The following is a 57671-nucleotide window of genomic DNA, read 5'->3' as shown; positions in this document are numbered from 1 at the left end:
CATGACCGACCTCGTCGCCAGGGAACGGCTGAACCCCGGCGAGGGCCTGCTCGGCCAGCTGCTGCGCGAGCACGGCGACGAGCTCGACGACCGCACGCTCGCCAGCATGGCCGACGGCCTGCTGACCGGCGGGCACGACACCAGCACCAGCATGCTCGCCCTCGGCACCCTGTGGCTGCTGCGCAACCCCGAGCAGGCCGCGAAGGTGCGCGAGGTGGACGGCTACGTCAACGACGTGGTCGAGGAGCTGCTGCGCTACATGACCGTCGTGCAGGTGGCCTTCCCGCGCTTCGCCCGCGACGACCTGGAGCTGCACGGGCACCAGATCAAGAAGGGCGAGATGGTGCTCTGCTCGCTGACCGCCGCCAACCGCGACCCGTCCTTGGGCGAGGACATGGACGAGATCCGGCCGGGCAGGCAGTCGGCGGGCTCGCACATGGCCTTCGGCCACGGCATCCACCGCTGCATCGGCGCGCCGCTGGCGCAGATGGAGATGCGCATCGCCTTCCCGGCCCTGCTGCGCCGTTTCCCGGGGCTGCACGTCGCCGGTGAGGTGCCGTTCAGGGAGCTCGCTATTGTCTACGGCGTCAAAGAGCTACCCGTCGCCTGGTAGAGCGGTTACGTTCGCAGTGTGAGCCGTGTGAGCGAGCCTGTCATCGATCTGACCGCGATCAGCGCCGTCGTGTTCGACACCGACGGCGTGGTCACCGACACCGCTCGGGGGCATGCGGCCGCCTGGAAGCACGTCTTCGACGCCTTCCTGCGTGGCCGCTCTTCGCCGTTCGACATCCGCGACGACTACCTGCGCCATGTAGACGGTCGGCCGCGGCTCGACGGCATCCGCACGTTCCTGGCGGCGCGCGGCATCAGCGCGCCCGAGGGCTCGGCCGACGACGAGCCGGGCGCGCCGACCGTCCACGGGCTGGGCCTGGCCAAGGACCAGATCTTCATGGCCCAGGTCGACAAGTACGGCGTGGCCGCCTTCCCCTCCACCGTGGCGCTGCTGCACGAGCTGCGCCGCAGGGGCGCCCGTACGGCGGCCGTCTCCGCCAGCCTGCACGGCCGCAAGCTGGTGAATTCGGCCGGCGTCATGCACCTGTTCGACCTGCTGGTGGACGGCAACGACGCGGCCCTGATGAACCTGCCGGGCAAGCCCGACCCCGCCCTGTTCCTGGAGGCGACCAGGCGGCTGGCACTGCCGGCGGCCAGGACCGCGGTGGTGGAGGCGGCGCTGCCGGGGATCGAGGCGGCGGGGAAGGGCGGCTTCGGGCTGGTGATCGCGGCCACCAGGGAGGGCGACGCGGCCGAGCTGCACGCGCACGGCGCCCACATCGTGGTGGCCGACGTGGGCGAGCTGGAGGTGCGCGGAAAGGTCCTACCCTGGACGTCGTGACCGTTCTCATCGACCCGCCCGACTGGCCGGGGCCGCGCGGCCTGATGTGGTCGCATCTCGTCAGCGACAGCTCGCTGGAGGAGCTGCATGATTTCGCGGCGCGGCTGGGGGTGCCCGGGCGGGCGTTCGACCGGGATCACTACGACGTGCCGGAGACCGTGCACGCGCGGGCGGTGGCGCTGGGGGCACACGCGGTCAGCTCGCGCGAGCTGCTGCGGCGGCTGATCGCCGCCGGGCTCCGCCGGCGCAAGCGCCACAGGCTGAGCCCCGACGCCTCACGCCTGACGCCTGAGCGCCCTGACACCCTGACACCCTGACACCCTGAGGCTCACGCCCCGGTGCCGCGAGTGAGGGCGGCCAGCTCGGCGGTCATGTTGGCGCGGGCCCGCTCCTCCCACAGCTCATGTCCGCGCCGGGTCCGGTAGAGAGCCGGTACGGCGAGCAGCCGGCGCAGCACCTCGGCCCGCCCCTTCCTGAACAGGTCGTCCGGCACGTGGGCGTACTCCTCGCGGATCCGGGCCGCGTAGTCCGCGTAGTCGTCGTGGTCGTCGTGGTGGTCCTCGGGGTCCGAGTGGCCGGGGCGGCCGAGCACGGCCAGGTCGGCGTCGCAGAGCACCGCGCCGTTCCGGTCTCCCCCGGCCAGCGTGTCGTGCGCGGCGGTGAGGCGTACCAGCCGGGCGACCTCGGCGATCCGCGCGGCGGGCACCCCGCACCGCGGCAGCCGGGCCTGGGCCAGCTCGGCGCTGCGTTCCTCGTCCCAGCCCGGCCGGCCGTCGTAGACCGCGTCGTGGAACCAGACGGCCAGGCGGACCGCCACGACGTCGTCGGCGTCGCCGTCCGGTCCCGCGGTCAGGTCGTCGACGGCGGCGAGGACGGCGGCCAGGTGGGCGCGGGTGTGATAGCGGCGGTGCGGCTCGGACCAGCGGGCGATCAGCTCCGCGCCGGTGGCGCGGGCGGCCGGGGAGTCCCCCGCGAGCGCGACCCAGTCGTCGATCATCATCCCACCGTACGCCGCGTCCGGTTTGGTAGCGTCCTGGCATCGACACCACACCACAGGATCCCCGGCGGCTGCCCCGATGGCAGGAGCTGCGGGCCCTCCTGCCCAGGCGTCCCCGGCCGTTCCCGTCCAGGTCGCGGCGGGTGGCGGACGCGGCCGACGTCGCCGATCTCCGGCGGCTCGCCCGGCGGCGGGCCCCGCGGATGGTGTTCGACTACGTGGACGGCGCGGCCGAGGACGAGCGGTCGATGGCCAGGGCCGTGGCGGCTTTCGAGCGGGTCGAGTTCCGCCCCCGCGTCCTGCGCGACGTCGCCGAGGCCCCTACCTCCGTCGAGGTGCTGGGGCGGCGGATCGCGATGCCGGTGATCCTGGGCCCGACGGGGTTCACCAGGATGATGCACCGCGCGGGCGAGCGGGCCGTGGCGCGGGCGGCGGAGCAGGCGGCCGTCCCCTACGTGCTGTCCACGATGGGCACCACGACCGCGGCGGACGTCGCCGCCGCGGCCCCCGGCGGCTGGAACTGGTTCCAGCTCTACGTGGTCCGCGACCGCGCCCGCAGCCTGGAGATGCTCGCCCGGGCCACGGACGCGGGCATGGACGTGCTGGTCGTGACCGTGGACGTGCCCACAGCCGGGGCCCGGCTGCGGGACGTGCGGCATGGGCTGACGGTCCCGCCCGCGCTGCGCTGGCGCAGCGTGCTGCAGGCGGCCCGGTATCCCGCGTGGTGGTTCGACTTCCTCACCAGCGAGCCGCTCAGGTTCGCCACGGTGGACGGCGCGCCCGGCGACCTCGCGGGGATCACGAACATGATGTTCGACCCGTGCGTGACCATCGCCGACCTGGAGTGGATCAGGTCGGCGTGGCAGGGACGGCTGCTGGTCAAGGGCGTGCAGCGGGTGGACGACGCCGAAGACCTGGCCTCCGTCGGCGTGGACGGGCTGGTCGTCTCCAACCACGGCGGGCGGCAGCTCGACCGCTCCCCCACGCCGCTGGAGCTGCTGCCCCGCGTGGTGGACGCCGTGGGCGACCGCACGGAGGTGTTCCTGGACGGCGGCGTGCGCAGCGGGGCCGACGTGGCCGCCGCCGTCGCGTTCGGCGCCCGTGCCTGCTTCGTCGGCCGGGCCTACCTGTACGGGCTGATGGCGGGCGGCGAGCCCGGCGTGCGGCGGGTCCTCGACCTGCTGCACGCCGAGCTCGTCCGCACGCTGCGGCTGCTGGGGGTGGCCGGCGTCGGGGGCCTCGGTCCCGACGCCGTCCGCCTGCGATGACGATCAGCCGAGCGTCACGGGGCAGATGAACGTCAGGGGAAGGTGAGCGTCAGGGGAAGGTGACGACCTTCACCGGGATCGTGTCCGTGCCCTGCGCCGGCCCTCCTGTGTTGTTGACGACGTGCGCGATCGTCCCGTTGCCTCCGAGCGACACCGTGAGCAGGTCGTGGAAGCGCACGCCCGCCGCGACGGGCGTCTCGAAGCCGCGTTCGGCCACGATGGAGGGATCGACGTTGAAGTAGCAGTACGCCCCCAAACCCCACGCCTCGTGCGAGGTCACGGAGTCGGCGACCTTGTAGGAGGCGTAGCCGCGGGTGGAGCCGTTCATCCAGGCGGCCTGGTTCGGCGGGTCGTACGGCATCTCGTTCTGGAAGAAGATCGTCTTGCCGCGCTGGCCGTTCCAGACGACCTGGTACTTCTGGTAGTGCTCGACGAACAGTCCGTACGCGGTGACGTCGTCGCCGTTGACGATCAGGCCGGTGTCGGCGGTGTTGACGGTCCAGCCGATCCCGGTGCCGTGGTCGCCGCGCCAGGCCCAGATGTGGTCGATGATCGCGTTGTCACTGTTCACGACCAGGCTGGTGGTGGCCTTGCCCGCGTGGGCGCCGCCGATGCGGAAGAACACGTCCTGGATCGAGGTGGGGTTGGCGGCGTGCGTGGCGGCCGAGCCGGTCGGGCCGACCTCCATCAGAATGGGCGAGTTGACGCTGCCCGCGTCGAACAGCAGCCCGGCCACCTTGACCCCGTCCACGTCGGCGACCCGCATCGGGACGACGCCGTTGTCCGGGATGATCGTGGCGTAGCCGAGCCCGAGCACGACCGTGTTCGCCCTGGTGACGTTGATGGTCTGGCCGACGTGGTAGATGCCGGGGGTGAACAGCAGGTGCAGCCCTGAGGCGAGCGCGGCGTTGATGGTAGCCGCGGTGTCGGACGGCTTGGCGACGTAGAACTGGCTGAGCGGGATGGAGGTGCCGGCGCCGGCCCAGCTCACGCCGCGCGAGTTCTGCCGCAGGGCGGGGACGAAGACCTGGTAGTTCCCGGACGCGTCCACGTACAGGTAGGGCTTCTCCCTGGTCACGGGGCTGGTGTCGAGCGTCGTGTACGGCGGCTCGGGGAACGACTGGGCGGGCGCGCCCACCACGCCGGAGAAGACCATGTTCCACACGCCGTTGAGCCAGCCGCCGATGTTGCTGTCACGGGTGAACCACTGCTGCTGCGAGTACGGCTGCACGGTCCCGTCGATCCTGCTGTCGGCGATGTAACCGCCGCTGGCCCACCCGTACCCGCTGGGCGCCAGGTTGAGGTTGCCCCTGACGTGGACCCGGCGGAAGGGGGCCGCCTGGGAGACCGCCCACTGGTTGGTGCCGCCGCTCGGCGTGATCGACAGGTTCTCCGCCGAGCGCCAGAAGTTCTGGGTGGCGTTGCCGCCGAACCAGCCCGCGTCCACCCTGACCTGGCCGTTGATGGTGACGTCGTCGGGGTTGCGGCCGAGGCCGGCGATGGAGGTGTAGAAGCCGATGTTGGCGTTGACGTTGTAGGAGCCGGGCTTGAACAGCAGGGCGTGGCGCTGGAGGCCGAACTGGTTCGACTCCATCTGGGTGAAGACCGAGTCCAGGGTGGACTGGATGGTGGCCGCCGGCGTGGACGGGTCGAAGACGTGCACGTTGGGGCCGAGGTCGCCGCCGCCCGGCGGGGTGGTGGTGCCGGTGGTGCGCACGGTGAGCTCCCACAGCGAGTAGCCGTAGGCGGTGGCTCTGGCGGTGCCGTACACGCGGACGTAGCGGCCGCTGCCGGACACGTTCAGGGTCTGCGTGCCACCGGTGCCGGTGGTCGTGGAGTAGACGTCCGTCCAGGTCGAGGCGTCACCGGAGACCTGGACGCGGAACGCCGTGGCGTAGGCGGCCTCCCACTGGAGCACCACCTGGCAGACCTGCTGGGCCGAGCCGAGGTCGACCTGGATCCACTGGGGGTCGCTGAAGGCGCTGGCCCAGCGGGTGCCGGTGGCGCCGTCCACGGCGGCCGAGGCGGGGGTGCCCGCGCCTTCGGCGGAGGAGGCGGTGGCCGGGCGGTTGAGCGCGGCGTTGGCGCTGCCGCAGGCCGTGCCGCCGCCGGTGGTGCCGTAGACCTGGAACTCCCACAGCGAGTAGCCGTAGGCGGTGGCTCTGGCGGTGCCGTACACGCGGACGTAGCGGCCGCTGCCGGACACGGTCAGGGTCTGCGTGCCACCGGTGCCGGTGGTCGTGGAGTAGACGTCTGTCCAGGCGGAGGCGTCACCGGAGACCTGGATCCGGAACGCGGTGGCGTGGGCGGCCTCCCATTGCAGGACCACGCTGGTGACGGTGGCGGTGGCGCCCAGGTCCACCTGGATCCACTGCGGGTCGCTGAACGTGCTGGACCAGCGCGTCCCGGGGGCGCCGTCCACCGCCGCGGAGGCCGGCGTGCCGGCGCCCTCGGATGACGACGCGGTCGCGGGCTTGCCCTGCGAGAGGAGCGGGTCGGCTGCCTGGGCAGGGCCCGCGACCAGGCACTGCAGGATCAGGGCGGCGATGAAGGCGCAGACGAGGGCGGGACTTCGGGGCGGGTGCACGGCTTCTCCTCACGAACTGGGGGTGTGTGAGAGAGCGCTCTATCGAGCAGAGCGTGCCTGCGGTCGCCACTTGTGTCAATGCTTTATTTAACGCTTAGGCAATAGTCGTGACAGATCCATGAAACGCGGCGTTGCCGAAGAACGGCTCCAGCACCAGCGTGGCCGCGCCCAGCGCCACGGCGTCGGGCCCGAGGCGGCCGAGCACGACGGTCCCGGGCCGGAACGGCTGGGCCTGCGTGTTCGCGGCGGTGGCCGCCCGGATCCGCTCCAGCAGGCGCCCGCCGAGCATGAGGCCGGCCCAGCCGCCGATGACGATGCGCTCGGGGTTGAACAGGTGCACCAGGCTGGACAGGCCCACCCCGAGCAGCTCCACGCTCTCGTCGATGACCGGCGAGCCCTCTTCGAGCAGCCGCGCCAGCGCGGCCTCCTCCTCCGCCGAGTCGGCGACGACGCCCGCGCGGTCGAGTATCGCCTCGGCCCCCAGGTACGCCTCCAGGCATCCCCTGGCCCCGCACCGGCAGGCCCGGCCACCGGCGACGATCTTCAGGTGGCCGACCTCGCCCGCCGCCTTGCCCGCCCCCCGGTAGATCTCGCCGCCGGTCACGATGGCGCCGCCGACGCCGGAGCCCATGAGCACGATGATCGCCTCGCGGGTCCCCTTGCCCGAGCCGAACCACAGCTCGGCCTGGCCCATGGTCTTGGCGCCGTTGTCCACGTACAGCGGCAGCGCGGGCAGCGCGGTGCCGGCCCGCAGCAGCGCGCCGAGCGGGACCGCCTCCCAGCCGAACGTCTTGGCCCGCACGAGCGCGTCGGGGCCCGGCTCGACGATGCCGGGGACGCCGACGCCCACGCCGAGCACCTGCTCGGGGGCCACCTCGCCCTCGGCGATGACCGCGTCGACGCCGGTCAGGATGTGGCGGGCGACCAGCTCGGGGTCGTGCTTGGCCGAGCGGACCGCGTAGTGCGCCCTGGCCCGCTCCTTCATCTCCAGGTCGAACAGCTCGACCTTGACCTGCGTCTCGCCCACGTCCACGCCGACCGCGTAGCCGTAGTCCGGATTGACCCTGAGCAGCACGCGGGGCCGGCCGCCGTCGGAGTCGACCTGGCCGGCCTCGACGATGACGTTGTCGGCGAGCAGGTCGCCGGTCATGGTGCTGACGGTCGCCGCGCTGAGGCCGGTCGCGGCGGACAACTCGTTACGGCTGGCCGGGCCGCCGAAGTAGAGCGAGCGCAGCAGCATCGCCCGGTTCCCCCTGCGAAGATCCCGCACGGTCCTGCGCTCTGACGTGCCCATTCTCGTCCCCGTCCTCTCCAAATCGCTCCGCCATGTTAGTTCAAGGCGTGAAAAGCGCTGTAGCCCGGGGCCGTGAACGCGCCGTTACCGAAGCGTTTCCCAGGCGGGTCCTGACTTTTTTCAAGGCTTAGATTATGGTCTGCCCATCCCCCCGATGAGGAGACGACAATGAGCCGAGGACTTGTTCGGAGCACCGTCACGGCAGTGCTGGCGACTGGGCTGGCGACCGGGCTGGCGGCCGGGCTGACCGCGTGCGGTGGCGGCGGCCAGGGATCGGGCGACTCCAAGGAGCTGACTTTCTGGATGTACCAGGACCGCACACCGCAGGCGGGACAGGTCATGGAGAAGGTCCGCAAGGATTTCGAGAAGGCCAACCCCGGCGTGACGGTCAAGCTCGTCAAGATCCCGAAGGATGACTACAACACCAAGCTGGGCAGCGCGGTCGCCAGCAAGAGCGCGCCCGACGCCGGCATCCTCGACCAGCCCCTGGTCTCCAAGTATGCCCTGGACGGCACGATCAAGGAGGTGCCCGCCGGCCTGATCACCGAGGCCGACTTCTACAAGGGCGCGCTCGACACCAACCGCGCGAACGGCAAGCTCTACGGCCTGCCCCAGGACCAGACCTGCGTGGCCCTGTTCTACAACAAGAAGCTGGTGCCGACCCCGCCGAAGACCTGGGACGAGCTCAAGCAGACGGCCGCCCAGGTGCACGCCGCCGACGCGGGCGTGGCCGGCATGAACGTCCCCAAGGGCGACGGGTACGGCGCCTGGATGTTCCCCGGCATCGTGCACGGCGCCGGCGGCCAGATGGTGGACGACGCGGGCAAGAAGGTGCTGTTCGACCAGCCGCCCGCGGTCGAGGCACTCCAGCTCTGGGTGGACCTGCTGAAGTCCTCCCCGCGCAAGATCACCGACTCGGACAAGCCGTTCGAGAACGGCCTGGCGGCCATGACGATCTCCGGGCCCTGGGACGTGCCGACGATCCGCGCCGACTTCCCCGACCTCGACTTCGGCGTGGCGCCGCTGCCGTACAAGACCGAGGCGGCCGGCAACATCGGCGGCGAGGACTCGGTGGTCTTCTCCACCAGCAAGAACGCCGACCTGGCCTGGAAGTGGCTGGCGTTCATGAACAACGCCCAGAACAACGGGCCCGTCGCCGACGCGCTCGGCGGCTTCCCCGTTCATCTCAAGGCGCAGGCGGTCGCGGGCGGTCCCGAGCAGGCGGCGTTCCTGGAGCAGCTCAAGGTGGCGCACGCCCGGCCGGCCGTGCCGCAGTGGATCCAGGTCAACGACGAGATCATCGCGCCCGCGATCGAGTCCGCGCTGACCGGCAAGGTCTCCGCCCAGCAGGCGCTGACGGACGCGGCGGCCAAGACCCGGTCCCTGCTCGGCTGGAACAGCTGACGTGACCGCACCCGTGCTGGCGGACAAGCCGGGACTGGCGCCGGGCCCAGGGAGGCGGGCCCGGCGCCGCCCGGCCGCCCGCCGCCGCGACCGGCTCACCGCCTGGCTGCTCATCACCCCGGCGCTCGCCTATTTCGTGATCTTCCTGCTGTATCCGGCTCTTTCGGCTCTCTACTACAGCTTCACGGACTGGAACCTGCGCACCGACGCCAACTGGGTGGGCCTGTCCAACTACGCCGACCTGATGTTCGATGACGTGAAATATCCGCACTTCTGGAAGTCGGTACGGGTCACGCTGCAGTACACGCTGATCGCCGTGCCGATGACCATGGTGGCCGCGATGGTGCAGGCGCTGCTGCTCAACGCGATTAGGCGTGGCGCGAACCTGTTCAGGCTGCTGCTGTTCCTGCCGGTCGTCACGGCGGAGGCGGCGGTCGGCGCCATCTGGCGCTGGCTCTACGACCCGCAGTACGGCCTGATCAACTCGGTGCTCGGCCTGGTCGGCATCCCGGGGCAGAACTGGCTCAACACCCCCGAGCTGGTCATCCCCGCGCTGGCGTTCATCGCGACCTGGCAGTGCGGCATCTCGATGATCATCTATCTGGCCGGGTTGAAGGGCATCCCCGGGGCCATCCAGGAGGCAGCGATCATCGACGGGGCGAATCCCTGGCAGCGGTTCTGGCGGGTGACCTTCCCCATGCTCCGGCCCACCACGTTCTACCTGCTGGTGACGGGCGTGATCGCGGCCCTGCAGGTGTTCGGCCTGGTGTACGTGATCTTCTCCGGCAACGGGCGCAGCGTCACCGGCGGCCCCGAGCAGTCGGGGCTGACCTACGTGCTGCACCTCTACCTGTTCGCCTTCCGCTACGACGCCATGGGAGCGGCCTGTGCGATGTCGTTCATCCTGCTGGTCTTCATCATGATCGTCACGGCGCTGCAGTTCAGGTTCGTCAAGCAGGAGGCGTCATGACGACAAGCCGCAAGGTCTCCGTCTACGTGGCCCTCGTGCTGCTGGCGGCCGTGTCGGTGGTGCCGTTCCTGTGGATGCTGGCGACCTCGGTCAAGCACGGGCAGGACATCTACACCAAGGTGCCCAGCCTGCTGCCGCTGGACAAGAAGACCGGCGAGTGGGCCGCGACGCTGGACAACTACGACTACGTGCTCGGTTACGGCGGGCTCGGCAGCGCGTTCGTCAACAGCCTCTGGGTGTGCGCGGTCCTGGTGCCGGCCAAGCTGCTGATCGACGCGCTGGCCGCGTACGCGTTCGCGCGGATCCCGTTCCCCGGGCGCGACAAGCTGTTCGTGATCATGCTCGCCGGGATGATGGTGCCCACGATCACCCTGCTGGTGCCGCGCATCCACGTGACGCAGGCGCTCGGCATGTTCGACACCGGGTGGGGGCTCATCATCCCGAACGTGGCCTCGGTGCTCGACATCTTCCTGCTGCGGCAGTTCTTCCTGTCGATCCCGGCCGAGCTGGAGGAGGCCGCGCTGATCGACGGCGCGGGCCGGATGCAGATCTTCTGGCGGATCGTGCTGCCGCTGTCGAAACCGGTGCTGGCGGTCGTGACGATCACCAGCTTCCTCTTCCACTGGAACGACCTCGTGTGGCCGCTGGTCGTGACCAACGACCCCGAGCTGTACACGCTGCCGCTGGCGTTGCAGCAGCTCGTGGCCAGCCCCGACGGCGGGCGCGCGTACTACATCATGGCGGGCGCCACGCTCGCCGTCCTGCCGGTGATCGTCGTGCTGCTGATCTTCCAGCGCCGCATCCTGCAGGGCATCGCATTCACCGGGCTCAAGGCTTGAGGAGGAAAAGCGTGATCATCGAGGTCCGCGACGGGGTCGCCGTCGTCGACGGCGTGCCGCGGGTGCTCGTCACCGCCGACTATCCCTACTACCGCGACGATCCGGCCGTGTGGGCCGACCGCCTGCGCGGCGTGCGGGACGAGCTCGGGATCGAGGTGGTCACCTGCTACCTGCCCTGGCGGCACCACCAGCCCGACCCGGGCGCGGCGCCCGACTTCACCGGCGCCACCCGGCCGTCCACGAATGTGGTCGGCTTCCTGGAGCTGTGCGAGGAGCTGGGACTGCGCGTGATCGCCAAGCCCGGCCCGTTCATCCACGCCGAGGTGACCTACGGCGGGCTGCCCGACTGGGTCTGCCCGGACGCCGACCCCTCGATCGAGCCGCTGCTCGACGCCGCCGGCGCCCCTTCGCGGTGGGCGGACGGGTCCGCCGCCGCCGGACGGCCGCTGCCCGCGCCGCTCGGCCCCGCGTTCCTGGCCAAGGCGGCCCAGTGGCTGTCGGCGGTGGGCAAGGAGGTGCTGGCGGGGGCCGGTCCCGTGATCGCGTTGCAGATCGCGAACGAGGGCCTCTACACCAGCGGCGCCCTGCCGCTGACCGCCTACGACTACAGCCCGTCCGGGGTGGCGTTCTTCCGTGACCTGCTGCGCTCCTGGTACGCGACGCCGGAGGCGTACAACGAGGCGCACGGGACGGCCGTCCGCGACTGGGCGGAGATCCACCCGCCCACGGCGGCCTCGGGCCTGCTCGCGCAGGCGGACTGGGGCCGCTTCCACGCCGAGTACCTGGCCGAGGTGTACCGCGTGTGGACCCAGGCCGTCGGCTCGGACCTGCCGGTCGTCGTCAACCTCAACCCGCCGACCGTGCCCGAGCTGGACGACTGGCTGGCCAGGGTCAGGCCGGAGCTGTGGGGCGGCATCTCGTACGGGTTCACCAACTGGATGGGCGTCGTGTCGGCCGAGCGGGACGCGCAGGCCCGCTACGTGATCGCGGCCAAGCGCGCCCCCGGGCCGAACCTGGAGGAGAACTGGGGCTTCTCCCAGCTCTACAACCCGGCCTACATCGACGGGGCCACCAGCTTCCACCAGTCGCTGCTGGCGCTGGCGGCGGGGGCGACCGGGTTCAACGTCTACACCGGGGTCGCGACCTCGGGCTGGGCGCCGGAGCTCGACGCGGCGCACGCGGGCCCGTACCCGGACTGCGCCCCGATCGACGCGGACGGGACGGCCACCGTCAAGGCCCCCGTGGTACGGGCGCTGGCGGACTTCTTCGCGCTGCACGGCACGGAGTTCCTGGAGTGCGTGCCCGCCGCCAGGGACGCGTTCGGGCTATATCTCCCCTATGCCGGGATCGCCGCGCTGTCCGGCCCAGACGGCCCGCAGTGCGGCCGGGCGCTGCTGGCCTTCCACGAGCGGATGCGCGCGAAGGGCCTGGACTACGCCGTCGTCGACCTGGAGAGCGCGACGCCGGAGGAGCTGGCCGCCTACCGGACGGTCACCGTGCCGGGCGGGCCCTTCATGCACGCGAGCGTGCAGCGGCTGCTCGCCGCCTGCACCGCCGCCGGCGGCCAGGTGCTGGTGGACGGCCCCGTCCCCGAGCTGGACGAGCGCCTGGCCCCCTGCGCCCTGCTCACCCCGTCCGCCGAAGAGCCGGACGGCGAGCACCCGATCCTGTACGGCGCCGCCGACGCGTTCCTGCGCAGCCACCCGGACCGGGACGTCCACTACGTGACGGTGCTCGTCCAGACCGGGAACCGGGGCCCGATCGGCGTGCGGACCCCGTACGGGAACGCCGAGGTCATCGCCGCGGACGGCGGCGCGGCGGTGCTGCGGCTGGCCGGCGGCCGGCTCGACGACCTCGTGGTGAAGGGACTCAACGGATTCCTGTCCTCGGCGGTCGCCGCCCGCGTGACGCTGAACGGCGATTCCGTCGTGACGGCCGGCCCCGCCGACCTGGTGATGCTCGCGGGAGAGCGGGCCTGACGAAAGTCGGGTATTCATCGGCCGGAGCACGCGTATTTACCCGGTGCTGTCACCACTCTGCTCCTTCACACGGGGACCTGTTCCCACGGGAAGGAGATCGAAATGGCGACCGGAGAATTTCAAGTGATGAAAGTACCGGCGGAGCAGCTGGCCGGTATTCTGCACGGCCAGGTTGTCGATCCGGGCGCTGCACCCACGAACGTCGTACGGCGGAGCGAGGGTTGGACCATAGACGTGAGCTGGGAGGTAACGGGCGAGCTGGTCGACTGGCTGGCGGGACGCTGGCAATTGGAGATCATCGCCGACCTGCTCGGAGGTGGTGAGACGAGACATCCCTCCCCACCCGTGGAGTTGACCTTCACACCTGGCTCCGGCAGATATACCGCCTCCATTCCGATGCGGGGCCAGCTCACTCCCGGAACTTATGACCTGGTCGTCAATCTCACCACCACGACGGCCGCGGGCACCGCGGGGGCGCTCGGCGGATTCGTGGTGATCAGCAAGATTATGGTGAAGGAATGACAGGCGCCGCCCCGGGCGGCCGCCCGGGGCGGCCGCCCGGGGCGGCGGCGGATGGAGCCCTCACGGCCCGCCGGACCCGCCGGACCCGCCGCTCGGCGTCCTGCAAGCCCGCCGCAAGTCGCGCAACCTACGCTCCTGGCTGGCGGCCACGGGGAACGGCCGGCCGCCGGACCGTATCCGACGCGACCATCCGAAGTCACCACAGCTCCACCACAGACTCCACGACCGGCGCCGTCATCCGGCGCCCGCTATCTGACGCCGCCTGTATCTGAAGCCGCCGGGATCGCTCTGTCTCCCGTGAGGGCGCAGGAACAGCGAACGGGAGACCTCATGTCCGACACGCCGATCACCGCGGGGATGACCGCGGACGACGTGCTGCGCATCGCGGCCTACAAGGACCGGAGCCCGGCACTCGAAGCCATGGTCATCGCCTACAGCTACCACCGCGTCGCCGGGGACCTCGCCCAGCACCTGGGCAGGGACGCGAACAACTGGTACTGCTACGCCACCTGGACCTCCAAGGCGGTCGGAGAGAGCCTCGACCTCGGGCCGGACTCGCCGTTCATCACCGACTTCGGCCGCAAGCTGCGGGTGCCGGCCCGCTTCACCCGGCTGTTCAGGGCGACGCTGCTCACCCTGCTCGGGCCCAGCTACGAGCTGGGGCTGGCGCTGGCCAACCGGGCCATCTTCCTGGAGACCGCCAGCCTGGCCGTCAACCTGTGGAACGACACGCCCGACCGCTTTCTCCGGGTGAGCCCGGAGTCCGAGCTGACGCCGACGCCGCCCGAGTTCCTGACCGACCTGCTGTCGCCGGCCGACGCGCGCTATCTGAAGTCCGCCGCCGAGTTGCTGATCGAGGCCGCGCAGGCCACCGATCCGGCGGTCCGGGCCGAGCTGATGTTCGGGGCCAACGTCGCGCTGTCGGCCTACGAGCAGGCGCGCGCGCAGAAGGCGCTGGAGCTGGTGCTCTACCGGCCGGTCAGGTGGCTGACCCGGGTGTCGTGGCGCTCGCTGCGCTCCGTCGTGACCCGGCGGCGCTTCCCCCGCTTCCGCCTGTTCAGCGCGCCGCACGAGCAGCAGCCGTGGCTGACGCGCACGCTGGAGGAGAAGTGGGCCGCACTCTACACGCGCCGCATGTTCGCCGTGCGCACGCCGCTCAGCGACATCAAGGTCGGGCAGCCGCTGACCGCGCCGGCGGGTGTGGACATGGCCACGGTGTGGGCGCCGATCCAGAACGAGAAGGTGCGCAAGCTGGCCGAGGAGTTCATCACCGAGGACCAGGAGGCGTCCACGGCCGGGGTGACCAACTGGGTGTCCTATCCCGACCGCATGCGCTTCATCGTCAGCTACTTCCGCGTCTACCAGCACGTGGGCGCGCTCTATGACGTGCCGTTCGACCAGGACGTCGCCGACGGCCTGGCCAGGGAAATGGCGCGGGGGCTGGTCCCCGAGGCCGTCAGCGAGATGTTCGCCGGCAACCCCGGGCTGCGCCAGCCCCACCGCAGGCTCTACCGATACCCGGCCGAGAGCGACCCTGACGCCAACGAGATGGCGCACTTCGACTTCGAGCCGTTCCTGGAGGCGATCCCGCTTGACCAGTCCGCCAAATAGCCGATCAGTCCAGGAAGTCCCTGGTGATCTCGCGGGCCTGGAGAAGCCCGCGTAGCTTCGCGAAACAACGGGCTCGGGTGGGCCCGATGCTTCCTACCGGCCTGCCCAGCCTGCGTGCCACATCGACGTAGTGGGGCTCGGAGGTCTCCGTGAGCGCTCTGAACAGGACTCGCTGCGCTGCCGGCAGCTCTTCGACGAGCTCCTCCAGCGTGCCGGCCAGCCAGATCCTGGCCAGCTCCCTGTCCACGTCATCCGTGCTGCCCAGCGAATCGAGGTCAGGCGTGCAGATCTCTCTGGTCCGCCTGGTCAGCTTCAGGCACTCGCGGAAGGCGATGGTGGCCAGCCAGCCGGCCATGCGCTGGCCGTCCTCGACGCTCTTGAGGTTCTGCCAGGCCAGCAGCCAGGTGGTCTGCAGCACGTCCTGGGCGTCCTCGTGGCTGAGCCTGAAGCGGCGGATGCGGGCCTTCAGCATCGGGCTGAACTCCTCGATCAGCCGCTCCCACGCCTCGGAATCGCCGTCCTGCGCGGCGGACACCAGAGCGGCCGTGTCGAGGCGTTCGATGGTCTCCAACGTCATGTCGTTCTCCCTGCCGGTCCGGTGTCTCGGGGGGCCATTACCGGCCGGCACACCAACGGTGCGCCGAGTGATCCTCCGGGACTGTTTCGGACGTGACAGTGCGGATGTGTTCCTCGTCACATTCCGCAGATCGGTTACCACTTACTGCCCTGGCGCGGAATGCGGCCTAAAGTTCTTGCATGAGCGGGCGCAGCGGGATTCCGCAGGACATCCAGCCGGTCGCGACGGTGCTGGCGGAGATCCCGTTGTTCCGCGTGCTGGGGGAGAGCGGCATCGCGAGCACGGCCCGCGCCGGGCTTGCGAGGAGATACCGGTCAGGGCAGATCATCTTCCATCAGGGGGATCCGGGAGAGTCCCTCTACGTGCTGCTGGACGGCCTGGTGAAGGTGGTGTTCACCACCGAGCACGGCGACGAGATCGTGCTCAACATGCTGGGCCGAGGGGACACCTTCGGCGAGATGGCGCTGCTGGACGGCTCGCCGCGCTCGGCCTCGATCGTCACCGTGCGGCCCGCCTGGGTGTTCGCCCTGCCCAGGGCGCGGCTGCTGGAGCTGATGCGCGAGCATCCCGGGCTGGCCGACGAGTTCCTGCGCATGCTCGGCCACATGGTGCGCAGGCTCACCGACCAGGCGGCGGACCTGGCCTTTCTCGATCTGGGCGGGCGGCTGGCCAAGCTGCTGCTGCAGCTGGCCGACAAGCACGGCCAGGCCGACGGCGTCGTGGACCTGCCCGGTCTGACACAGTCGGACCTCGCCGCGCTGATCGGCGCGTCGCGACCGGCGGTGAACCGGGCCCTGCAGTCGCTGGTGTCGAGGCACCTCATCGCCATCGAAGGCCGGACCATCACGCTGCTGGATGTCGCCGCCCTGCGAAAGCGGGGCGGGCTCTGACCGAATCTGGAGTACGGGGCAAATGAACGATCACGACAGCGCCGAGCGCTGGCCGGAGGAGAGGTTCCGGCGGCTCAGGCAGCAGGCGGATCCCGAGATCGACGCGGTGGTCACCGAATACCTGCAGACGCGGCCCGAGGAGGGCGGGCCGCTCGACCTGCTGAAGGCGGTGGTCGCGGAGCTGGCGACGGCCAAGCGGGAGGCCAGGGCGCCGGCCGGCGAGCCGCCCGCGGCCGGCATCTTCAAGGCCATCGACTTCGCCAGGGAGCTGCCCGACTGGGGCGACGACCGCGCGCTGCTGGCCAAGGGGCAGGCCATCTTCGCCGACTACGGGCTCTACCAGTCGGCCGCGCTGTTCTTCGCGTGCCTGCCGATGGCGTACGTGGAGGTCTCCAGCGCCAAGGTGCTGGCCGGCGTGTCCAACCTGGCCACGCACAGCCTCACCCGCCGGGTCGCGGAGACCGGGCAGATGCTGGTGGACGTGATGGGGCTCAAGGCCGTCAACAGCCTGCAGCCGGGCGGACCGGGGCACACCACGGCGATCGGGCTGCGGATCCTGCACTCGTTCGTGCGGGCCCTGGTCGAGGAGCGCTACTCCGACCGCTGGGACACCGCGAAACTCGGTCCGCCGGTCAACCAGGAGCTGCTGCTCGCCACCCTGTTCGACTTCTCCGTGGTGACGTGGGAGGCCATGGAGACCATGGGCGTGACGCTGACCGACGAGGAGCGCGCGGCCCACCTCTACACCTGGAGCGTGTTCGGCCACCTGATGGGCGTGGAGGCGTGCCGCGACAGGCCGCTCACGCTCGCCGACGTGGAGCCGGTCAGCGCTCGCCTGGGCCGCCTGTGCGAGCCCAGCGAGGAGGGCCGCCGGCTGATGGCCATGCTCCTGTCGGAGATGGAGGAGTTCATGCACCTGGGGTGGCGCAAGCTGCCCCGCAGCCTGGTGCACTGGATCTTCCGCGACGCCGCCTACGGAGCCGACCGGGTGCCGGAGCTGCTCGGCGTGCCGAAGCCGGCCTGGTGGTGCACCGCCCTGTTCGCGGCCGGCCGCGCGGCGCACGAGCGCGCATGGCTGGCAGGACCCGTACGCGGTGTGGTTCGCTGGCTGGTACGCAGGGCCGGCCGGCACATCGTGGTCGCCATGATCGACCGCTTCTCCGACGGAGAGGCGGCGTTCAGGATCCCCGACGACCTGGCCCGCGCGTGGCGGATCAGGCAGTCGAAGCCGGCGGTGAAGACGCGTCAGATCCGCCAGACCGTACGCCAGACGCTACGAGCACCCGCGCAGGGTCGGGGCTGAAAGGGCTGCGCACGTGACTGTCCCGCATGAGCCAGGCACGCTCACCACGGCGACCATCCTGTTCACCGACGTGGTGAGCTCCACAGCCATGCGGATCAGGCTCGGCGAGGAGCGGGCCAACGTGGTCTTCCGCCGCCTCTACCAGCTCCTCCACTCCGTGGTGACCGCGAGCGGATCGACGTTCACCAAGAGCCTGGGCGACGGGCTGATGGCGGTGTTCGACTCGGCCACGGCCGGGCTGGACGCCATCATCGCGGTGGAGCAGGCGGTCGCCGACGAGAACGAGCGTGCCCTGGAGAAGATCTCGATCAGGGCCGCGCTCGCGGCCGGCGACGTGTGCTGGGGTCACGACGACGTCAGCGGGCTGCCCACCGTGGAGGCGGCCCGGCTGGTCGCCGTGGCGGACGGCGGCCAGGTGATGTGCACCGATCTGGTGCGGCGCCTGGCGCAGGGGCGCAGCAGGCACGAGTTCAAGGACCTGGGGCGGCTGCCGGGCAAGGGGCTGCGCGAGCCGCTGCACGCGTACGAGCTGCACTGGCAGAGCGCCGACCACCACCACAGCGGCGAGCTGGCGTCCTGGCTGGACAACGGTCACGTGCTGCCCTTCGTCGGCAGGGACGAGGAGCTGCGGGCGCTGGACGGCGAGCTGGCGGCGGCCGAGTTCGGCAGCGGGCTGGTGATCCTCCAGGGCGAGCCGGGGGTCGGCAAGACGCGGCTGGCGTCCGTGGTGGCCAGGCGGGCGCTCAAGCGGCAGTTCACGGTGCTGGCGGGGCGGTGCACCGATCCGGCGCGGCAGGCGTACGAGCCGATCGCGGGGGCCGTGGAGCGGCTGGCCCGCACCTCGCCCGCGCTGCTCCTGCGGGCCGGGGTCGACCAGCAGTGCGGCCAGCTCGTCCGGCTCGCGCCCTCTCTGGCCGCGCCGCCGCTGTCGCTGGAGGTGCCGCCGGCCACCGAGCCCGTGTCGGAGCGCTACCACCTGATGGCGGCGGCCCGCACGCTGATCGAGCGCCTGGCGACCGTACGCCCGGTGCTCCTGGTGATCGACGACCTGCAGTGGGCGACGCTGGAGTCGCTGCAGATGCTGCACGCCCTCATGTGGGACGCCGACGCGCTGCCGCTGCTCATCCTGGCCACGTCGCGGCCGGTGCCGGTCGACGCCGCCATGCCCGAGCTGTACAAACTGACCGCCGACAGCCGGGTCGTCCAGGTCTCCTCCTTCGGGCTCGACGAGGTCACCGACGCGCTGCGCGAGGTGCGCGGCGGGGGCGACGCGGGGCTCCTGCACCGGATCACGGGCGGCAACGCGTTCCTGATCAGCGAGGTGGCCAGGGAGCTGAGCGCGGGCAAGGAGCTGGACGCGCTGACCGTGCCCGACTCGGTCACCCGGATGGTCATGGCCCGGCTGTCGCAGCTTCACCCGGACGCCAGAGACCTGGTCAGCCTGCTGGCCGTCGGCGAGCGGATGGAGGCCGCGGAGCTGCGCCACGGTCTCGGCCTGGACGAGGCCAGGTTCGTGGCCGCGGTGGAGGAGGCCATGGGCGCGGGCCTGGCGACCTCGACGGGCAACGGGCCGTACCACTTCTCCCACGAGCTCACCAGGAACGCCCTGTACGCCACGCTGTCGGCGCCGCGCGCCGGGCTGCTGCACGGCCGGGTCGCGGACGCGCTCTGCCAGACCGACCCGAAGGCCATGGAGGCCCGGCCCTACGTCGTGGCCACGCACCTGCTGGCCGCCGCCGAGCACGGCCGCGACCCCGGCAGGGTGAGCGCGGCGGCGGACGCGGCCGTCCACGCAGCCCAGCACGCCCTGGCCGGGCTGGCCCACCGCGAGGCCGTCACCTGGTACAAACGGGCGCTCGACCTGCTGGAGGACTTCCCCGGCGCCGGCGACGAGCGGCGCGCGGAGCTGCTCATGGAGTGCGGCAGGGCGATGTGGCTGGCCGGGCACCCGGAGGCCAGGGCGACCCTGATGCGGGCGGCCGACCTGGCCAGGGAGTGCGGGCGCAACGACCTGATCGTCACCGCCGCGCTCGGCGGCGACCGCGGCTCCAGCGTGTCCGCGACGCCCGACCAGCAGCGCATCGCGTTGCTGACCGAGGCGCGCAAGCTGGTCGACTCGACCGACCTGAGCACCAGGGCGCTGCTGGCGGCCCAGCTCGCCTCGGAGCTCATCTGGGCGCCCGACGGCGAGCGGCGCTTCGCGCTCAGCGACGAGGCGGTGGCCCTGGCCCGCAAGTCGGGCGACCCGCGCACGCTGGCCGGCGTGCTGGGCATGCGCAGCCTGACCATCATCCCCGCCGACCCGCTGCACCAGCGCCACCGCGACGGCGACGAGATGCTGGAGGCGGCCCGCCGGACGGGCGACGACCTGGCGCTGTTCCACGCGTACGTGCAGCGCACTCCCCCGGTGCTCGACAGCGGCGACGCGGTCAAGGCGGCGATGCTGCTCGACCAGGCCGACGAGCTGGCCCGCCGGCTGGGCCAGCCGCACCTCAACTGGCTGATCGGCTACTCCAAGGCCGGGCTGACGCTGATGCAGGGCGACCTGACGCAGGCCGAGGCCGAGGCGGAGTCGGCCATGCGGCTGGGCACGGAGATCGGCCGCCGGCTGGAGGCGGTGGCCATCTACTCCGAGCAGATCGCCGAGATCCGGCGGCTGCAGGGGCGGCTGTGGGAGCTGCGCGAACGGCTGCGCCGCGCGGCGCAGGCGCCCCGGGTGGACCCGGTGCACGCGGTGCTGCGCTACCTGTGCGAGCTGGCCGACGAGGAGGCCGATCCGCTGCTGGAGCGCATCCTGGCCGACCGGGGCGCCGTGCCACCGCGCAACATGGCGCACCGGCCCGCCCTGGACAACCTCGCCGTGGCCGCCTCGCGCCTGGGGCGGGCGGAGCTGGCCGAGCGGCTGTACGACTCGCTCACCGGCGAAGGTGAGACTTTCGGGCACGGAACGGTCATGCACCACTGTGGCCACCACTACCTGGCTCACCTGTGCGTGACGATGGGCGATCAGCAGCGGGCCTCGGAGCACTTCGAGGCGGCGGCGGAGGTGCACGAGCGGCGTGGCGTGCCGCTGATGCTCGCCGAGTCCCTGCTGGACTGGGCGGAGCTGCTGGAGACGGGCGGGGTGAGCGGGCCCAAGCCGGCGGATCTGCGCGAGTGGTGCGCGTCGCTGCTGTCGGGCCGCGGCGCCCTGCTGCTGGAGCGCCGCCTGCACTGACGGCCCTCGCGCTCGGGGCTTTGAGTCCCGGTGTCAGGACGTCAGGGTCTGGCCTGCCTCGATCGCCTGGCGGACGCTCCTGGCCAGGGTCTCCTCCAGCGCGTCGCCGTGGGCCGCGAGCTCGCGCATCCCCTCGTCGTCGTCGGTGTGCGCCAGCAGCGCCCGGTACTTGTCGTTGTTGCCCAGCGCCGCCTTCGCGCGCAGGGCGGCGTCCGCCTCCTGGACCCGGTGGGCGTACCGTTCCAGGCTCTCGATCCTGGCGGTCACGGCGTCGATGGATCTGCGTAAGGCCTTCTGCTGGGGCTCCAGCACGGCCAGCAGCTCGGGTGTCACCACCCCTTGGCGGGCCTCGCGCTGCTCCTCGTGCAGGTGCGTCTGCACCCGCAGCAGCAGGGCGATCTCCCAGAGCTGGCCGGGTAACAACACCTCGTTGGCCAGGCCGTCCAGCAGGCGCAGGCGCATGACCTCGGAGGTGTAGACCGACATGACGGCCGCCCTGGCTCGTTCCAGGAGGTCCCGCGCGGAAGGAGCGAGCTCGGACACCACCACGAACCTGTCCCGGTACGGCGAGGCGGCGGCGCTCCGCCCGAGCCGGGGGATGAAGCAGTCGATGATCTCCAGCCGCTCATCCTCGGTCAGCAAGGGGTCGGCGACGAAGTCGACCGTGCGGATGACGTGGTCCCGCTCCCGGGCGAGCAGGCGCTCCTCCGCGGCTTCGGCGGCCTTGATGCGGCGGGTGTCGTGCACGATGACGAAGGCGCCGAGGGCGATCGGGAGCAGCAGCAGGGCCACGACCACGACGCCGGGATCGAGCGCCCCGGGGAGCGCGTTGGTCATGATCAGGACCCCCACGAGCATCATGAGGGATGCCAGCAGGTAACCACAGCCTTTGGCCACGTCGTCCCCCTCGGTGCGAGTTCCCGAAGTGCCCTGAGAGTTCACAATAGCGGCCGATTTCACGAAGATCGCTAATTTCGGAGGGTTGGCGGCCGCGGTTCGGGCCGCTGCCGGGCCTGAGACCCCGGCGGCTCGCGGCGACGCCGGCGGAATGCAGGGTCCGTCAGCGGAGGTAGGAGGCGCCGTTGAGGTCTAGCACGGCGCCGCTGGCCCACTCGGCGGCCGGTGAGGCCAGGTAGACGACGGCCGCCGCGATCTCCTCCGGGGAGGCCACCCGGCCGAAAGGGCTCTGCGCGCGGATCGCGTCGCCCTCGGAGCCGTTGAGGTGCTCGCTCGCCATGTCGGTCTCGACGAACCCTGGCGCCACGGTGGCCACCGCTATGCCATGCGGCGCGAGGGCGACGGCCAGGGACTGGCCGAGCGCGTTCAGGCCGGCCTTGCTGGCGCCGTACGCCGGGCTGTCCGGCTCGCCGCGGAAGGCCCCGCGCGAGGACACGTTGACGATCCGGCCGCCGGCGGGCATGTGCTTGAGCGCGCACCAGATCACGTTGGCCGCACCCGTCAGGTTGACGTCGAGCGTCCGCCGCCAGGCGGCCTGCCACTCCTCGTAGGACGACTCGGTGATCGGGTGGTGGAAGAAGACGCCCGCGTTGTTCACCACGACGTCGATCCCGCCCAGCTCGCCCGCCGCCGCGTCCACCATCAGCCGCACGGCCTCCGGGTCGGCCAGGTCGGCCTGTACGACGGCGTGCCGCTGCCCCGGCCCCTGCCCCGGCAGCTCGGCCAGCACGGTCGCCGCCTCGGCCGCCGAGTCTCGGTGGTGGATCGCGATCCGGTCGCCCTGGGCGGCGAACGCCGCCGCGACGGCGCGGCCGATGCCTCTCGACGCGCCGGTGACTAGAACTCTGCGTCCGCTCATCCGCCGCACCCTAGCAGCACCATTCGCCCTCGAACCGCCGGGGGCGATCTCCGTCCAGCCTGGCCACCCCGCTCGGGAAATGTCCGTTTCTGGGGGCTCGGGGGCAAGCGCACACCAGGGTGGCCGGCAATCGGCGGGCGGGCCGTATCAGGCTGCCTGTCCCTGGCGGACCGGAGGGTCTCGCTGCTTGTCCCTGGCGGATCGGGGGTTCTCAGGGTGGTCGGCCGCTGGCGCGGCCTACTGGCCCAAGGCTTGGCGGGCGAGCTCGATCTGGCGGGCGGCGGCCAGGGCGATGTGGTCGTCCCAGGGTCGGGCGACGACCTGCACCGCGCCCGGCCAGCCGACCACCATGTCCGATGACGGGCCCGACGGCGGGCCTGATGGTGTGACGACGACGGGTGCGCCGGTGAGGCTCCAGGGCAGGGTCGAGAAATAGTCGGACTCGGTGGATTCGCGCCAGAGCGGCGGCGGCCCCTGGGTGGCGGGCGTCAGGAGCACGTCGAGGTGTGCGGTGGCCATGAGGAGGCGCCTGCGGAAGCGGTCCCAGTCCCACAGCACCCGTACGTTCTCCGTACCCGACAATCCGGCCCGCCCCCAGTGGCGGCGGGTCAGCTCGAGAGCCTCCTCCCGCACGTCGGGCACCGGCTCGGCCACCACGGTCGCGCCCGCCCCGGCCAGCGCCTCCAGTGCGAGCATCGTGGGCTCGTCGGGGGCCATGACACCCACCCGCAGCCCCGCCACGTCCACCGCGGACGGGTCACCCAGCGGCACGGGTGGCACGCCCGCGTCCAGGCCGTCGGGGCCCGCTGTCACGGCGAGCACGAGGGCGAGGTCGCTCACGGTCGTGGCGAGTGGGCCGAGGACGGTCCTGCCGTCCTCCAGCGCACCACAGCGCGGGAAGTGCCCGGTGAGCGGCACCCGGCCGAATGTCGGCTTCAGACCGGAGATCCCGCACCAGGCGGCGGGCAGGCGGATGCTGCCGCCCGAGTCGCTGCCCAGCCCGAGCGGCACGGCCCCGGCGGCGACCAGCACGGCCGTGCCCGAAGAGGAGCCACCGGGGGCCCGAGCCGGGTCCAGCGGGTTCCTCGTTTCGCCGTACAGGGCGTTGTCGGCCATGGCACTGCTGATCGCGACCACGATCGCGCCGGCGGCCCGCAACCGCGCCACCGCGCTGGCATCGACCCCAGGCCGCCGCCGTCCGTCACCGGGGTCCAGGACGGAGGTGGAGGCGGGGTCGAGCGTGGCGGTGGAGGTGGGGTCGAGGGCGGCATCAGGTCGGCGGCGGCCCTCGCCCGGATCGAGTGCGGGGTCGAGTCCGGCCCCAGGTCGCCGGCGGCCGTGGCCGGGGATGGAGGCGGGGCCCGGCGGCTCCTGGGGGCGGCCCGTGGTGCCGGTGACGGGCCAGCCCGCCACGTCGATCCAGTCCTTGACCGTGATCGGCACCCCTTCCAGCGGCCTGGCCGACCCGGACCGCAGCCGGTGGTCGGAGGCCGCCGCCTCGGCCAGGCTGCGCTCCGGGTCGGTCGCGGCCACCCCTCCGATGCGCCCGCGCAGGTCCACCAGGCTGTCCAGCACGTCCCGCACGGTCTCCTCGACCGTCGTCTCACCGGTCTTGTACCGGCGGACAAGGTCCAGCGCACGCCCCGCCAACTCCGCCTCCTGCCCGCGGCCTCCAGAAGCCGCCTGAACCCGGCCCCCGCCAGGCCCGCTGCGAGCCCAGGCGGAGGCCGGTTCAGAATGGCCAGTCGGCGTTCGTTCCGGCCTCCAGCAGCGGGATGAGCCGGAACGTGGCGTCCGACAAGCCGCCGAACTCGTGCCGGTTCCACCCGCCGGCCGGCATCGCCGCGGTGCGGTAGCCGCCCAGGTTGAAGCCGTACACGGGCACCCGCTCAGGCACCGACTCGCTGACCCCGCCGCGCATGGTCTGCATGTCGGACACGATGACCACCCGGTCGTGCCCCGCGTACGTCCGGCGCACCGACTCGGCGATCCGCGTGCCGTGGCCGACCTCCCCGACCCGGGCGCAGAACCGGTCGATCTCCGCCAGCACGGAGCCGCCCGCCGCGACAGGGTGGAGGAAGACGCCGTCGGCGAAGCCGTACAAGTCCACCCGGTCCCCCCGGGCCGCGAGCGTGACGCCGAACAGGGCGGCCGCCTGGACCGGCGTGACCGTCGAGCGGCGCGCGATCGAGCCGCTCGACATGGACGCGGAGGTGTCCACGAGCACCAGGGTCCGCCCGGCGAACGCGGGGACGTTCGCGGTGGCCAGGGTGAGCGCCCGGTCCAGGGCGCGACCCCATCGCGGCGACGGCGCGTTGCGGTAGGCCGAGTAGAAGCGGAACGGGAGCTGCCGCGACGCCGCCACCTCCGCCGGATCGGTCAGCCTGGCGGCGACCCGTCCGGCGACCTCGCCGGCGATACCGGCCGCGTCGAAGCTGCGCAGATTCCGCAGCAGCGACATGTAGCCCATGTCAGGGATGATCGCCTCCCACGCGGCCGCGTCCATCGGCCCCTGCAGCCAGCCCGCCAGCGCCTCCCAGGTGACGCCCGCGCCGCCCACATCGGGCAGCAGCTCGCGGCGCTCCCGCACCGAGGCGGCCATCAGGCGGGCACGGGCGGCCACCACGGGCAGCGCGTCCGGGACGTCCGCGCCGCGGCCGTGCCCCCGGTCGAGCGCGTGCTCGAACAGCGCCCCCTGCCACGGCTTGGCCGGGTCGGGAGCCGGGTGCACCAGCTCGATCACGTCGCCGAACCGGAAGGCCCGGCCGGCCGTGTCGTACTTGAGCAGGCTGCGCTCGGTGTAGAGGCGGCGTACGGCGTCGGCGACCCCGCGCTTGACCGGCTTCGGGATGGCGCGGCCGTAGGCGGAGGTCCAGTACGCCAGCGCCTCGCCAGGCTCGTCGGCCCGCTGCAGCACGGTGTCGACGAGCTGCCGGTTGAGACCGTGCTCCCCCGCCGCGAGCCGGGCCCTGACGGCCTCCAGCGCCGCCACGATGGGCGCCGAGCGCAGGTTGGCCGTGCCGCGCAGCCACGGCAGGAAGCGCGCCAGCCACTCGCCGTCCTCGACCGCCACCTGGTGGACCAGCGCGCGGTAGCGCGCGTCGCGCTCGCCCGCCCGCTCGTAGAAGGTGTCCTCGCCGACCATGTTGGAGACCGCGAGCAAGAACAGCTCGCCCTTGGCGTCGCGGACGTAGCCGGGGGCGCCTTCGTGGGTGCGGCCGGTCGGGGCGCGCTCGGTCGTGACGGGACTGGTGACCGCCGCGCGTGCTCCAGCTCTGTTGAACTTCGCCATGACCTTGTGAGGCCCCCTTTCGTGGTCGGTCGAGAGGGGGCCTCGCGGACCCTCCCGAGATCAGGGTGACGGCAGGTGCCCATCCAATTGGGCAACAGCCCCATGGGGGTGGGGCTGCAAGGAATCGAACCTCGAAGGAACTGCTGTCGTCGCACCGGGAAGGCGTTCATCCTGGAATATCACGGTAACGACAGCTGCCGCAGCGGCACATCCGGTTTTCCGGGGTCACCGCCCGCGTACGATCAGCCGCCACAGCCGCCTCGGCCGCTTCCCCATGAACGCGGCTCGCTCGTTGACCTGCGGGAACGGCTCCTCGGGAACCGGCACCCCGAGGAAGGCGCACAGCGGCTCCCATCCCTGCCCGCTCTCGAACACCAGCAGCCGATCCGCCGCGATCGCGGCCTTGACCTCCGCGACGTGCCGTTCGAAGACCTCGATGGCGTACGCGCGGTCGTCGATGCGGCCGTCGAAGACGCGGTCAATGACGGTCGCCCTGGCCATGCGCGGGTAGAGGGCGAAGTCCGGGGCCCTGAGCGCCACCAGCCTGCGGATCACCCGGCGGCGCAGGGGCAGCCGCCGCCGCTCGGCCAGCGCGCTGCGGAAGATGGTCTCGCTGACGCTCTCCCACCAGCGTTCCGGGTCCCGCACGGTGAGGACGACCTTGGCGTCGGGGTAGCGGGCGGCCAGCTCGCGCCAGTACGCGGCGGCCGGCCAGTCCACCGCCGACCGGAAGCCGGCGAACACCTCGTCCCAGTCGCGCGAGCGGCCCTCGCCGACGTCGAGCCACTGCCGCACCCGGTACGGCTGCGCGATGACCACCGACATGTGGTAGCAGGGGCCGAACCCGAGCAGGTCGAGTGCGGCCCTCAGTGAGGCCGTGCCCGTGCGGCCGAACCCCGCGCCGATCACCTTCACGTCTCGCCCACCACCCGCAGGTCTCTGATCCGTCTCTGATTCGCGCCGTCTAGCCTCACAATGAATCCGGTTTTATGACGACATGCCTACCCCAACAGCCGCAGAAAGCCCAGCCCCCGCCAGCGCAGAGGAGCCGGCCATGGTGTTCCCGCAACCCCTGCTCGACGCCCTGCGCGCCGCGCCCGCCACCCCGGCCTTCGAGCACGCGGGCAGGACCGTCTCCAGGGGCGAGCTGCTGGAGCTGATCGGGCGGCTGGCCGGCGGGATGCGCGCGGCTGGCCTGGGCCCCGGCCGGGCGATCGCCGTCCGCACGTCCGTCACGCCCGAGGCGTTCGCGGCGCACATCGCCGCGCACGCGCTCGGCTGCCGCGTAGTGGGCATCCGCCCGGGATACCCGCCGGGGCAGCTCGCCCACGTGCTCGGCATGGGCGCCGACGCCGTGCTCGTGGACCCGGCCAACGCCACGCCCGAGCTGCTCGCGGCCTCGAAGACGGCGCTGTCACTCGGCCCCGGCGCGACCGACCTCCTCGCCCAGCCCGCCGGCGACCAGGAGCTCACCGTGACGGCCCGCCCCGGCGACGTGGCCGCCCTGACGTTCACCAGCGGCAGCACCGGGCGGCCGAAGGGCTGCGCGATCACCTACGCGGCGCTCAGCGCGCACTGGGCGTGGCAGCCGCGCGCGTGGTCCCCCGTGGCCGCCGCCTTCGCCAGGGGCTTCGAGCGCTATCTGCTGTTCGGCACGCTGGCGAGCATGGTGGTCATGGAGTTCCTGGCGCCGTGCCTGCTGGGCGGCGGGACCGCGGTGATCCCGGAGGACGACGGGCGGCCGCTGTTCCCGTACGCGATCGAACGCTACGGGATCACCGGGTCGATCATCACCGTGCCCCGGCTGACGCAGATGCTGGACCTGCTCGACAAGGAGCCCGCCGACGTCGGCAGCCTGCGGGCGCTGATGGTGTCCGGCTCGCCGATCGGCCCGAGCCGGCTGGCGGCCGCCGCCGGACGGCTCGGCCCGGTCGTCTACCAGGGGTACGGCGCCACCGAGGCGGGCAACGTCGCGATGCTCACCCCCGAGCACATCGCCGCGGGCGTCCTGGACTCGGTCGGCCGCCCGCATCCCATGGTCGAGCTCAGCGTGCGCGACGAGGAGGGGGCCGAGCTGCCCGCGGGGCGGACGGGCGAGATCCACGTCCGCAGCCCGTACGTCATGGAGGGCTACTGGGGCGAGGAGGAGGAGACCCGCGACACCCTGCGGGACGGCTGGCTGCGCACCCGCGACCTCGGCCACGTGGACGAGGCCGGCTTCCTGTATCTCTCCGGCCGCTCCCGGGACGTGATCATGGTCAACGCGATGGTCGTCTACGCGGGCCCGATCGAGCGCGTCCTCGCCGCCCACCCCGACGTGGCGGAGGCGTACGTGGCCGGCGCGCCCGACGAGGGCACCGGCGAGGCCGTGCACGCGTTCGTGGTCCCCGAGCGGGGCCGCCGCCCGGACCCGGACGCCCTGACCGCGCTCGTACGGGCCGAGCTCGGCGCGGACAGCGCCCCCCGGACGATCACGACGGTGCCCGGCGTCCCGGTCGCGCCCAGCGGCAAGCCGGACAAGCGCGCGCTGCTGGACCTGCCCCGAGGCGCTCTCTGAGCAATTTCTGAGAATCACGCGCCAACACTGATGTTGTCCTTTCAATCACATCGCCGTGACGGAGGCGTCAGTGCCGGACAACACCCTGGACTACCTGGTGATCGGCGCCGGCCCGGCAGGACTGCAGCTGGGGTACTTCCTGCATCGGGCGGGCCGGAAATACCTGATCCTGGAGGCCGGTCCCGAGCCGGGCCAGTTCTTCCACACCTTCCCGCGCCATCGCACGCTCATCTCCATCAACAAGAAGCACACCGGCTGGGACGATCCGGAGCTGAACCTCCGGATGGACTGGAACTCGCTGCTGTCGGACGACCCCGGGCTGCTGTTCACCCGCTACAGCGACCGCTACTTCCCGCACGCCGACGACATGGTCCGCTACCTCGCCGACTTCGCCCGGGCGTGCGACCTGCGGATCGACTACGACTCGCGGGTGGTCCGCGTGGACCGCCCCGGCCCGTTCCGGGTGACCGACGAGCGCGGGCGCACGTACGAGGCCAGGCGGCTCGTCGTCGCGGCCGGCGTCACCAGGCCCAACATCCCGGACATCCCGGGCATCGAGACGGCGGACACGTACGGCACCGCCTCCACCGACCCCGCCGACTACCTCAACCAGCGGGTCCTCATCATCGGCAAGGGCAACTCTGGCTTCGAGACGGCCGACAACCTGATCGAGACCGCGGCGGTGATCCACGTCTCCGGCCCGAGTTCCCTGCGCATGGCCTGGCGCACCCACTACGTCGGCCACCTGCGCGCGGTCAACAACGGCCTGCTGGACACCTACCAGCTCAAGTCCCAGAACGCGCTGCTCGACGGCGACGTCAAGCGGGTCGAGCGGCAGGCCGACGGCACGTACCTGGTCACGGTCGCCTTCGCCCGGGTCAACGAGGTCACCAAGGACATCCCGTACGACCGCGTGATCCTGTGCACCGGCTTCCGCTTCGACGCCTCGATCTTCGGCGACGCGTGCCGCCCCGACCTGGTGATCAGGGACAGATTCCCGGCGCTGACGCCCGCCTACGAGTCCGTCAACGTCCCGGGCCTCTACTTCGCGGGCACGCTGACCCAGTCACGCGACTTCCGGCGCGGCACCAGCGGCTTCATCCACGGCTTCAGGTACGGCGTCCGCGCCCTGCACCGCATCCTGGAGTCCCGCCACCACGACGTGCCGTGGCCATCCAGGGAGCTGCCGGCCGACCCGGCGGCGCTGGCGGCGGCGGTCATCGAGCGGGTCAACCGCACGTCGGCGCTGTGGCAGCAGTTCGGCCTGCTGGCCGACGGGATCGTGGTGGACGGCGGCACCGCCCGCTACCTGGAGGAGCTGCCGCACGACCTGGAAGGCCCGCCGATCGGTGACCGCGGCCACTTCTCGATCACCCTGGAGTACGGCCCCGAGCACGACAAGATCGACCCCTTCGACATCGAGGTCGGCCGCATCAGCCAGAGCGACTCCGCCCGCGCCCACGAGGGCCACTACCTGCACCCGGTGGTCCGCCACCACCGTCCGGGCGAGCCCGCGGTCGCCCACCACATCACGGAGAACCTGGAGAACGAGTGGAACTCCCAGGAGATCCACGTCGAGCCCCTCCGGGACTTCTTCGCGCGCCGCATCGCCGCGGTGTCGGCCGGATGAGAGCCGGCCTGACGAGAGCCGGCCGGATGAGAGCCGACCTGACGGGCGTACCGGATGCGCCCGAGCCGATGGGACGGGGCTGATGGGGTTCGGGACGCTGCGGGCGTTCGAGGACGAGGCCAGGGCACGTCTCGAACCCGCGCACTACGACTATTTCGCCGGCGGCGCGGGCGACGAGCTCACCGTGCGGGCGAACGAGGCCGCGTTCGCGCGGCTCGGGCTGGTGCCCAGGGTCCTGCGTGGCGCGGCCAAGCCCGAGACGGGCGTGACCCTGCTGGGCAGCCGCGCGGCCGTGCCCGTCCTGGTGGCGCCCACCGCGTTCCACCGGCTCGCCCACCCCGAGGGCGAGCGGGCCACGGCGCGGGCGGCCGCCGCCGCGGAGACCGTCATGATCGTGAGCATGGCCGCCACGGTCGCCGTCGGGGACGTGGCCGACGCCGCGCCGGGCGCCGACCTGTGGTTCCAGCTCTACGTCCAGCCGGACGCGGCCTTCACCGAGACGCTCGTCCGCCGCGCCGAGGCGGCCGGCTGCAAGGCGCTGGTCGTCACCGTGGACTCGCCGGTCATGGGCCTGCGCGAGCGTGACCTCCGTAACGGCTTCCACGACCTGCCCGAGCACCTGTGCTGCGAGAACATGCGGGACGGAGCGCACGGCGACCGGGTCCGTCCCATCGTCATGTCCCCCGAGCTGTCGTGGGAGGACATCGACCGGCTCAGGGAGATGACGGCGCTGCCGATCGTGCTCAAGGGCGTCACGCATCCCGCCGACGCCCGCCTCGCGCTCGACCACGGCGTCTCGGCGATCATGGTGTCGAACCACGGCGGGCGGCAGCTCGACACGGTGCCCGCCACGATCGACCTGCTGCCGGACATCGTGGCGGCGGCCGGCGGCGCCGTTCCCGTGCTGCTGGACGGCGGTGTCAGGCGCGGCACCGACGTGCTCAAGGCGCTGGCGCTGGGCGCCACCGCCGTCGCGGTCGGCCGCCCGGTGATCTGGGGCCTGGCCGCGGACGGCGAGCGGGGGGTGACCCGCGTGCTCGGCCTGCTGCGCACGGAGGTCGAGCACGCGCTCACCCTGTGCGGCTGCGCGTCGGTTCACGAGCTGGAGCCCGGGATGGTGCGGCGGACATGCTGATCGCGATCATCGCCGTCGCCGGCGTGCTGGTGAGCCTGCCGTGGTGGCTGCCGGACCGGATCGTGGCCGTGCGGGCCCGGCTCTTCGCCCGCGTCAACGGCGAGGAGGGCATCCCGGTGCCCGGCGGCCTCGTCGGCGTCGAGCGGTTCAGGGAGGTGTACTCGCATCCGGCCGCCAACGGCAGGAGCAGGGGCGCGGCGCTGTCCGACCTGTTCTGGTACTGGCTGGCGCCCGGCCCCGAGATGCACCAGGAGCACCTGGAGGCGGGCGAGCGGTACGACGCCGTCGCCCGGGCCACCCGCGACCTGCTCGCGGTGCCACGGGCGCAGGCCGAGGAGCTCGCCCGCCGCTGCGCCGCCCGCGCGCTGGAGGGCGTCCACGGGCTGGTCCGGCTGCGGGATCTGATGATGCCGCTGTGGGCGGAGTTCGCGTACGAGCTCGTGTTCGGCCGGCCGTGCCCGCGCGAGGCCCGCGACCTGATCACCGGCAACGCGAACGACGTCGTCACCTCGCTCAAGTGCACCGGCCTGCGGCACATGCGGCGCCGCCTGCGCCTGACCGAGTACCTGCTCGACCGCCTGCCCCTGGTCCGCAGGCCGCTCCCGGCCGGCCTGACGCCCCGCGAGCAGGCGTACTACCTGCAAGGCGCCTTCTTCAACACCGCCGTCGTCCAGATGTCGGAGGCCATGGCCCACCTGCTGCTGGTCCTCGCCCGGCACCCGGAGGTGCAGCACGCGGCGCGTACGGGCGACGACCACTACCTCGACCAGGTGATCGCCGAGACGATGCGGCTCTACCCGCTCTTCGGCATCGCCCACCGCATCACCACCGGCGACATCCGGCTCGGCGAGCACACCGCGATCCCGGCCGGCTCGGTGCTCTGCTTCAGCTATCCGGAGTTCCACCGAGCCGGGTTCGCCGACCCTGACCGCTTCGATCCCGGCCGCTTCGACCCGGGCCGCTCCGGCCGGCCCGTCAAGGAGCTCAACCACATCCCGTTCGGCGTGGCGGCCAACCGCCCGTGCCCGGCCTGGCGGCTGGCGCCGATCGCCATGCGGGTGGCCGCGCGCGAGGTCCTGGACCGCTACGTCCTGGACTCCTCCGTCACCCACACCAGGTCCCTGCCCAGCCGGGGGCCCTGCCTGCTCACCCCTCGTGACGCTCCACACCGGCCCCGCCTGGCGCTGGCCTTCCTGCGCGTACGCGACCGCTGGGAGGACGTCTGGCGCAGCCTCGTGCAGCTCGTCCTCGGCACCTACATGGTCTGGGACGCGCGCCGGCAGCGGCTCTGCGAGCGGCATTTCACTACTGAACCGGAGAACCGGCATGTTCATCCTGGCCCACGTAACGGCTCCTGACGCGAACCTCGCCCTCGTGCTCAAAGTCCTGCCCGCGCTCGTGGTCATCCTGATCACCGCGGCGATCTGCGGCCGGCTGGCCACCATGGTGATGCAGCCGCGCGTGCTCGGCGAGATGGTCGCCGGCGTGCTGCTCGGGCCGACGCTGTTCGGCTGGCTGTTCCCGGACGCGCAGGCGGCCCTGTTCCCGCCGGAGGTCCGGCCGATCCTGTACGTGCTCAGCACCATCGGGCTGACGCTCTACATGTTCCTGGTCGGCGCCGGCCTCGACCACAGCGCGCGCACTCCGGGCGAGGTCCGCAAGGCGTCCGTGCTGGCCGCGTCGGGGATCGTCCCGTCACTGCTGCTCGGCTTCGGCACCGGGCTCCTCCTGCACAGCCTGCTGTCCCGCCCGGACGTGTCCCCGTTCCAGTTCGCCCTGTTCGTCGGGGGCGCGCTGTCGCTGACCGCGTTCCCCATGCTGGCCAGGATCCTGTACGAGCGCGGCCTGGAGAACTCCCCGATCGGCCGGCTCACCCTGCTGGCCGCCTCCATCGACGACGCCCTGGCCTGGTGCATCCTGGCCGTGCTGTCGGCCATGCACATCGGCACCGGCGCCACCGGCGCGCTGCCCACGATCGGGCTGACGGCGGTGTTCGCCGTCGTGATGCTGAAGTTCGTCGCGCCCCTGCTGCGCCCGATGGGCAGGACCGTCGCGCGCACCGGCCGGCTCGGCTCCGGCGCCATGTACGCGGTCATCCTCATCCCGCTCGCGGCCGGCTGGGTGACGGACTGGATCGGCGTGTACTCGGTCTTCGGCGGCTTCGTCGCCGGCCTGGCCATGCCGCGCGACCCGAAGTTCCGCGAGATCCTGCACGGCCGGATGATGGAGGTCGTATCGACGCTGCTGCTGCCCACCTTCTTCACCTTCTCCGGGCTGAACACCCAGCTCGGCGGCATCGCGGGCGGCGGCATGCTGCTGGCGTTCGGGCTGATCCTGCTGGCCGGGTTCTGCGGCAAGTACTTCGGGTGCGCCACGGCGATGAGAGGGATCGGGTTCTCCTGGCGGGACTCGTACGCGGTGGGGGCGCTCATGAACGCCCGCGGCCTGATGATCCTCATCTTCATCAACATCGGGCTGGCCCAGGGCATGATCACGCAGGAGCTGTTCTCCATGCTCGTGCTCGTGGCCGTGATCACCACCGCGGGCGCCCTGCCGCTCTACAAGCTGGCGCTGCCCGACCGTCTCGAACGCATCCGCGTGGCGGACCAAGGTCCCCAAGAACGGGTGGAAGCCAGGTCCAATCCTTAGTGAACCGGCAGGTAGAGCGGGGCGGACCACTGCGCGGCCCGGCCAATGGCCGAGTGGACCTGGTAATTGCCCGGCTGTGATGCGACGGTTGACGGGTGGCTGGGATCTCGGGCACGGCCGACATGCCCTCCCGTCGGCTGCTGCTCGTCGAAGATGACCGCGAACTGGGACACATGCTGGCCGATCTGTTCACCGAACAGGGATACACGGTCGACCTGGCGCCGGACGGGCAACGGGGGCTGCACTTGGGGCTGAGCCGCACGTACGACGTGCTGATCGTCGATCGCGGCCTGCCCACGCTCGACGGGATCGACCTGCTGCGCCGGCTGCGGCGGCAGGGGGTCACCGTGCCGGTGCTCGTCCTGACCGCCTTCGGCTCCGTCGCCGAGCGGGTCGCCGGGCTCGACGCGGGCGCGGAGGACTACCTGGTCAAGCCGTTCGACATCGACGAGCTGCTGGCCAGGGTGCGCGCGCTGCACCGCAGGAACCTGGACCACGCGAGCCTGCTGCCGCTCGGCGCGGGCTGGCTGGACGCCGAGTCCCGCGTCGTACGGCTGCCGACCGGCGAGCAGGTGGCGCTGTCGGGCCAGGAGTGCCGGCTGCTGAGCGCCCTGGCCGCCCGCCCGCGGCAGGTGCACACGCGCACGTCGCTGAGACAGCGGGTCTTCGACGGCGCCGAGAAGGAGTCGATCGTGGACACCTACGTCTACTACCTGCGCAACAAGCTGGGATCAGAGGTCGTGAGCACCGTGCGAGGTGTGGGCTATCGCCTGGGTTCGCTGTGAGCGGCCAGGGACGCCCGCGATTCCGCCGTCCGGCCGGAGGTCCCCGGCCGGCTCGCCCCGAGCCTGAGCGGCGGCTGCTGATCCGGGCCCGCCGCCGGCTCACCGTGCAGGTGGCGGGCGCGATCTCCGTCGTGCTGGCGCTCGTCGGGGTGCTGGTCTACTGCTTCATGGTGCACCAGCAGAGCGCCTCCATGCAGCGCGAGCTGGCCACCATCGCGCAGCGCGCCCCCGTCGACCACCCGCCGCCCTGCGGGTGGCTGTTCGAGCTGCGCGACGGCACCGTACGGAGCTCGCCCGGCGCGCCGGCGGCGCTGCCGGTGCGCGCCCCCCTCGGCCAGGTGGCCGCCGACGGTCGCACCAGGGTCACGCAGGCGCGGGTGGACGGCCACGACTACCTCGTCAGGACCCAGCGGCGCGGCGACGCGACCGTCCAGGTGGCGATCGACCTCGCCTACCAGAGCGCGGAGCGGCAGCGGCTGCTGCGCACGCTGGTCGCCGCGGAGCTCGCCGGCCTGCTGGCCGTGCTGCTGATGGGCCAGGTCATCGCCCGCCGGGCCATCGCGCCGCTCGGCGAGGCCCTCGTCCGGCAGCGCCGCTTCGCCGCCGACGTCAGCCACGAGCTGCGCACGCCGCTGACCCGCCTGCACACCCGTGCCCAGCTGCTGGCCCGCAGGCTGCGGGGCGGGACCGACCCGATCCTGCTCATCGACGAGGTGGACCAGCTCATCAGGGGCAGCAGGCAGCTCGGCGAGGTGGTCGAGGACCTCCTGCTGTCGGCCCAGTTCCAGCAGCTGCGCCGGCCGTTCGGGCCGGTGGACCTGGCCGCGCTGGCCGCCGAGCTGGCCGTGGCCGAGAGCGCCAGGGCCGAGGCGCGCGGCGTGAGCATCGAGGTGCGCTGCGAGGGGCCCGGCGACCACGTCGTACGCGGTGTGGAGTCGGCCCTGCGCCGGGTGATCTCGGCCCTGCTCGACAACGCGCTCGGCCACACGGACGTCGGCGGCCACATCTGGGTGACCCTCTCCACCGGCCAGGACACCGTCCGGCTCACCGTCCGTGACGACGGCGTTGGGCTGGACCCCGACGACGCGGAGCGGCTCTTCACCAGGTTCGTCGGGGCCAACCACCAGGGGTTCGGCCTCGGCCTGGCGCTCGTGCGCGAGGTGGTGGCCGGGCACCACGGCACGATCGCGGCGGACGGCCGGCCGGGGCGCGGAGCCACGTTCACCGTGCACCTCCCCGCGGCCCCCGGCAGGACGGCCGTGGACCGCCCGCCGCCCGCGGGCACGCGCGAGCCTGTGTGAGAGGCCCCTCTCCTGGGTAGCGGGGAACGAATGCGCATTCAGGACTGGTTCCTCACCGACGAGGAGCGGGACAATCCGGCGACCCGGCTCGAACCCTGGTCGACCGGGAACGACGTGCGCCCGCTCGTCCACGGCGCGACCTACTTCGCCGAGCTGAAATCCTGCCTGGACGCACTGGGCAAGGACGACCTGCTGCTGTTCGCCGACTGGCGCGGGGATCCCGACGAGCGGCTGACCCCGGACGGGCCGAGCGTCGGCCGGGCGATGGCCGACGCCGCCGGGCGCGGCGCCCTCGTACGCGGCCTAATCTGGCGCTCCCACCTCGACCAGCTCCGCTTCAGCTCCGCCGAGAACCGGCACCTGGGCGAGGAGATCGAGGAGAGCGGCGGCCAGGCGCTGCTGGACATGCGGACCAAGCCGGGCGGCTCGCACCACCAGAAGTTCGTCATCCTGCGCCACGACCGCGACGCGACGACCGACGTGGCCTTCCTCGGCGGCATCGACCTGTGCCACAGCCGCCGCGACGACGCCCGGCACGAGGGCGACCCGCAATCCGCCCCGATGCCCGCGGTGTACGGGCCGCGCCCGCCCTGGCACGACGTCCAGGTCGCCGTCAGGGGGCCCGTCGTCGCGCACGTGGAGCAGGTGTTCTGCGAGCGCTGGGAGGATCCGGCCCCCGAGTCCCGCGATCCGCTACGCCGCCTGCGCGACCACCTCGGCCGCCTCGACGACGCGCCCGCCCTGCCGAAGCCCGGCCCGCCGCCGCCGCCCGCCGGGCACCACAACGTGCAGTTGCTGCGCACGTATCCGGCCAGGCGGCGCGGCTACCCGTTCGCGCCCGACGGCGAGCGCAGCATCGCCCATGCCTACCACAAGGTGCTGGGCCGGGCGCGCTCGCTGGTCTACCTGGAGGACCAGTACCTGTGGTCCACCGACGTGATCGAGCCGTTCGCCCAGGCGCTGGAGCGCGAGCCCGGCCTGCGCATGATCGTCGTCGTGCCGCGCCATCCCGACCAGGACGGCTGGCTGGCGGGCCCGGCGAGCCTGATCGGCCGCGCGAACGCGCTGCGCCGCTTAGAGGACGCCGGCGGCGACCGCGTCGCGATCTACGACCTGGAGAACCATCAGGGCACGCCCGTGTACGTGCACGCCAAGGTGTGCGTGGTGGACGACATCTGGGCCTCCGTGGGCTCCGACAACGTCAACCTGCGGTCGTGGACGTACGACTCCGAGCTGAGCTGCGCGGTGCTGGACGAGCACGAGGATCCCCGGCCGCCGCACGGCGCCCTGCGCTTCGCCCGCGACCTGCGCCTGACCCTCATGTCCGAGCACCTGGACCTGCCGGACTCCCCCGCCGGCCCGGAGGCCGACGAGTTGTGCGACCCGGCCGCCGCGTTCGAGGCGTTCGCGGAGTCGGCGGCCCGTCTGGAGTCCTGGCACCAGAACGGCGAGAAGGGACCGCGCCCGGAGGGGCGGCTGCGCCCGCATCCGGCGCCGCATCTGTCCCGGGTGCAGAAGCTGATGGCGTTCCCGCTCTACCGTTTCGCGGTCGACCCGGACGGCCGGCCGCCCGCGCTGCGCCGATCGCGCGGCTTCTAGGGCCTCGTTCGCCGGGCGAGCGGCCCAGCCACCCCCCAAAACGGACAAATCGACATATTTCTGGATTTAGCGGGTAGGACCTCAAGGGGATCCGATTGCCCGCCCCACAGAGGACGCCCCGGCTCCGGGGAAGAAGCCGGGGCGTTCCGCCGCCCCGGGACAGGCGCTGCTCGTTCCCGGATTTCACCCCATTGTCATCCGCACATGTCATGATCCACCGGATCTTGTGAACTCGGTAAGGAGACGGATGACTGCATCGGCGCGTCGCGCCTTACGTGCCCTGATCGCCGGCGGCCTGGCCGCGGCCGCGATCTGGCCCACGGCCCTCCCCGCGCAGGCGGCGGCCGCGGCCACGACCGTGTCGGTGGACTACACCAAGCCGATCCGCACACTGTCCCGTGCCGACTACGGCATCGGGATCACCGGGTACGGCGAGGGCTCGTACATCACGGACGACCAGGCCCACCGCGAGCACCTGCGCCGCCTCGGCCCCGGCCGGATGCGCATAGAGCTGCACTACGAGGAGCCGGGCAACCACGACAGCCCGATCATCTGCGGCGGCTGGGGGTGCGACAGGACCGTATCGGGCGACGCCTGGATCGCGGCCATCCGCGCCCTGGGCGCGGAGCCGGTCGTCATCCTCCAGGTGGACGGCCGCCAGAGCGCCGCGGTGAACCGTGACGACGCGGTCGCCCTGTACGACCACTTCGCCGCCTCCGGCACGCCGGTGCGGCGCTTCATCCTCGGCAACGAGCTGAACTGCGCCTGCACCCCGAACAAGCCGGAGATGACCGCCGCGGAGTACAGCAGCCGGTTCAACCTGATCGTGGACGCCCTGCGGGCCAAGGACCCGGCGATCCAGGCCGGCGGCCCAGCCACCGCCTGGAACGCCCTGGACTACATCAGGACGTTCCTGGAGGGCTCGGGAGATCGCGTGTCCTTCCTCGACTACCACGACTACGGCAACGGCTCCGACCCCATCACCGACGAGGAGCTGCTCGGCGGCGTCATCCGCGGCTACGAGACCGATCTGAAGCAGGTGAGCGCCCTGGCCGAGTCGGTGCTGGGCCGGAAGATCGAGATCCAGATCGGCGAGTTCAACTCCGACTACGACGACCCCGACGGCCACCGCACGCTGACCCACTTCAACACCCTGTGGGGCGCCGCGGCGCTGGGCCAGATCCTGCACGCGGGCGCCGCCGCCTACCAGTACGGCGACAAGAACGGCCAGCTCGGGCTGACCAGCACGAAGGGCGAGGGCGGCGTGCCGCGCAGCGAGCCACTGCCCATCTACCACGGCATCGGCATGTTCACCGGCGAGGGCCTGTTCAGGCCGTTCGGCACCACCATGGTGGAGGCGGCGTCCGGCAGCGACCAGCTGCACGTGTTCGCCTCGGACGCGGCCAAGAACGTCGTCCTCGTCAACGTCGGCGCCGAGCCGCTCGACACCTCGTTCACCTTCACCGGCCTGACCACGGGCACGGCCGTCGCCTGGCAGAGCACCGCCGAGGCGTGGACCCCGCATCGCACCGACACCCTGCCCATCACCGGCGGCAAGGCCACCCTCACCCTCCCGCCGTCCTCGGCCACGACCCTTGTCATCGACCAGCCGGGCCTGTCGGCGACCTACTTCGACAACGCCGACCTGACCGCGCCCAAGGTCACGAGGGTCGATCCCCAGATCGACTTCGACTGGGGCGCGAACGCTCCCGACCCGGCCGTGTCCCCCGACACCTTCAGCGTCCGGTGGACGGGCAAGGTGATCACCGACCGGGCCGAGACGTACACGTTCATCACGACCAGCGACGACGGGGCCCGGCTGTGGGTGGACGGCTCACTCGTCGTGGACGCCTGGAACGACCACTCCAAGCGCGACGACAGCGGCCAGATCGCGCTGACCGCCGGAGCCCATGACATCAGGATGGAGTTCTACGACAGCGGCTACGACGCGATAGCCCAGCTCCACTGGTCCAGCCCGGTCCTTGCCCGCCAGGTCATCCCCGCGGCCAGCCTGCGCACCGGCTGACGGCCGCACCCGGCTCGCCGGGGTCCGGCCCGCCTGGCCGGACCCCGGCGAGCACCCGGCACGATCAGGACGACTGTTTGTCGGCGAGCGTAGTCAAACACTTCCACACCGTGACACACCCGCCTAGCGTTGACATCGGGATCCGCAACAGGGACTACGGGGTCCTCCCAGGTGAAGGCGACGAACCACCTTTGACACTGTGGAGAGCATGTGACGTTTCCCTCCGTGGGCGAGCGGCGAGCCTTGGTCCGCTCCCTCGTGGCCGAGTTCGCGCCCGAAGAGCTTCCCGACTTCGATCTCATGACCTCCGCCTACTTCGACTCTCCGGCGGCTGCGCGGCGGGCGCGGCGGGCCCGCGACGAGCCAGGCGCCTTCGGCATCGACCTCGGCGATCCGACGTTCACCAACCTGCTCTGGGGCGTCGTCGGCGGGCTGACCACCGAGATGCTGGTCAGCGCCGCGCGCAGGGGACGGAACGCCTGGAAGCGCCGGCGGCGCGAGGCCGACGGCCCGGACGGCGCTCTGCCTGAGCTGCCGCCCGAGCAGGAGCCGGTGGTGCGGGAGCGGGCCCGCGACCTCCTGCACCGCGCCGGACGGGAGGACGCCGACGCCGCCGGCGCGCGCCTGGCGGAGCGCTGGGCGCGCCGCGACTGGACGCCACCGGCATGACGGCGCTCACCAGGCGCATCAATCCGTTCCTGCTGCCGGCCGCGACGTCGTCGCGCTTCATCCTGCTGGTCAGCATCACTTTGTCGGCCGCCGGGTCGTCCTATGACCGCGTGCTGGGCGGGGCGACGGGCTGGCTGGAGGCGTACGGACGGTGCAATCGTGACGGCGACGCCGCGGCGGCCGCCGGCACCGCGGCGCAGGACCTGAGCACGGCGTATCTGGCCTGCGTGCGGGCCGTCTCCCTGGACCGCGCCGCGGCCGGGCTGGGCGCCATGGTCATGGTGACGGCGGCGATCGTGCTGCTGTCGGCGGCCCGGCCCTGGCTGACGATCAAGCGGCAGAACCTGCGGCACGCCGACGCGGCCGCGTACGCCGGGCTGCACGCGCTCGTGGGCGAGCTGGCCCGCGCCGAAGGCGTCGCCCGGCTCCCCACGCTGCTGCTCGACACCAACCGGGGCGCGCCGGGCGGGCGGGCCTTCGGCGGCTTCGGCCGGTCCTACCTGCGGCTCAACATCGGCACCCTGCACCGGGCCAGGCGCACCGGCGACGATCGCGAGCTGCGCACGATCGTCCTGCACGAGCTCGCGCACGTGCGCAACCGTGACGTCGAGCTCACCAATCTCACCCTGGCCTCGGTGTGGGTGTTCGGCGGGCTGGTGGGGCTGCCGCTGCTGCTCTACACGGCGCTGCGCGAGCCGGCCCGGCTCCTGGACGTGGGACTGCGGACGGCGGCGGCCACCGCGCTGGTGGTCGTCCTGGCCGCCGCGGTGCTGCGGGCGCGGGAGAGCTACGCCGACGTCCGGGCCGACATGGCGAGACAGTGGCTGCCGCCCGCGCCCGCCGCCCCCGAGGCGGCGGGTCCCGCCGCCGCCTTGGAGCGCTCCAGCACCCAGGAGCGCACCACCGCCTTCCCGGGACGTGGCCGGGTGATCACCTGGTTGCGGGCGGCGGTGCCCCTGCATCCCTCCGACGAGTTCCGGGCCACGATCATCCAGCGGCCCGGCGACCTCATGCGGTGGATGCCCGCCGAGGCCCTCGGCGCCGGCGTCGCCTTCGGCCTCGGCACCGTCCACCTGACGGAGGTCGTCCGCCTGTGGTTCGGGGGTACTGCGGCGGAGGCGCGTCTGGCCATGTTCCTGGCCGCCCTGCTGTACGCGGTTCCGTGCACGGCCATCGTGCTGGCCGGGGCCTATCGCGCGGCGCTGCGGGCGATGGCGTCGGGCGACAGGCCACCGTACGGGCTGCTCCCGGGATGCGCGCTGGCCGCGGGCCTGCTGGCCGGTCTGCTGGCCGCGCCGTCGCAGGCCGGCCGCTCCTGGCTGGCGCTCCTGACCGCCAGGCCGCCGATCAGCGTGGCCATGGTGGTGATCCTGCTGGTGCTGTGCACGGCGCTGTGCCGCTGGTCGTCGGTCACCGCGGCGGCCTGGCTGCCGGTGGCCCGCGCCCGCTCGCTGGTCCCCGCCTACCTGGGCGGCGTCGTTCCCGCCACGCTGGTGTGCGGGGCCTGTTTCCCCGCCTGGATCCAGGCCACCGAGATCGCGACCGCCACGGGGAACCTGGAGAACGGGCTGGTGGCGCTCGGCACCACGCTCTTCGACGCGGGCGCTCTCACCGGCCTGCTCGTGGCCGCGCTCTATCCGCTGGCCGCCTGGCTCAGGCATCGGGAGCCCGCGCCCGGGAGAGCGTTGTGGACGCACACGCCCGCGCCGGTCGCCCTGCCGCGCCTTCGGGTCCGGCCGGTGGCCGCTCTCGCGCCCGCGGCCGTCCTGGCGTCGGCCGCGCTGCTGCTGGAGGTCCTCACACCGCGGCCCTTGCTGGCCGGGGTGCTGGGAGGCGTGACGGCACCCCCCGGCAGCACGGACTACAACCGGTTCCTGCAGTATCTGGCCCTGCTGGCGCTCTGGCTGATCCTCCTGGAGGTCGTCGCGGCCCTCGTCTCGGCCGCGGTCGGCGGGGCGCACCTGCTGGGCTTCTCCCATGCCACGCTGGCCGCCGTCACCGCCGGCGGGGCTCTCATGGCGGTCGTGCTGGCCGAGCCCCTCGTCCTCATGTGCGGGGCGCCGGGCGGCTGCGCGGCCGGTTGGCTGGTTCCCCAGCTCGGCATCGCGTTCATGATGACCGCGGTCGTCGGCGTGCCGGCCGGGGTGCTGGGCGCCGGGCTGGCCGGAGCGATCCGCGTACCGATCCGGCTGCTCGTCCGCGAACGGGCCTACCGCCCGCCCCCCGCGCCCCGTACCTGGCTGCGGCGCGCCCTGGCCGTCACCGCGCTGATCGCCACCCTGACCTGGTCGGCGGTCATGGTCCCTGTCTGGGCGCTGGAGCACGGCCTCGTCTCCCCCGCCAGGCTCCCTACCGGCACCGACGCGGTCACGAACGTGCCCGCGCCCGGATCACCGGGCCTGCGCGCGGCCCTGACCGCCTGCCCTGGCGAGATGCGGCTGTCGGTCGACACGATCTTCACCGACGCCACCGCCTACTACTGGGCCACGACCTTCGCCCGGCTGGCCGAGAGCGACCGGCCGTTCCTGGCCGCGCTGGGCCGCGAGGGGTACGCCCGCCTGCGCGATCACTCCGGCGACGAGCGCCCGCTCGCGTCCGCCGTCAGCCGCTACTGCCAGCTGCTCGGCGCCGGCTCCCCCTGACGCGGAGGTGAACGCCCGTTGCGCGGCGCGTCAGCAGGTGGTGGCGGTTTCGGCGCGTTCCTGAGCGAGGCTCTCCGCCGGCGACTGCGCCCTGGTACGGCCGAGCTCGGGCAGGAGGGACGCGATCCCGAGCACGGCCAGCCCCACGCCCAGCCAGAGGGGAGCCCGCAGGCCGAAGCCGTCGATGGCCAGCCCACCCACCGAGGAGCCGACGATCACCCCGAGGGTGATGAAGGAGGCGTGGACGGTGTTGACCAGCGGCCCCGGGTTGCCGGCGCGCTGGACGCGGACGGCCATCGCCGGGTTCATGGTCACGCCGACCAGCCCGACGCCCAGCATGGCGATCACCGCGGGGACGCTGAGATGGGCGAACAGCGCGAAACCGGCCAGGAAGATCGTGTTGAGGATCAGCCCGGACAACAGGACCTTGATGGTGTGCCGGTCGGCCAGGCGTCCGACGACGTAGTTCCCGATCACGGTGGCCGCGCCGTACGCGACGAGCAGCAGGGGAACGGCGCCCGATGAGAACCCGGTGACCTGGGTGAGGATGGGGCTGAGATAGCTGAAGGCGGCGAAGGTGGCGCCGATGATGAGGGTGCTGGTCGACAACGCCAGCCACAGCCGGCCGTTCCTGAAGACCGCCAGCTCCTGCCGGAAGTCGCCGTTGCCGCCGTCGGCACGCCCGAGCCCGGGCACGCCCGCCGTCGTGGCCAGCGCGGCGATGACGGTCAGGGCGCCGACGGCCCAGAAGGCGGCACGCCAGCCGAGCTGCCCGCCGATCAGCGTGGACAGCGGCAGGCCGAGCAGGGTGCCGAGCATCAATCCGGTCAGGACGATGGACAGAGCGCGGCCGCGTACCTCCGGGCGGCTCAGCTGGACCGCCACCGAGATGGCGACTCCGAAGAACGCCTGGGAGGCGACCCCGGTGATGACGCGCGCGACCATCAGGATCGGGTAAGAAGGCGCGACCGCCGCGAGCACGTTGCCCACCAGGAAGATCGCGAACAGCAGCATGAGTGCGGGTTTCGGGCGTATCCGCACCAGGGCGACGGTCATCAGCGGCCCGCCCGCCGCCATGGCCACGGCGAAGGCGGTGATCAGATAGCCGATTTGGGAGATGGTCACGCCGAGTCCACCTGCCATCTGGGGCATCAGGCCTCCGACGGCGAACTCGCTTGTGACCATGGCGAAGATGCCGATGGCCAGGACGTAGACGGCTCTGGGCAAGGGGTCCCCTTTTTGCATCAATCGGTGTAGAACTCGGGCACGAAAAAACTGAGGTCAGGCCAGGGCGTCCATGGCCGTGGCCGCGATGGCCGCGATGGTGGCGTCGCCGGCGCCGCCCTGGGCGGCCACCCGGATCCCGGCGATCACGGCGTTGACGAACGTGGCAAGCTCGGCGGGATCGCGGGTGGAGCCGATGTCGCCATCGCGCTGCCCGGCCCTGATGGCCGCGCTCAGGCCGACGACCCGGCGCTCGTGGTCGCGGGCGAGCATCAGGGCGATCTCCGGGTCGCGGCCGGCGAGCTCCATCGTGGTGTTGACGGTCAGGCAGCCCAGGCCGTGGCCGTCACGCCTGTTCGCCGCCTCCGTCCGGAGGATCCTGGTGAACAGCGCACGGATCCGCTCGATCGCCGGCAGCTCCTGATCGTCGAGGATACGCAGCTGGTCGGCGGTGGTGGCGTCCATGTAGCGGGTCAGCGCGCGCTTGAACAGCTCGCGCTTGCTGGTGAAGGCGTTGTACACGCTGCTGCGGTCGAGGCCGAGCGCCTCGCACAGGTCTCTGGTCGAGGTCGACTCGTAGCCGTTCGCCCAGAACGTACGCATCGCTGTGTCCAGGACCCGGTCCTCATCGAATGATCTCGGCCTCGCCATAGGAGCACGCTACCGGTTTTGCACCAATCGGTGCAATACAAGATGGTGCAGCAGGTTGTGAGATGCAACCGGAAGGTGGCCGACCGCAGGCTCCAGGGTTCCGTCTTGCTGCGGGGTTGATGTCGTGTGTCTCGCGCGGGAACTTGTTTGATCGCTTCGTGACTCAGGTCGATGCGATGAACCGGATCAACGCGGACGCGGGGCCAGACCCAGCTCTCGTGTACGAAGCCGGCTCCCGGCCGGTGCCGGCCGGGAGCCTTCGGGTCTGGCGGGGTCAGGCGGTGGTGCAGGAGCTTATCTGCGGGAGCCACGTCAGCAGGTCGCGCCTCTCGTCGAAGATGTAACCGCCGAAAGCGGTCGCGCAGTACGTCGTCTGGGCCGAGGTGTTGGGCAGATAAATCGTGGCCGAGCACCTATTGGTGTATGCGCAGTCGACGCGGTTTCCAACGTTTCGGGGGCTGGTGAACTTCACTCGCGACACTATGAGGTCGAAGAACAGGCCGGCCCCTCCGGGATTGCACGTGATCACTTCGGTCGCGTCGACCTCGTACTGATTCTTGTACCATTCGATGCGGTGCGAGCACGAACGCGCGGCGGTCGTGCTCGCCGTCGCGGTCGACGGGATCCCGGTCAAGCCCACCAGGACCAGTGTCGCGAGCAGGCCATTTCTCAGCCATTTTAAAAGCATGTCTGCCTCCTATCTAGGCGTTGATGCATGAGGTCTTCTTCGGCGGGGTGTGGCCCCCAACGGGGAAGCTCCCGTGCGTGTACCAGACCGTCCCGAGGGAGGACGCGCAGTATTGCTGGCTGCCCGAGGCGTTCGCCAGGGTCGCCCACGAGGATGCCGATGAGACGCCAAGATGGGTGGTATCCGAGCCCCCCGCGTATCTCGGCTTGGTGATGGCGATGATCGGCCGGATCGCGTAGACGTTCCCGGTGCAGCGCCAGACGTCGCCCGCGCTGACCTCGTACCGGCTGGTGTACCACTCGATCTGATGTGTGCACGTGACCGCCGCGTAGGCCGGATTCGGAATGCCGAATCCGATGGCGATGCTCCCCAAAAGGAGAAGGGACGCGGTCGACGCTTTGCTGATTCGCCTGATCGTCATTTCCTTCCTTTCATGCTGTTCCGGTCCGGACTTGTCCGCTCTCGGGCGAGGTATCACAGGTGGTGGTCGTCGTTCCTTTACGTGGTGAGCGCGGGAACGCGATTCGAAGAGGGCCCCGTCGCTCTCTGATTGGAAACCGCCGCACATGCTCACTCATGCGGAAATAGCCCGTCGCCTGGGGGTGGGATCCGCCGGGAGCGGGGTCTTGCGGCCCCTCGGCTCCTTTATCTCAGCATATCTGGATGGCACAACCGTAAACCAGCATGTATGGGATCGTCAACTGGCGTGAGTTGAGATTCAGATCCCGATCCATATGAGTTGCTCGACGGCAACTTGGCGGTGTGGCGGGACAAGGAGGTGCGGATGATCAACGGCTCAGACCCGAGGCTGCCATGCCGTCAGTTAATGATCACGCTCTGGTTCGAGGTCGCCGCAGCAAGAGCGCGACGGTGGGCGGTCCTGCGTGACGAATGCCTTTGCCAGAGGGGCGGCCTGCCTCTACCGGCCCTCCTGGAGACTTCAAGCCGCCCTCAAGGACAAGCTGATCAAGGCCGTCAAAGACCTTGAGGCAGGCATCACCGCATCGGACACCTACTCCGTGCGCGACGCCGTCAACGACTGGCTCAGCAAGGGCCTTCAAGGGCCGATCCGAGAACACCGTCATCAAGCTGCGCATCCTCGCCGAGACGCACGTCATCCCCGGGCCTGGGAAGCTCAAGCTCCAGCAGCTACGGGCGGATCACGTGGACGAGTGGCTTGACCACGACCGGGAAGGAGGCGACGCCAAGACCCGCTAATCGCGGCGCTCGCTCCATGACACCCGCCGCACCTGCGCCTCGTTGCTGGTTGCGCTCGACGTGCGTCCTCGCGTGGCGATGCAGATCCTCCGCCACAGCAAGACCGCTGTGACGATGCAGCGAAGTGCCGTCCGAGGTCACCAGGACCGCCCTGCGGCGGCTTGGGGACAGCCTCGACCACTGGCGTTGCTGCACTTTACTGCTGCACAAAGATCAAAAGGGCCACTTCCCGAGTTGGGATGTGGCCCTTGACCTTGGTGGGCGATACTGGGATCGAACCAGTGACCTCTTCGGTGTGAAGGAAGACCGGGGAGTCTGGGGATGTCGATTCGAGTCGATCGGATGCCTCTCACCTTGCAGGACCATCCGAGGAGGACTCGCCGAGTCTGATGGAGCAGTAAAGCGGTGGCTCCCGAAATTGGCTCCCGTGGCTCCCTCGGAAGACGCAGAACCCATGTACAACGACAAGTGCCTCCCGGGGAAGCCCTGTCCTTGGGAGGCACCCCTAAGCGACGACCAAACGACAGGCATAACTTGTCACGATGGCCACCCGGTACCCCGCCGCCTCGGTGCACTCCTGACAAGGAGCCAAACCGGCCGCCGGGTACACGCCCTGCAGCCTGCGGTTATGACCATCAACAGACACCCTCGCCCCCGCTCGATATGCTACGAACTATGAGTGAGCGTACTGACAACATCACAGACCTTGACGACGTGTTGGACGCCGACGAACATGACCTCGCAATACCAGAACTCGAGCCCCTCTCCTACTTCGGCACCGATTTCGACGTTCACGGCCTAGTACGGCGACTTAACAACGCTGACATTGTAGTGCCAAATTTCGATCCATCAATACCTGTGGGATCTGACCTCTCAGGGTTTCAGAGAAAATTTGTCTGGAAGAAAACCCAGATGGACAGATTCATCGAATCACTACTTCTCGGATTTCCCGTACCCGGAATCTTCCTGGTGCAGCAGAAGAACAGGCAACTCCTAGTACTAGATGGGCAGCAGCGCCTCAGAACTCTACAGAGGTTCTATTCCGGCACTCTAGAGAACGGCTCGCAGTTCGCGCTTGATAACGTCAGCGACGATCTCAAAGGGCTTGAATATGAGACTTTGGACGATGAGCAGCGACGGATACTAGACAACACGTTTATTCACGCCACCGTGGTGAAATATAATCGCGAACTAGGCGGCGACGAGAGTGTTTATTCGCTGTTCGAGCGACTCAATACCGGTGGCACAAACCTGTACCCTCAGGAGATACGAGTTGCCCTCTACCACGGGCAACTCGTTGAGCTTCTACGGGAACTCAACTCGATCAAGACGTGGCGGGACATATACGGCCCAGCTTCCGAACGCCTGAAGGATCAGGAGCTAATCTTGCGCTTTCTGGCGTTCTGGAAGAATGAGGACAACTATAAGCGACCACTTAAACTTTTCCTCAATGAATTTCTCTCAAAACACAGGGATCTAGAAGATCTTGACCCCGAAGAGCTTCGATCAGTTTTCACGGCAACCTGCGAAGTAGCATCAAGCACTCTCGGGCGGAAGGCAGTCAGAGCCGACGCTCAAGTAAATGCCGCTTTTTCGGACGCTATACTGATTGGAATAGCGAGCAGGCTAACGAAGGGCTCCATTTCCGACACGACAGGAATGGTGCATGCACGACAGCAACTCCTCGAAAACGAAGAGTTCGTGAGTGCAATCGCAAGAGCCACTGCTGATGAAGATCGCGTAGCTCGTCGACTAAGACTGGCGAAGGCGGCCTTTCAGGGTGTGGCATGACCAGAAGAAAGCACAGTCACTCCACTAGCGCACGCTGGCAGATTAAGAAGCTTAGGCAGGATCTCGAAGACTTATATGTGAGAGCCGACCCGAGGTTGTTTTCCGACCAGGAGGTAGCGGCAGACATCGGCCGTTATCTATGCGTCCGAGTATCAGGTTTTCTCGAGCAAGCAACGTCAGTCATTTTTCGCGAATACTGCGAGAAGAACTCGTGGGGCGAGGTGCAGGCATTTGCGCTTTCCTGGCTAGATAGAATGCCAAACCTTTCTCATGATGCGCTGGTGAAGCTAGTTTCGCGCTTCAGTCGAGAAGCATCCGTGGAACTCAAGGAGTTTCTCGACAAAGAGGAAAGGAGGTCCAGAATAAATGCGCTTATCGGGCTACGTAACGACATAGCGCACGGCAAGCAGCAAGGAATGAGTCGAGGCCAAGCATGGGAATACTATGAAGTAGCGGAACAGGTCATCGATTGGCTATTAGACAAGTTCCATCCAGAACAGATCTCGATCAATGACAGCCCTCTTTGATCATCATTTTACTGACCACAAATAGCAACCTTATCTAGGTGATCTATGGCCGATGAAGTATCCTCCTTCAGTTCACAGTACACCGCAAGGCTAACTTGATCGCCACCTTCGATTTCAAAAGGAATTGGGCTTATGGAGGACTACATACAAGTTTTGACGACCGTACCGAGCGAAAAGGATGGGGTTGCCCTGGCGAGAAGTATAGCCTCAGCACGGCTAGCTGCCAGCGTACAGATTATTGGGCCGATTCGATCTCTCTACTGGTGGCGCGGAGAGTTGCGGGATGAGCAAGAATGGCAGTTGGCCATCATGACTACACGCGTTCTGTTCGATACGCTTGAGGTCCATATCAAAGCTAACCACAGCTACGAGACGCCCGAGATCATCGCAACTGAGATCACCGCAGGCAGTGACGAATACCTGGCCTGGATCAGCGCGGAGACGCGGAGAATTGACGCTTCGTGATGGCTAGGTCTTCTAGGAAGGCGCGTACTGGCGGCTGTGTCTGCCAGCGTCTGAGTGCCTCGCCGATGACGATGAATCGTGGCAGCCAGATGCCGGACTCTGTCTCGCGGATTACGGCGAGGCCGTCTCGTGCTGCTTTGGCCGCCTCTTGCACGGAGCCATGCACGATATGGGCTGTAGCAATGTCGCCAAGGATGATGCCTGCACGCTTTCTCTCTACCTCGGACAGGCGTGATATGACCGCGTGCGCGACCGCTTCAGCTTCGTCCAGTCGGCCGATCTGGGCGTAGGTGGAAATGGCGAAGGAGTCGAAACGATCCCGGTCCAGGAAGCGTGTCCATACGCGGTCCTCCTCCGGATCGGCGATGTTGAACGCTTCGCGTGCCTCCTCCCATGACTGAAGGGCTGCTTCGCTTTCTCCGAGTGCTGCGCTCTCTTCGGCATGTCTAGCGGCAAGCCATGATGTAGTTCCAGGGGAGGTGTGCTTGGGCAAGTGCTGTAGAGCGGTGGTCAGGAGAGCTCGGGCTCTGCCGTGGTTCCCCTTGCCGCTCGGTATGTAGCTCCTATATCCGAACGCGCACGCGATGATTGCCGGGTCGTCGGCTTCCTTCGACGCCTTCTCAGCGGTGTCATAGAAGTTCCGTGCCGCAGAGATGTTGCCGAGGTCTGTTGCGATCCAGCCAGCAAGCACGCTGCTTTCGCCGGCGACCACGATCAAGCGTCTCCGAAGCTCGTCCTTGGGATCCGTGGCTGTGCTGTTCAGGATAGTTCCGACCTCGTTCAGGTGGGCTGCCAAGCCCTTGAAGATCGTATGGGCAGGAAGCATCTCTTCAAGGCGGTGGAAACCGGCGGCTCTCGCCTCCATCTCCCGAACCACCGCTTCGTCGATGGCGTTTGGCCTGGACAGGGCGAAGGCTACTTTCTCCCATGCCTCACTTTGAGCCAGAGCTGACTGGGCACCGAGTTGTGCCACCATGGCCAGTAGTTCGCGGCGCTTCAACGGCTCGCCTCTTTTCCCGATCGCTTCAGCGAAGAGCTGCAAGTCGAATGTGTCCGTGGGGATCTGCACCCCATCACTGACGACTCGTACACCGCCCCCGCCACCGGGGGACGCCAAGCCCAGATGGCGTCGCAAGTAGCCGGGCATGCCCAAACCGTCAGCAAACGACTCAAATGTATGCTTTGCGGTCGGGACGCGCTTGCCGCTCTTGTACTCGCTGACGCGCCCTTGAGGGATTCCGGTGAGGTTGGCGATCTGGCCCTGGGTGATGCCGTACTTGGTCAGGATGCGGATAACGCCGCCGAGATCACGTTGTTTACAGACATCTTCCACGTCCTGACGTGCGAAAACAGTCTCAAGGACATGGCGAACTCGCTCTTGGTCCATCGTCATGGCGGCGTTCCGTTCCCCTGGTAGCGCAGCCTTTCGGGAGTAGTGGAGCTGTTCTAGTCCATCACACCGTGAGATATCACGGTGAGATTATGCGGAACCGCTTTGCTTGGAAACCTCACATCAGTCCGTGGCGCAGGTCAGAGCTGATCTGAGTGGTTTCGAAGATCCGTATTTGTCTGGCTTTCGCCATCCATTGCTCGGTGAGCGGATTGTGGGAGGCCGGCACATGACTCCGGAGCAAGAGACGACTCGTCTCGCTCCCATCACCGCCGTTGCCGTGGCTGACCGGCTGCAACGAGAGCTGGCCGCCCATGGGATCACGACCGATGTCAACGACGGCTACGGGTTGGCCGTGGTGTCGGTGTCACGCGGCCTGGTCGTGTGGACGAACGGTGATCTTTTCTGGTGGTGTTCGGGCTGGAACGATCGACGAGACCGGCCCGTCTATGCATGGCACCCCTCGGCGGATCCGCAGCGAGCAGCCCGGCGTATCGCCGCGCGCGTCGGAGACCTGCGATCGGCCACGCCCGTGCATCCCCAGCCCGCACCGGCTCAGCCCAACGAGACGCCGCTCCGGAAGGGCGGTCCGGCGTGACCGGCTACTCGACGATCCCGTACACCATCGCGTTCGCCAACGAGCTGGTGAACGACCCGATCGGGTTCGTACCGCATGCGGGCAGGTTACGGCTGGCCTATCTGCCGTCGCGGCCCGGCGACTGGGTGAGCCTGCATGCGGCCAAGGTACGCAGCAAGGGCAGCGTCCTGCGCGCCCGCATCCGCGACCTTCGCGACCATCCGGCCACTCGCGGCACAGAGCGCATGCGCAAGCTGAACACGCGCAGGCAGTGGAGGTGCATGGACAAGCTGCTGTGCCAGGTGTGCGGCACCCCAGCGACCGATTCCGCGTCGGGGCTGATCCCGTGGCCGCTGACCAAGACGGTATTCGAGCCCACTGGACTGCACAGTGGACGCACCAACGCCCCGCCGACGTGCTGGCGGTGCATTCCCAAGGCGTTGGAAGAGTGCCCCATGCTGCGTGAGGACTTCACCGTCTTCACCGTGACCAACGCCCGCAGCGTCGGCGTGCTGGCCGACCTGTACCGTCCCGGTCTGCTCGACACCGTCATGCCCACGGCTCACAACGTGTTCGTTGCCTGGGACGACTTCCAGCACCACCCCTACGCGCTCGCCACCGCTCAGGTAGTCGAGTTGCACGGGATGCAAGCCGTACCCAATCAATCCTGAGGAAGACCCCACAGACGCGCGACGGTGCGGTTGACCGGCTCGCTCACACCTTGCCTCACGTCCCGCATCGTCGCGTCAACGCCCCCGGCAGAGTCCTCTGCGCTCGCAAGAGTGCCAGTTCCCAAGGGCTCTGTCGGGGGTCCCTTCATGGCGCATGCCGTGAGCTGGGAGTTATCTCACCACGGGATTTGATCCATCTCATCGCCGGATGTTTTTGATCTCACTGCATGATCACATCGCGCGATGGGCTCACCCCTTCCCCGAAACCTACCTTCACCTCGTAGGTCACCGGAAACGGAAGGGATGTGATCTAGATGAGCCCAGCTCAGCGCCACCACCGCCGCGAACTGATCAGCGGGTTGCGCGCCCTGGCGGCGTTCCTGGACAGCCACCTGCAGGTGCCCGTTCCCAGGTACGGACCCGTCCGGGTGTCGGTGCACACCAACTACGACACCGACGCCTCCACCGAGGCTGAGGCGATCAACGAAGTCGGGCGCATTGCCGCCCTGCTGGGCACCACGCCCATCGTCGAGAACGGGCACCACGTCGCCGGCATCGCCTTCGGCAGCGTCCGCTACGAAGCCGTCCTGGTCACGCAAGCAGCGATGGAGCGCCGCGCCGCGCGGGACTCCTACCGCGACGTGATCGCCCTCGACGAGATCGAGGGGGCGTGAGCAGTGGACATCGGACTGTTCGTCGTGTTCCTGGCCCTGGCCCTGTCGATCGCCACGCTGACGCTGTTCGTGGTGGCGGTCGCCGTGATCCGCGCTGAGGACCGCCGCCACGCCCCCACCGGAACCCTGAGCCGCCGCCTGCTGGGCACCTACGCCCACCGCGGCCGGCCGGCCGCCTATGCCGGGAGGAGGTGAAGCCCTGATGCGCACGTTTCCGTTCATACCTGGCCGGTGCCCGTGCGGCGCCCCCGCAACGCCCGGCAACCAGCGGTGCCGCAAGTGCCGCGCCCGCTGGCGCTGGTACCGCCGCAAGTCCCGCCACGACGGCATCTGACCCACCCGTCCCCCATCGACCGTCGAACCCGTCCGTGAGAGGAGGTGAAGTCCATGACCGTCACTGTCCCGCTGGTGTTCGTGTTCGGAGCGCTGGTGTTCATCGCCTGGCGCTACCTGGGACTGCGCTGGTGGCACGCGCTGATCACGCTGCTGTTCGGCTTCCTGCTGGCCGCCACCACGCTCGCACCCGACATCCGCGCCATCATGCGCGCCGCATTGAGCTGGCTCACCAGCCACTGACCCCCGTTCCCAACCGAAGGACGTGATGCCTGATGACCCATCGCCACCCCTACCCACACACCGATCTTCAGGAGGTTGCCCACCGCAACACCACCGCCGCCCAACTCCTGGCGGCACTCACCCCGACCTCCCTGCCGTCCGTCCGGGCGTACGTGATCGCGGCGCTCGGCGACATCGAGACCCTGATCGACGAGATCACCGGCCTGCGCGCCGAGCTGACCAGCATCCGCTACCAGCGCGCCAACCTGCTCGCCGCCATCCGCGCCACCCTGGCGGCCGACCACGACGGAGACGACGACCCCCTGTACTACGTACGCGACGAGCTGCACGCCCAGACCCACCCCGACCGGACGGCCGGTGAGAGCCGATGAACCGGCACCGCGCCTCACGCCACCAGATACGCCGCAACGCACGCCGGATGCGACGCTACGGCATCCAACCCGTTGCCAGGATCGAGGACCTGGAGTTCGCGCCCCTGGCCATCGCCGGTATCGCCCGTCTGGCCCGGCGGTACCGGTCCGAACTGGCTCCGCTCACCTTGGTCGCGTCCGTCCTGGCCGGGAGCCTCGCCATGCGGCACTGGTTCCCCGAATGGTGGCCCACCCTGATCATCGCCACCGCCATCGCGGCGGGCGCGCTGGCCATCGGGGGCCGGTGGGTCAACCTGCCACGCCCGATCGAACGCAGCTACGCCGCCGTCACCACGGCGTTCACTGGAACCTGGCTCACCCTGGCCACCTACTTCGGGCCGTTCACGAACCCCCTGCCCGCCGTGCTGGGCATCGGCACAATCGTGCTGGCCGTGCCCTGGTGGGCGCACCGCCGCAGGCGTGCCCGCGTACGGGTAGAGCGCACGCTGGCCGCCTGGCCGGACATCGCCCAAGCCGTCGGCCTGGCCGGATCCCGCATCCAATCGGCCATGGTGGACCTGTGGGGCTACCGCTTCCGCCTCGGACTGGGAGTCGGCCAGACCGTCGAAGACGCCATCAACGCCGTCCCCCGCCTGGAATCAGCGCTCGGGACCACACGCGGCGGCATCCGCGTCCAACCCGTGGCCAGCAAGAAGGCCAACCGCGCCGATGTCCGGGTGATCGAAACGGACCCGCACGCCAACGCCATCACCTGGCCAGGCCCGTCCATCACCTCCATCACGCAACCGGCCAAGCTGGGGCTGTTCGAGGACGGCGCACCCGTCCGCGTCCCCCTGCTCAGACGACATGCGCTGTTCGCGGGCATGTCGGGGGCCGGCAAGTCCGGTGGCGTCAACGTCCTGCTCGGCGACCTGACCGCCTGCCAGGACGTAATCCTGTGGGCCGTCGACCTCAAGCGCGGCATGGAACTGTTGCCCTGGGCATCGTGCATCGGTCGCATCGCCACCACCCCGCAGGAGGCAGAGACCCTGCTCGCCGATGCCGTGGTCATCCTCGACGGTCGCGCCGACGACCTCACCAGGCGAGGCGAACGCGTGTGGGAGCCGTCGCCGGACAGACCGGCGCTGATCATCGTCATCGATGAATACGCTGAACTGGCCAGCGAAGCCCCACGCGCGATCGACTACGCCGACTCCATCGCCCGGCGTGGCCGTGCGCCGGCGGTCAACCTGATCGCCGCCACCCAACGCCCGTCCAAGGACGCGATGGGCAAGAGCGCGGTCCGCTCCCAGATGGACGTTCGGCTGTGCTTCCGCGTCCGGGAAGCCCGCGACGGGGATCTCGTCCTGGGGCAGGGCATGGTCAAGGCCGGATGGCACCCGCACAAGCTGGACGCTCCCGGCAAGTTCCTGATCAGCTCCCCGGAGCACGACATCCCCCGCCGCGCCCGCAGCTACCTGCTCGACGACGAGGGCGTACAGGCCACCGCCGAACGGCACGCGCAGCACCGCCCACCCCTCGCCGAGGTATCGGCCCAAGCCCTGGAACGCGCGGCTGAGACGCCCGCAGTACCCGCCCAGCCCACCGCCCGACCGTCGCCCAGACACGCGCGCGACAGCACCGTACGGACGGCTGAGGAGACCCTGACAGCCACGCTGAGACAGGCCCCGAGCGACGGGGTGAGCATCGGCGACCTCATGCGCGAAACCGGCATGCGCCGCACATGGGTCTACCAACGCCTCCAGGACCTGAGCCGTGCCCGTCAGGTCGAACAGGTCTCTCGGGGACGCTGGCGCGCACTCCCAGAGGTACACGATCCGTAATCGTCCGCGTCCGCCGTCCGCATCCGTCCGCGCGTCTGCGCGTGTAGAGGGCGCAACAGACGCGGACGGACGAACAGACGGACAATCACACTCCGTTACCGATGACCGCGAGGGAGCCGCACACCCCGACGACTGAGAGGGGGGATGCACATGCAGGCGTACACCGTCGAACAAGTCGCGGAGATGCTGAGCGTCGGACGTGACAAGGTCTACTTCCTTCTCCGTACCGGCCAGCTCAAGAGCATCAAGATCGGCAAGCTCCGCCGAATCACCGATCGCCACCTTGCCGAGTTCGTCTCTTCGCTGGAATCCGTGGACGAGGCGTAGAACATCGTGCTACAATGTTCTACAGAGCCGGGTTGTGCGACAACCGTCGCACAACCCGGCGAGCGCCTCTTGATAACTGCATGACACGAAAGGAAGCCGTCTATGACGAGCGACCGAACGACCCTGCCTCCCGTACGCGTGGACACGGAACTCAAAGACCGTCTCCGCAAGTACGCCGAGTCGCAGGAACGAGATGTGTCGTGGGTGATCAGGAAGGCGATCGAGGAGTACCTCAACCGTCACGAGAAGGGGTGATCCCTTGGCCAAGATCCTGATCGGCAAGTACGAAGCGACCATCTATCCCGAGGGGGAGGGCTACACCGGAGCCATCTCCCTCGGGTTCGGCCCTGACGGCAAGCGCCAGCGCCTCAAGCGCAAGGGCAAGACCAAGGCTGTGGTCAAGGACAAGCTGATCAAGGCCGTCAAAGCGCTTGAGTCCGGCGTCACCGCGTCGGAGACCTACACCGTGCGCGATGCCGTCAACGACTGGCTCAGCAAGGGCCTCAAGGGCCGATCCGAAAGGACAGTCACCAAGCTACGCATCCTCGCCGAGACGCACGTCATCCCTGGGCTTGGCAAGATCAAGCTCCAGCAACTACGCGCGGATCACGTGGACGAATGGCTCGACGGTCTCGCCGGCAAACTGGCCACCACCACCCTGCGGGAGATCCACAGCGTACTGAAGCGAGCCATCCGGCAAGCTCAGGCACGCGACATGGTGCTCAGGAACGTTGCCGACCTGGTCACCACACCCAAGGGCACGGACGGACGACCCAGCAGAGCACTCACGCGGCAACAGGCAGCGGCTGTGCTCAGGGCGGCGAAGTCGTCCGAACTCCACGCCTACGTGGTGATCAGCCTCACCACGGGAGTCCGCACCGAGGAAGCCCGCGCACTGCGCTGGGATCACGTGATCACCTGGATCCCTGACCTCAAAGCGTGGCATCCGGTGACCGAGGCAGGGTTCAAACACAAGAGATTCGCCATTTACGTATGGCGCGCCGTCCGCGAAGGAGGTGACACCAAGACCCGCAAGTCGCGGCGCACGCTGGAACTGCCCAAGCTGGCGGCCGAGGCACTTCGGCGGCACCACATCAGCCAAGCCACCCAGAAGCTCAGGGCAGGCGAGGCATGGCAAGATCACGACTTGGTGTTCTGCACTGCCGTCGGCACCCCGCTGGACGCGGCGAACGTACGGCGGGCATTCCGTAAGATCACCAAGGACGCGGAGATCGGGACCAACTGGACGCCGCGCGAGCTGCGTCACTCATTCGTCTCCATCATGAGCGACCAGGGCGTCCCCATCGAGACCATCGCCGACCTCGTCGGGCACGCGGGCACCAGCGTCACGGAAGCGGTCTACCGGCACCAGCTCAGGCCAGTGATCACCAAGAGTGCCCAGACCATGAACGCGATCTTCGGTGAGAAGCCGACGGGTTGAGGATCCGAGTGAGGTGGCTCCCCGATTGGCTCCCATCGACCCCCAGACACAAGAGAAGGGGTTTCGGATGATCTCCGAAACCCCTCTACCTGTATCTTCCGCGTGGGCGATACTGGGATCGAACCAGTGACCTCTTCGGTGTGAACGAAGCGCTCTCCCGCTGAGCTAATCGCCCGCCCTGCCGGCTCCTTGCGGTGCCGACGGGGAAAACCATACCGCACTCTGGCACCTGCTGGCGAAGCGAAACCACCGGCGGGCGCCGGAGGGCGGCCGGGAGGGCCGACCGGGTGGGGCTATCGGGGGGC

At 70.0% G+C, this 57671-nt stretch carries 51 protein-coding genes and 1 tRNA gene (1 of these 52 running past the window's edge); 37 read left to right on the top strand and 15 right to left on the bottom strand.

Annotation, left to right across the window (positions count from 1 at the left end; translation table 11 throughout):
- The 3 genes in view from ETD85_RS15730 to ETD85_RS15720 are tightly spaced (at most 27 nt apart) and all read left to right on the top strand, a layout consistent with a single transcriptional unit that may run on beyond the window.
- A protein-coding gene (locus tag ETD85_RS15730) for a cytochrome P450 (protein WP_138690450.1) crosses the window boundary here: on the top strand, window positions 1–613 show its 3' portion. It extends 569 nt beyond the left edge of the window; 613 of the gene's 1182 nt are visible here — the last part of the coding sequence; its start codon lies off the left edge, out of view; its stop codon occupies window positions 611–613.
- Window positions 614–640: 27 nt separating this feature from the next.
- Complete coding sequence (locus tag ETD85_RS15725) at window positions 641–1393, top strand: HAD family hydrolase (protein ID WP_240779166.1); 753 nt, start codon at window positions 641–643, stop codon at window positions 1391–1393.
- Window positions 1390–1710, top strand: coding sequence for a DUF4031 domain-containing protein (locus tag ETD85_RS15720; protein WP_138690448.1), 321 nt, complete (start codon window positions 1390–1392; stop codon window positions 1708–1710). The genes ETD85_RS15725 and ETD85_RS15720 overlap by 4 nt, the downstream gene beginning before the upstream one ends.
- Window positions 1711–1721: 11 nt before the next feature.
- Here ETD85_RS15720 and ETD85_RS15715 read toward each other — a convergent pair whose 3' ends face one another.
- Window positions 1722–2393, bottom strand: a complete 672-nt coding sequence (locus ETD85_RS15715) for an HD domain-containing protein (RefSeq protein ID WP_138690447.1) — start codon at window positions 2391–2393, stop codon at window positions 1722–1724.
- 140 nt (window positions 2394–2533) lie between these two features.
- Here ETD85_RS15715 and ETD85_RS15710 point away from each other — a divergent pair, with 140 nt between their 5' ends.
- Window positions 2534–3658, top strand: a complete 1125-nt coding sequence (locus ETD85_RS15710; RefSeq protein WP_240779165.1) for an alpha-hydroxy acid oxidase — start codon at window positions 2534–2536, stop codon at window positions 3656–3658.
- A 49-nt stretch (window positions 3659–3707) separates the two neighbouring features.
- Here the strand turns inward: ETD85_RS15710 and ETD85_RS15705 are convergent, their stop codons facing one another.
- A complete protein-coding gene (locus tag ETD85_RS15705) occupies window positions 3708–6245 on the bottom strand; it encodes a discoidin domain-containing protein (RefSeq protein ID WP_206058333.1) in 2538 nt (845 codons plus the stop codon).
- 94 nt (window positions 6246–6339) lie between these two features.
- Complete coding sequence (locus ETD85_RS15700) at window positions 6340–7539, bottom strand: ROK family transcriptional regulator (RefSeq protein WP_138690445.1); 1200 nt, start codon at window positions 7537–7539, stop codon at window positions 6340–6342.
- Window positions 7540–7743: 204 nt separating this feature from the next.
- Between ETD85_RS15700 and ETD85_RS15695 the strand changes: the two genes are divergently transcribed.
- From ETD85_RS15695 to ETD85_RS15670, 6 genes are all read left to right on the top strand, one after another.
- Entirely contained in the window at window positions 7744–8943 is a 1200-nt protein-coding gene (locus tag ETD85_RS15695) for an ABC transporter substrate-binding protein (protein ID WP_170246692.1), read from the top strand.
- Between the two features lies 1 nt (window position 8944).
- Complete coding sequence (locus ETD85_RS15690) at window positions 8945–9913, top strand: carbohydrate ABC transporter permease (RefSeq protein ID WP_138690443.1); 969 nt, start codon at window positions 8945–8947, stop codon at window positions 9911–9913.
- The gene (locus ETD85_RS15685; protein ID WP_138690442.1) at window positions 9910–10752 is read left to right on the top strand and encodes a carbohydrate ABC transporter permease; all 843 of its coding nucleotides are present in this window, start codon (window positions 9910–9912) and stop codon (window positions 10750–10752) included. Before ETD85_RS15690 ends, ETD85_RS15685 begins: the two co-directional genes overlap by 4 nt.
- 11 nt (window positions 10753–10763) lie before the next feature.
- Complete coding sequence (locus ETD85_RS15680) at window positions 10764–12731, top strand: beta-galactosidase (RefSeq protein WP_170246691.1); 1968 nt, start codon at window positions 10764–10766, stop codon at window positions 12729–12731.
- Between the two features lie 102 nt (window positions 12732–12833).
- A complete protein-coding gene (locus ETD85_RS15675) occupies window positions 12834–13253 on the top strand; it encodes a hypothetical protein (RefSeq protein ID WP_138690440.1) in 420 nt (139 codons plus the stop codon).
- Between the two features lie 330 nt (window positions 13254–13583).
- Window positions 13584–14864, top strand: a complete 1281-nt coding sequence (locus ETD85_RS15670; RefSeq protein ID WP_138690439.1) for a hypothetical protein — start codon at window positions 13584–13586, stop codon at window positions 14862–14864.
- A gap of 4 nt (window positions 14865–14868) precedes the next feature.
- Here ETD85_RS15670 and ETD85_RS15665 read toward each other — a convergent pair whose 3' ends face one another.
- On the bottom strand, window positions 14869–15441 hold the full coding sequence (locus ETD85_RS15665; protein ID WP_138690438.1) for an RNA polymerase sigma factor: 573 nt from the start codon (window positions 15439–15441) through the stop codon (window positions 14869–14871).
- 179 nt (window positions 15442–15620) lie between these two features.
- Between ETD85_RS15665 and ETD85_RS15660 the strand changes: the two genes are divergently transcribed.
- From ETD85_RS15660 to ETD85_RS15650, 3 genes are read left to right on the top strand one after another with little or no spacing between them, the layout of a single operon-like run.
- Window positions 15621–16331, top strand: coding sequence for a Crp/Fnr family transcriptional regulator (locus ETD85_RS15660; protein WP_138690437.1), 711 nt, complete (start codon window positions 15621–15623; stop codon window positions 16329–16331).
- Window positions 16332–16353: 22 nt separating this feature from the next.
- On the top strand, window positions 16354–17634 hold the full coding sequence (locus tag ETD85_RS15655) for an oxygenase MpaB family protein (RefSeq protein ID WP_138690436.1): 1281 nt from the start codon (window positions 16354–16356) through the stop codon (window positions 17632–17634).
- Between the two features lie 13 nt (window positions 17635–17647).
- The gene (locus tag ETD85_RS15650; protein ID WP_138690435.1) at window positions 17648–20851 is read left to right on the top strand and encodes an ATP-binding protein; all 3204 of its coding nucleotides are present in this window, start codon (window positions 17648–17650) and stop codon (window positions 20849–20851) included.
- 33 nt (window positions 20852–20884) lie between these two features.
- Here the strand turns inward: ETD85_RS15650 and ETD85_RS15645 are convergent, their stop codons facing one another.
- The 5 genes from ETD85_RS15645 to ETD85_RS15625 all read right to left on the bottom strand — a co-directional run bounded on the left by ETD85_RS15645 (window position 20885) and on the right by ETD85_RS15625 (window position 26874).
- The gene (locus ETD85_RS15645) at window positions 20885–21748 is read right to left on the bottom strand and encodes a hypothetical protein (RefSeq protein WP_138690434.1); all 864 of its coding nucleotides are present in this window, start codon (window positions 21746–21748) and stop codon (window positions 20885–20887) included.
- Window positions 21749–21911: 163 nt separating this feature from the next.
- A complete protein-coding gene (locus ETD85_RS15640) occupies window positions 21912–22667 on the bottom strand; it encodes an SDR family NAD(P)-dependent oxidoreductase (protein ID WP_138690433.1) in 756 nt (251 codons plus the stop codon).
- A 237-nt stretch (window positions 22668–22904) separates the two neighbouring features.
- Window positions 22905–24317, bottom strand: coding sequence for an amidase (locus ETD85_RS15635; protein ID WP_138690432.1), 1413 nt, complete (start codon window positions 24315–24317; stop codon window positions 22905–22907).
- Window positions 24318–24399: 82 nt separating this feature from the next.
- On the bottom strand, window positions 24400–25959 hold the full coding sequence (locus ETD85_RS15630; protein ID WP_138690431.1) for a TROVE domain-containing protein: 1560 nt from the start codon (window positions 25957–25959) through the stop codon (window positions 24400–24402).
- A gap of 225 nt (window positions 25960–26184) precedes the next feature.
- Window positions 26185–26874: a sulfotransferase family protein gene (locus tag ETD85_RS15625; protein ID WP_138690430.1), complete on the bottom strand. Its 690-nt coding sequence runs from the start codon at window positions 26872–26874 to the stop codon at window positions 26185–26187.
- A gap of 139 nt (window positions 26875–27013) precedes the next feature.
- Between ETD85_RS15625 and ETD85_RS15620 the strand changes: the two genes are divergently transcribed.
- The 11 genes from ETD85_RS15620 to ETD85_RS15570 all read left to right on the top strand — a co-directional run bounded on the left by ETD85_RS15620 (window position 27014) and on the right by ETD85_RS15570 (window position 42952).
- The gene (locus ETD85_RS15620; protein WP_138690429.1) at window positions 27014–28516 is read left to right on the top strand and encodes a class I adenylate-forming enzyme family protein; all 1503 of its coding nucleotides are present in this window, start codon (window positions 27014–27016) and stop codon (window positions 28514–28516) included.
- Window positions 28517–28586: 70 nt separating this feature from the next.
- The gene (locus ETD85_RS15615; RefSeq protein WP_138690428.1) at window positions 28587–30146 is read left to right on the top strand and encodes an NAD(P)-binding domain-containing protein; all 1560 of its coding nucleotides are present in this window, start codon (window positions 28587–28589) and stop codon (window positions 30144–30146) included.
- Between the two features lie 82 nt (window positions 30147–30228).
- Window positions 30229–31281: an alpha-hydroxy acid oxidase gene (locus ETD85_RS15610; RefSeq protein WP_138690427.1), complete on the top strand. Its 1053-nt coding sequence runs from the start codon at window positions 30229–30231 to the stop codon at window positions 31279–31281.
- Window positions 31275–32639: a cytochrome P450 gene (locus ETD85_RS15605; RefSeq protein ID WP_138690426.1), complete on the top strand. Its 1365-nt coding sequence runs from the start codon at window positions 31275–31277 to the stop codon at window positions 32637–32639. The genes ETD85_RS15610 and ETD85_RS15605 overlap by 7 nt, the downstream gene beginning before the upstream one ends.
- The gene (locus ETD85_RS15600) at window positions 32608–33930 is read left to right on the top strand and encodes a cation:proton antiporter (protein WP_138690425.1); all 1323 of its coding nucleotides are present in this window, start codon (window positions 32608–32610) and stop codon (window positions 33928–33930) included. Before ETD85_RS15605 ends, ETD85_RS15600 begins: the two co-directional genes overlap by 32 nt.
- A gap of 95 nt (window positions 33931–34025) precedes the next feature.
- Window positions 34026–34715 (top strand): response regulator transcription factor, encoded by a 690-nt coding sequence (locus ETD85_RS15595; RefSeq protein ID WP_206058332.1) that lies wholly within the window; start codon window positions 34026–34028, stop codon window positions 34713–34715.
- Complete coding sequence (locus tag ETD85_RS15590; RefSeq protein ID WP_138690424.1) at window positions 34712–36016, top strand: sensor histidine kinase; 1305 nt, start codon at window positions 34712–34714, stop codon at window positions 36014–36016. Before ETD85_RS15595 ends, ETD85_RS15590 begins: the two co-directional genes overlap by 4 nt.
- Before the next feature lie 30 nt (window positions 36017–36046).
- Window positions 36047–37615, top strand: a complete 1569-nt coding sequence (locus ETD85_RS15585) for a phospholipase D family protein (RefSeq protein WP_138690423.1) — start codon at window positions 36047–36049, stop codon at window positions 37613–37615.
- 247 nt (window positions 37616–37862) lie between these two features.
- Window positions 37863–39641, top strand: coding sequence for a PA14 domain-containing protein (locus tag ETD85_RS15580; protein ID WP_138690422.1), 1779 nt, complete (start codon window positions 37863–37865; stop codon window positions 39639–39641).
- Between the two features lie 210 nt (window positions 39642–39851).
- Complete coding sequence (locus tag ETD85_RS15575; protein WP_138690421.1) at window positions 39852–40310, top strand: hypothetical protein; 459 nt, start codon at window positions 39852–39854, stop codon at window positions 40308–40310.
- Window positions 40307–42952: a M48 family metalloprotease gene (locus ETD85_RS15570; RefSeq protein ID WP_138690420.1), complete on the top strand. Its 2646-nt coding sequence runs from the start codon at window positions 40307–40309 to the stop codon at window positions 42950–42952. Before ETD85_RS15575 ends, ETD85_RS15570 begins: the two co-directional genes overlap by 4 nt.
- Before the next feature lie 30 nt (window positions 42953–42982).
- Here ETD85_RS15570 and ETD85_RS15565 read toward each other — a convergent pair whose 3' ends face one another.
- From ETD85_RS15565 to ETD85_RS15550, 4 genes are all read right to left on the bottom strand, one after another.
- Entirely contained in the window at window positions 42983–44179 is a 1197-nt protein-coding gene (locus tag ETD85_RS15565) for an MFS transporter (RefSeq protein WP_138690419.1), read from the bottom strand.
- A 54-nt stretch (window positions 44180–44233) separates the two neighbouring features.
- The gene (locus ETD85_RS15560) at window positions 44234–44779 is read right to left on the bottom strand and encodes a TetR/AcrR family transcriptional regulator (RefSeq protein ID WP_240779164.1); all 546 of its coding nucleotides are present in this window, start codon (window positions 44777–44779) and stop codon (window positions 44234–44236) included.
- Window positions 44780–45101: 322 nt separating this feature from the next.
- Entirely contained in the window at window positions 45102–45515 is a 414-nt protein-coding gene (locus ETD85_RS15555; protein ID WP_138690417.1) for a hypothetical protein, read from the bottom strand.
- A gap of 13 nt (window positions 45516–45528) precedes the next feature.
- Entirely contained in the window at window positions 45529–45936 is a 408-nt protein-coding gene (locus tag ETD85_RS15550) for a hypothetical protein (protein WP_138690416.1), read from the bottom strand.
- 1472 nt (window positions 45937–47408) lie between these two features.
- Between ETD85_RS15550 and ETD85_RS15540 the strand changes: the two genes are divergently transcribed.
- From ETD85_RS15540 to cutA, 3 genes are all read left to right on the top strand, one after another.
- Window positions 47409–48524, top strand: a complete 1116-nt coding sequence (locus ETD85_RS15540) for a DUF262 domain-containing protein (RefSeq protein WP_206058331.1) — start codon at window positions 47409–47411, stop codon at window positions 48522–48524.
- Entirely contained in the window at window positions 48521–49051 is a 531-nt protein-coding gene (locus tag ETD85_RS15535; RefSeq protein ID WP_138690414.1) for a HEPN domain-containing protein, read from the top strand. Before ETD85_RS15540 ends, ETD85_RS15535 begins: the two co-directional genes overlap by 4 nt.
- A 132-nt stretch (window positions 49052–49183) precedes the next feature.
- Window positions 49184–49516 (top strand): divalent-cation tolerance protein CutA, encoded by a 333-nt coding sequence (gene cutA / locus ETD85_RS15530; RefSeq protein ID WP_206058330.1) that lies wholly within the window; start codon window positions 49184–49186, stop codon window positions 49514–49516.
- Here the strand turns inward: cutA and ETD85_RS15525 are convergent.
- Window positions 49482–50909: a helix-turn-helix domain-containing protein gene (locus ETD85_RS15525; RefSeq protein WP_138690412.1), complete on the bottom strand. Its 1428-nt coding sequence runs from the start codon at window positions 50907–50909 to the stop codon at window positions 49482–49484. The genes cutA and ETD85_RS15525 overlap by 35 nt on opposite strands.
- A 127-nt stretch (window positions 50910–51036) precedes the next feature.
- Between ETD85_RS15525 and ETD85_RS15520 the strand changes: the two genes are divergently transcribed.
- From ETD85_RS15520 to ETD85_RS15475, 10 genes are all read left to right on the top strand, one after another.
- The gene (locus tag ETD85_RS15520; RefSeq protein WP_138690411.1) at window positions 51037–51504 is read left to right on the top strand and encodes a hypothetical protein; all 468 of its coding nucleotides are present in this window, start codon (window positions 51037–51039) and stop codon (window positions 51502–51504) included.
- A complete protein-coding gene (locus ETD85_RS15515; protein WP_138690410.1) occupies window positions 51501–52154 on the top strand; it encodes a hypothetical protein in 654 nt (217 codons plus the stop codon). Before ETD85_RS15520 ends, ETD85_RS15515 begins: the two co-directional genes overlap by 4 nt.
- 314 nt (window positions 52155–52468) lie before the next feature.
- Complete coding sequence (locus ETD85_RS15510) at window positions 52469–52828, top strand: hypothetical protein (RefSeq protein WP_138690409.1); 360 nt, start codon at window positions 52469–52471, stop codon at window positions 52826–52828.
- A gap of 3 nt (window positions 52829–52831) precedes the next feature.
- The gene (locus ETD85_RS15505; RefSeq protein WP_138690408.1) at window positions 52832–53023 is read left to right on the top strand and encodes a hypothetical protein; all 192 of its coding nucleotides are present in this window, start codon (window positions 52832–52834) and stop codon (window positions 53021–53023) included.
- A 192-nt stretch (window positions 53024–53215) separates the two neighbouring features.
- Window positions 53216–53404 carry a hypothetical protein gene (locus ETD85_RS15500; protein WP_138690407.1) on the top strand — a complete coding sequence of 63 codons (189 nt, stop codon included), beginning with the start codon at window positions 53216–53218 and terminating at the stop codon, window positions 53402–53404.
- Window positions 53405–53436: 32 nt separating this feature from the next.
- Window positions 53437–53775 carry a hypothetical protein gene (locus tag ETD85_RS15495; protein ID WP_138690406.1) on the top strand — a complete coding sequence of 113 codons (339 nt, stop codon included), beginning with the start codon at window positions 53437–53439 and terminating at the stop codon, window positions 53773–53775.
- A 47-nt stretch (window positions 53776–53822) separates the two neighbouring features.
- Complete coding sequence (locus tag ETD85_RS15490) at window positions 53823–55598, top strand: cell division protein FtsK (RefSeq protein ID WP_240779163.1); 1776 nt, start codon at window positions 53823–53825, stop codon at window positions 55596–55598.
- A gap of 150 nt (window positions 55599–55748) precedes the next feature.
- Window positions 55749–55925 carry a helix-turn-helix domain-containing protein gene (locus tag ETD85_RS15485; RefSeq protein ID WP_206058329.1) on the top strand — a complete coding sequence of 59 codons (177 nt, stop codon included), beginning with the start codon at window positions 55749–55751 and terminating at the stop codon, window positions 55923–55925.
- A 102-nt stretch (window positions 55926–56027) separates the two neighbouring features.
- Window positions 56028–56180 (top strand): CopG family ribbon-helix-helix protein, encoded by a 153-nt coding sequence (locus ETD85_RS15480; protein WP_106240258.1) that lies wholly within the window; start codon window positions 56028–56030, stop codon window positions 56178–56180.
- A 4-nt stretch (window positions 56181–56184) separates the two neighbouring features.
- Complete coding sequence (locus tag ETD85_RS15475) at window positions 56185–57366, top strand: site-specific integrase (RefSeq protein ID WP_138690403.1); 1182 nt, start codon at window positions 56185–56187, stop codon at window positions 57364–57366.
- A 103-nt stretch (window positions 57367–57469) separates the two neighbouring features.
- Here the strand turns inward: ETD85_RS15475 and ETD85_RS15470 are convergent.
- Window positions 57470–57541, bottom strand: a tRNA-Val gene (locus ETD85_RS15470).
- Window positions 57542–57671 lie beyond the last annotated feature (130 nt).

The sequence above is a fragment of the Nonomuraea zeae genome, assembly GCF_005889725.1.
In the GTDB taxonomy this organism is placed as follows: domain Bacteria; phylum Actinomycetota; class Actinomycetes; order Streptosporangiales; family Streptosporangiaceae; genus Nonomuraea; species Nonomuraea zeae.
Note: the sequence above shows the minus strand (reverse complement) of the source record. Positions and strands in the feature narration are given on the sequence as shown.

Bases quoted from the DNA above. Each gene is read 5' to 3' on its own strand.
- ETD85_RS15715 (WP_138690447.1), bottom strand. From the start codon at position 2,393: ATGATGATCGACGACTGGGTCGCGCTCGCGGGGGACTCCCCGGCCGCC.
- ETD85_RS15675 (WP_138690440.1), top strand. From the start codon at position 12,834: ATGGCGACCGGAGAATTTCAAGTGATGAAAGTACCGGCGGAGCAGCTG.
- ETD85_RS15665 (WP_138690438.1), bottom strand. From the start codon at position 15,441: ATGACGTTGGAGACCATCGAACGCCTCGACACGGCCGCTCTGGTGTCC.
- ETD85_RS15640 (WP_138690433.1), bottom strand. From the start codon at position 22,667: ATGAGCGGACGCAGAGTTCTAGTCACCGGCGCGTCGAGAGGCATCGGC.
- ETD85_RS15620 (WP_138690429.1), top strand. From the start codon at position 27,014: ATGGTGTTCCCGCAACCCCTGCTCGACGCCCTGCGCGCCGCGCCCGCC.
- ETD85_RS15480 (WP_106240258.1), top strand. From the start codon at position 56,028: ATGACGAGCGACCGAACGACCCTGCCTCCCGTACGCGTGGACACGGAA.
- ETD85_RS15510 (WP_138690409.1), top strand. From the start codon at position 52,469: ATGAGCCCAGCTCAGCGCCACCACCGCCGCGAACTGATCAGCGGGTTG.
- ETD85_RS15535 (WP_138690414.1), top strand. From the start codon at position 48,521: ATGACCAGAAGAAAGCACAGTCACTCCACTAGCGCACGCTGGCAGATT.
- ETD85_RS15495 (WP_138690406.1), top strand. From the start codon at position 53,437: ATGACCCATCGCCACCCCTACCCACACACCGATCTTCAGGAGGTTGCC.
- ETD85_RS15525 (WP_138690412.1), bottom strand. From the start codon at position 50,909: ATGACGATGGACCAAGAGCGAGTTCGCCATGTCCTTGAGACTGTTTTC.
- ETD85_RS15550 (WP_138690416.1), bottom strand. From the start codon at position 45,936: ATGACGATCAGGCGAATCAGCAAAGCGTCGACCGCGTCCCTTCTCCTT.
- ETD85_RS15610 (WP_138690427.1), top strand. From the start codon at position 30,229: ATGGGGTTCGGGACGCTGCGGGCGTTCGAGGACGAGGCCAGGGCACGT.
- ETD85_RS15570 (WP_138690420.1), top strand. From the start codon at position 40,307: ATGACGGCGCTCACCAGGCGCATCAATCCGTTCCTGCTGCCGGCCGCG.
- ETD85_RS15600 (WP_138690425.1), top strand. From the start codon at position 32,608: ATGTTCATCCTGGCCCACGTAACGGCTCCTGACGCGAACCTCGCCCTC.
- ETD85_RS15700 (WP_138690445.1), bottom strand. From the start codon at position 7,539: ATGGGCACGTCAGAGCGCAGGACCGTGCGGGATCTTCGCAGGGGGAAC.
- ETD85_RS15585 (WP_138690423.1), top strand. From the start codon at position 36,047: ATGCGCATTCAGGACTGGTTCCTCACCGACGAGGAGCGGGACAATCCG.
- ETD85_RS15630 (WP_138690431.1), bottom strand. From the start codon at position 25,959: ATGGCGAAGTTCAACAGAGCTGGAGCACGCGCGGCGGTCACCAGTCCC.
- ETD85_RS15500 (WP_138690407.1), top strand. From the start codon at position 53,216: ATGACCGTCACTGTCCCGCTGGTGTTCGTGTTCGGAGCGCTGGTGTTC.
- cutA (WP_206058330.1), top strand. From the start codon at position 49,184: ATGGAGGACTACATACAAGTTTTGACGACCGTACCGAGCGAAAAGGAT.
- ETD85_RS15485 (WP_206058329.1), top strand. From the start codon at position 55,749: ATGCAGGCGTACACCGTCGAACAAGTCGCGGAGATGCTGAGCGTCGGA.
- ETD85_RS15670 (WP_138690439.1), top strand. From the start codon at position 13,584: ATGTCCGACACGCCGATCACCGCGGGGATGACCGCGGACGACGTGCTG.
- ETD85_RS15580 (WP_138690422.1), top strand. From the start codon at position 37,863: ATGACTGCATCGGCGCGTCGCGCCTTACGTGCCCTGATCGCCGGCGGC.
- ETD85_RS15560 (WP_240779164.1), bottom strand. From the start codon at position 44,779: ATGCGTACGTTCTGGGCGAACGGCTACGAGTCGACCTCGACCAGAGAC.
- ETD85_RS15605 (WP_138690426.1), top strand. From the start codon at position 31,275: ATGCTGATCGCGATCATCGCCGTCGCCGGCGTGCTGGTGAGCCTGCCG.
- ETD85_RS15685 (WP_138690442.1), top strand. From the start codon at position 9,910: ATGACGACAAGCCGCAAGGTCTCCGTCTACGTGGCCCTCGTGCTGCTG.
- ETD85_RS15655 (WP_138690436.1), top strand. From the start codon at position 16,354: ATGAACGATCACGACAGCGCCGAGCGCTGGCCGGAGGAGAGGTTCCGG.
- ETD85_RS15660 (WP_138690437.1), top strand. From the start codon at position 15,621: ATGAGCGGGCGCAGCGGGATTCCGCAGGACATCCAGCCGGTCGCGACG.
- ETD85_RS15540 (WP_206058331.1), top strand. From the start codon at position 47,409: ATGAGTGAGCGTACTGACAACATCACAGACCTTGACGACGTGTTGGAC.
- ETD85_RS15555 (WP_138690417.1), bottom strand. From the start codon at position 45,515: ATGCTTTTAAAATGGCTGAGAAATGGCCTGCTCGCGACACTGGTCCTG.
- ETD85_RS15490 (WP_240779163.1), top strand. From the start codon at position 53,823: ATGCGACGCTACGGCATCCAACCCGTTGCCAGGATCGAGGACCTGGAG.